Genomic DNA, 46,144 nt, shown 5'->3' on the forward strand with positions numbered 1-46,144 from the left:
GGCGCCCGAACCCCACAGACCCCAAACCCCCCGGGCGGCGGCCCGCACAGGGGAGGGAGGGGAGCCGGCAACCCGGCTGGGGAGGGACAGGAGCCGGGCGGCGCCGGGATGGCGCCGCCGGAAGTCTGCGGGGACGGACACGTTGACCTGCTTCCAGACAAGTTCCGAATGAAAGACGGCGGGACGGAGTGATCCGCCCGGGGGAAATCATAAGGGGCCCGAACTAAGACTGGCACTCTCATGCTTCGAGTGCTAATCTACTGCCGAAAGTTGAGCGAATCCAACTCAACTTTCCTCAAACAGCAGATCAGCCCGCTGAATGGAGCAGCGGAGGCGTGAAGGAGTTGATTGTGTGATGGCTACCCGATTTGACCCGTTCCGTGAACTGGACCGTTTTGCCCAGACCCTGCGCAGCGAAACCCTGCGCGGGATGCCGATGGACCTCTACCGGCAGGACGACCGGTATGTCCTCAGCGTCGACCTTCCCGGCATCGATCCGGGCTCCGTGGACATCGACGTCGACGGCCAGCTCCTGACGATCCGTGCCGAGCGCACCCTGCGCGGCGCCGATGGCGTGCAGTGGCTGACCCGTGAGCGCGAGGGCGGCTCCTTCCTGCGCCAGCTCAGCCTTGGCCAGGGTCTCGACACCGAAGGCATCACCGCCCACTACGAAAACGGTGTGCTCACTGTCCTGATCCCGGTCAGTGAAAAGGCCAAGCCGCGCCGTATCGAGGTGCAGTCCGGCTCCTCGGCATCGCTGGGCACCAGCGGCGAGCACCGCGAAGCCGAGGCGGTCAGCGCCTAGAAGCACCATGTCCATTCGGGGCGGCAGGCGGAGTTCGCGTCTGCCGCCCCGATCCGTGTCCGGGCACTGACGCGCGGGCACCGGGCCGCGTAGCGTGGGCACATGACTACCCAGGCGCGTGCCGCGATCCTGCGCGGCGTCCATGAACAGTTTGAAATCACCGACGTCGTTCTTGACGACCCCCGTCCTGACGAGGTGGTGGTCCGGATGGTCGCAGCAGGCGTCTGCGGAACCGACCTCGGAGTCCAGGCCGGCCACATTCCGTTCCCGCTGCCCGGCATCCTGGGCCATGAAGGAGCCGGCGTCGTCGAGGAGGTGGGCAGTGCCGTGACCTCCGTGGTTCCCGGCGACCACGTCCTGCTCAGCTTCACCAGCTGCGGCACCTGCCGGAACTGCCGCAGCGGCCATCCCGCCTACTGTGTGGACTTCCTGGACCTCAACCTCCTGGGCGGCTCGCGCATGGACGGCAGTGCCACCATCACCAAGGACGGTAAGGGAGTCCACGGACATTTCTTCGCCCAGTCCTCCTTCGCGAACCTGGTCCTCGCGGATGAGCGCGGCGTCACGAAGGTGGATCCCGACGCAGACCTGACCCTGCTCGCGCCGCTGGGCTGCGGAATCCAGACCGGAGCCGGTGCTGTCCTGAACGTGCTGCGCCCCGAGCCGGGTTCCACCCTGGCGGTCTTCGGGGCCGGTCCCGTGGGTCTCTCCGCCGTGATGGCTGCGGCCCTCAGCGGCTCGACCCGGATCGTGGTCATGGACCTGGTGGACTCGCGGCTGGAGCTGGCCCGGCAACTCGGAGCGACCGACGTCGTCAATTCCGGCAGTACCGATGCGCTGCAGGCGCTTTTGGAACTCACGGACGGCGCGGGTGTCACGCACGCACTGGAGACAACGGGAAGCACCCACGTCGCGGCGGCTGCAGCGGACTCCCTGGCTCCGCTGGGCAAGCTCGGCCTGATTGGCGCACCCGCCTCCGGATCAACCGTGGAGCTGGACGTGAACTTCCTGCTCAACGGGCGCCAGGTGCTCGGCATTACGGAAGGGGACTCCACTCCGCAGCTGTTCCTGCCCGCGCTGGTGGACCTGGTGCAGCAGGGACGGTTCCCGCTGCAGAAGCTGGTGACCCCCTACCGTTTCAATGAAATCAACGATGCCGCCGCCGCCGCGAAGGCCGGAGAGGTGCTGAAACCTGTGCTCCACTTCGAGGACCTGCACTAGGCTGGAGAAAAATCCGGTCCCGAGCAAGGCGGTCATCCGATGTTGGTCAGCGTAGGTCAGTTCAGCCCCGGCGGAGACGTCGAGGAAAACCTTGCGGCGATGCGCTCGCTGGCTGAGAAGGCAAAAGCCGAAGGGTCCGAGCTGATCGTCTTCCCCGAAGAGTCCATGTTCAGCATCGGCAAGGTCGAGGGGACCCTCGCATCAGCGGTCGACGCCGGCTGGACCAGGTTCGTCCAGCAGCTCTCGCTGATTGCCGCAGAACTGCGTATCGCCGTCGTCGCCGGCGGGTATGAATCCTCAGGGGAAGAGCGGCCCTACAACACCCTGGTCGCCATCGATAACGACGGCAGGATTGCCGCGACGTACCGCAAGCTGCACCTGTACGACGCTTTCAGCTACCAGGAATCAACCCGGATCAAGGCCGGGGACCGCGGCATTCAGGTGGTGGAGATCGGCGGCCTGCGGGTGGGGCTCATGACCTGTTACGACCTGCGGTTCCCCGAGCTGGCCCGCGCCCTGGCCGTCCAGGGAGCGGACCTCCTTGCCGTGCCTGCCGCCTGGTTCAAAGGTGAGCACAAAGTGGACCACTGGGAGACGCTGCTGAAGGCCCGGGCCATCGAGAACACCGTGTGGGTGGCAGCTGCCGGCACCTCGAGCTCCCACACGATTGGCCACTCCGTGGTGCTTGATCCCCTGGGCATCCCGCAGGTCTTCCTCGGTGAGGAGCCGTCCGGCGTTGTTACTGCCAACGTCGTGCGCAGCCGCATTGACGAGGTCCGGGAATTCCTTCCGGTGCTGCAAAACCGCCGGTTTGCCGCCAATGAGCAGATTCTGGACGGCTAGCGCGCGTTTGGTTCCGGCAGTTCGATCGGCTGCCGCCCCGGGCCCTTAACGAGGTACCGGTAAGCGGCGAGCATCAGCAGCAGCCACACCCCGCCGACGGCCAGGGCTGTCCGGCCGGGTCCGGTGAAGGCCAGAATGACGGTCACCACGCCCATGAAGGCCAGCGCGGCATAGTTCAGCACCGGCCATCCCGGGAACGCAAAGCCGGCCGATGGCGTCCCCTCCCGGCGCATTTCCAGTCTCATGCGGTGGTGGCTGAGCAGGATGGAAGACCAGGTGAAGAGCGTCGCAAACGTGGCAATCGAGGCCACCACCAGGAACAGCTGGTCCGGGATCCACAGATACAGCCCCAGCCCCGCGACCAGGCTGGCCATGAGGATGCCTACCGGCCAGACGGGCACACCAAAGCGGGACACCCGGGTGAAGCTGTTCGGGGCGTGGCCCTGTTCGGCGAGCCCGTACATGGTGCGGGCGGCGGCGTAGAAGATCGAGTTCATCGCCGACAGTGCGGCCGTCAGGACCACGGCGTTGATGAGGTGTTCAGCGAACGGAATGCCCAGGCCCGCGAAAACCTGCACGAAGGGGCTGCCCTCGGAACCGATCCGGTCCCAGGGCAGGAGGCAGAGCATGACGCCCAGGGAGAGGATGTAGAAGAGCAGGATCCTCACCGGTACGGTGTTGACTGCTTTGGGGATGGCCCGCTGCGGGTCCCCGGTTTCGCCGGCGGTCACCCCAAGTGTCTCGATACCGCCGAAGGAGAACACCACGATTCCCAGGCTCATGACGACTCCCCACACTCCAAAGGGTGCGAAACCTCCGTGGTCCACCAAATGGTGCACGCCCGGTTCGTAGCCGCCGGTGCTGATGCCGAACACGATCAGGTACAGGCCGCCGGCCACCATCGCGATGATGGTGGAGACCTTGATCAGGGTGAACCAGAACTCCAGTTCCCCGAAGACACTCACGCGCATCAGGTTCAACCCGCCGATCACCAGCATCGCGGCGACCATCCACAGCCAGCCCGGGGTGTCCGGGAACCACAAACCCATGTACATGCTCACGGCAGTCATGTCGGCGATGGCAACAATGATCATCTCGAAGGCGAACGTCCAGCCCGTGAGGAAACCCATGCGGGGGCCAAGATAGCGGCCGGCGTACTGCGAAAACGAGCCGGCGACGGGATGGCGTACGGCCATTTCTCCCAGTGCCCGCATGACCAGGAACACCGCGCAGCCGGCAATGAGATACGCGATCAGCACGGCTGGTCCCGCCGCTTGGATGGTTTGGGACGAGCCGTAGAACAGCCCGGTGCCGATGGCGGAACCAAGCGCAATGAAACGGATGTGCCTTACGGACAGGCTGCGTTGGAGCCCGGTGTCGCTGCGGCGGTCAAGGGGGGTGGTGAGGGGCATGGTCTTCCTGTGCCGGGGCACTCGGCCGCCGGGGTTGCTGGTCCGGTGCGGGGCTTGGAGGCTTGTTGATCCCGCTTGCCGCGCGGCGCGCACCAACGGGGGCGGGCGCCGCTCAAGTCTCCCACATTCAGCGGCGCCGCCGCCTCTCCGGAGACCTCTCCGGACCGTCCCGCAGGGGCCGAACGGCCGGCGGCGTGCAGGTCCGGACCGAAGTGACAAGCGGCCCGGAACGGAAGGGAAAAGTTTTTCGCAACCGCGTAACTTTTCCCGGTCTATGGACGATTACCTCTGTGTAATGGCCGCGCCGGGGTTTATCCCCCCAAAAAGCTTCGGCGCGGCCATTTCCCTGCAGGATCAGCCTGGGCGGGGTACGATTTGGTTCGCCCCAACGTTCTGGATCGAAGGACCCCGCCTTGGCTGACCCGCTCACAGAGCAGATGGTCGCTGAGGCGCGTGCAAACAGCCCCGCGGCACTCCGGGCCGTATACGAGTCCCTGGCGCCAGCCGTCCTTGGCTACCTGAAGTCCAAGGGCTGTGACGATCCTGAAGCCCTGGCACAAGAGGTCTTCCTGACGGTATTCGGCAAGCTATCGACAATCACCGGCGGAGCCGCAGGTCTGCGAACCTTCACCTTTTCCGTTGCCCACGCCCGGATGGTCGATGACCAGCGGCGGCGTGAGCGCCAGCCCGCCCCCGCCCCCTATGACCCGCTGGCGGATATCCGGTATTCGGAATCGGCTGAGGACACCGTGATGGCGAGTTCCCACATGGTTGCCCCCCTGCTGGAAGGGCTCACGGACCAGCAGCGCGAGGTGATTCTCCTGCGCGTCGTCGCGGATCTCTCCTTGGAGGAAGCAGCGCAAATCATGGGGAAGACGGAAAACTCCGTCAAACAACTTCAAAGAAGGGCCCTGGCGGCCCTCAAGGAACGCTTCGCAGGAAAGGAGGCAGCGGAACTATGAACGGGATGTCCAGCAACCCCGGCGACGAAGAAGCAATCCGGCGCCTCTTGGATGAATCAGGTGTCGAAGCAACACCGGAGCTCACAGACGCGCTCCGGAAGCTGCGCACCGAGTCCCGCGGCGAGGCGCCGGCGCCGTGCGCCGAACTGGAGGCCCTCTTCATGGCAGGAGTCACCCCTCTTCGCAAGTCCCGCCGCCGTGGTTTCCTCCTGGGCGGAGCGGTCATTGCGGCCATGGCTGCCGGCACTACCGGCGTCGCTGCGAACGGCGACTTTTGGGTGACCGCAGAAAACTCGCACGAGTTGCCCGCGCCCGTGCACTACGAGCAGATCCCGGCCCCGGCGCCGGCTCCGGAGACCCCGGCGCCAACCGACCTTCCGGATTCCTCCGCCGATCCTGCACCTGCTGCCGAAACCATCCCGGACCCGGAGGCGGTTCCGTCCGCCGAAGCCGAAGCCGAAGCCGAAGCCGAAGCCGATCCGTCCGTGCCGTCAGTGCCGGCCGTGCCCGCCGCGCCTACGGATGGCGCTGCGGAAGGCCCTTCGGAAGATTCTCCGGAACGTGCTCCCGAACGTTCAGAGCAGCGGAGCGGCCGGGACTGGAACCAGGGGAACCCGGGCAACGGTTCAGAGAATGGCCAAAGGCAATCCGGCTGGGAGCATGAAAAGCGTTCCGGTACGTCGAAAGACGGGTACGGCAAGGACCACGGTGAGCGCGGCAAGAGCCAGGAAAACCGGGCTAGGAGCGGCCGGGATGATGACTGACCGGGCCGCGGACTTCGGCTAACCCCGTCCTTTTTCACACGAGAGGCCAGTTACGGCTCGTTTCAGACGTGAAACGAGCCGTAACTGGCCTCTCGGTGGTTTTGGCGGCGGAGAGGGCTAGACCGTCAGCTGGCGCTTGGAGGAAATCACTCCGGTGTTGAAGCCGGCCAGGTTCAGGCCGCCGTGGAACCGGGCGTGCTCGATCTTCACGCAGCGGTCCATCACCACGTTCATTCCTGCCGCTTCGGCACCGCGGGCCACGTCCTCATGCCAGGAGCCCAGCTGCAGCCAGAGCGTCTTGGCCCCCACAGCCTTCGCTTCCTCGAGAACCGTCGGCAGGTCCTCGTGCCGCCGGAAAACGTCCACGATGTCCGGGGTCTCCGGAAGGTCCGCCAGCGACGCGTACACCGGCTGGCCCAGGATTTCCTTGGCCACCGGGTTCACGAAGTACACCTTGTACGGCGAGGAGGAGAGCAGGTACGTCGCCACGAAGTAGGACGCACGGGAGGGCTTGTCCGATGCTCCGACAATCGCGATCGACTTCGCCGAACGCAGCAGGGCCAGGCGTTCCGGGGCGCTGGGGCTCTGCCAGGTGCGGGTATCGGGTGTTTCAGACATTGGCGGACTCCTGGGTCTGGGCAGCGGTCGCGGCGGGCACGGAGCAGGACGCCGGTTCGACGGCGGCAGCCGGGGACGCTGCGGCGGCCGCAGCGGCGGTGAGGCCCTGGTCCAGGTCCCACAGGATATCGTCGAGGTCCTCCAGCCCCACGGAGATCCGGACCAGGTCCTCCGGCACACCGGCAGCAGCCAGCTGTTCGGGGGAGAGCTGCTGGTGTGTCGTGGAACCCGGGTGGATCACCAGGGTCCGTGAGTCGCCGATGTTCGCCAGGTGCGAGGCGAGCTGCAGCGACTCGATGAAGGTCTGGCCTGCGGTCCGGCCGCCCTTCACGCCGAAGCTGAACACGGAACCGGGTCCCTTGGGCAGGTACTTCTTGGCCCGTTCATGGTGCGGATGGGACGGCAGCCCGGCATAGGACACCCAGGCCACGCGCTCGTCCGCTTCCAGCCATTCGGCCACGGCCTGGGCGTTGCGCAGGTGTTCATCCACCCGCTGGGCCAGGGTTTCCACGCCCTGCAGCAGCTGGAACGCGGACTGCGCGCTCAGCGTGGGCCCGATGTCGCGCAGCTGCTCGGAGCGGAGCTTGGTCAGGAAGCCGTATTCACCGAAGTTCCCCCACCAGGAGATGTTGCCGTAGGAGGGCACCGGTTCGGTCATGGCCGGGAACTTGCCGTTGCCCCAGTTGAACGTGCCGGCCTCCACGACGACGCCGCCGAGGGTGGTGCCGTGACCGCCGATGAACTTGGTGGCGGAGTGGATGACGATGTCCGCGCCGTGCTTGAACGGCTGCACCAGGTAGGGAGTGCTCAGCGTGGCATCGAGAATCAGCGGCACACCGGCGTCGTGCGCCACCTTGGCCAGGCCCTCGATGTCGGTGACCTCGCCGCTGGGGTTCGCCACAACCTCGGCATACACGGCTTTGGTGTTTTCCTGGATTGCCGCCGCGTAGTCCGCAGGATCCGTTCCGGGAACAAACGTGGTTTCGATCCCGAAGCGGCGCAGCGTGACGTCCAGCTGCGTGACCGTTCCGCCGTAGAGCTGGGAAGCGGCCACGATGTGGTCCCCGGCGGAGCAGATGGCCGCGAAGGTCACGAACTCCGCTGACATGCCCGATGCCGTCGCCACGGCTCCGATTCCTCCCTCGAGGGACGCGATGCGTTCCTCGAACGCGGCGACCGTGGGGTTGCCGATCCGGGAGTAGATGTTGCCGTACTTCTGCAGCGAAAACAGGTTCGCGGCGTCGGCGGTGTCCTTGAACACGAACGACGTCGACTGGTAGATGGGCACGGCACGGGCGCCGTGGATGGCGTCGGGGGTTCCGCCGGCGTGCAGGGCACGGGTGCGGAAGCCGAACTGGCGGTCACTCATGGAACTGAGTGCTCCTTCCTTGGGGGAACCGCGGGTAAGCGGTTCTCCGATGGTTGCTTTATTAGGTGCGGAAAACCAACAATGTGAAGAACAGATGCGACGAGGCGACCCGGGGAGCCGGCATGGAACAGTACGTGATCGTGGTCGAAACGGGATACAAACTGGCCTCGGCGAACCACAAAATCACACCCACGGACCCGATGGACCGGGTCGAGGCGCAGAAGATGTTCACCGAAATGATGGACAGCCGGCATCCGGAACTGCTGCCGCCGAAGCACAACACCACCATCCTGGAAGTGTCTCCGGTGGAGTTCGTGCGCCTGCACCGTGCCATGGGCGGCGCGGTGGAGCTGGACCGGGTGACGCTGGCGCGCGTTCACTAGGCAGCGCTCCCGGCACGCCGTTCCTCGCACACAGCGTGGATCGCGGGAATGCACGGCTCGTTCTGCAGGCTGGTGGTGTCTCCAAGCGTGCTGCCCTCGAACAGCTGCGTGAGCAGGCGGCGCATGATCTTCCCGGAACGGGTCTTCGGTACATCGGGAACCACGACGACGGCGGCCGGCTTGGCGATCGGCCCGATCTCCTTGGCGACGTGGTCCCGCAGGGCCTTCGTGACGGCGTCCCCGTCCGTGGCCGCGGCATCCGTCAGGACCACGAACGCGGCAATCGCGTGCCCGGTCTTCGGATCCGCGACGGGGCAGACCCCGGCCTCCACGACCCAGGGGTGGGAGACCAGTGCCGATTCGATTTCGATGGTGGAGAGCCGGTGGCCGGAGACGTTGAGCACGTCGTCCACGCGGCCCAGGATCCAGGTGTCTCCGTCGTCGTCGTACCGTGCACCGTCCCCGGCCAGGAACCAGCCCTGCTGCGCGTACTGCCGCCAGTAGGAGGAGAGGTAGCGCTGCGGGTCGCCCCAGCAGGTGCGGGCCATCGACGGGCCGATCCGGTCCACCACGATGAAGCCCTGCACGTTCGGCGGAACGTCGTTGCCGTCCCCGTCGACGATCCTGGTGGAGACGCCGGGCAGGGCGCGGGAGGCGCAGCCGGGCTTGAACGCGGTGTCGGTCTGGCGCGGAGACAGGATCGTCGCGCCGGTTTCGGACTGCCACCAGGTATCGATCACGGGGACCTCACCGCGGCCGATGTTCTCCCGCATCCAGCGCCACGCTTCCGGGTTCACCGCTTCGCCGACCGTGCCGAGCAAGCGGATGGAGGACAGGTCCCAGGTGTCCGGGACGCCGTCGGGGAACCAGCCCATCAGGGACCGGACCAGGGTGGGGGCGGTGTAGTAGCTGGTGACCTTGTACCGTTCGATGATTTCGAAGTGCCGGCCCGGGTGGGGGGTGTTCGGGGTGCCTTCGAAGATGACCTGGGTGACGCCGTTGGAGAGCGGGCCGTAGATCTCGTAGGTGTGCGCGGTGACCCAGGCCAGGTCGGCAGTGCACCAGTGGACGTCCTGCCCGCGCGCGGATTCGTCCGGATTGGCGAAGAGGAACTCGTAGCTCCAGGACGCCTGCGTGAGGTAGCCGCCCATGGTGTGGACCAGGCCCTTGGGCTTTCCCGTGGTGCCGGAGGTGTACATGATGAACAGCGGCGTTTCGGCGTCGAAGGATTCCGGCTCGTGCACGTCGGAGGCCGTGTCCACGGTGTCGTGCCACCAGACATCCCGCCCTTCGGTCCAGGCGATGTCGCAGCCGGTGCGCTTCACCACCAGGACATGTTCGATCGCGTTTTCACCGGACACTGCTTCATCCGCGTTGTCCTTGACCGGAACGGCAGTGCCGCGGCGGAACTGCCCGTCCGTGGTGACCAGCAGTTTGGCCCGGGTGTCTTCCACCCGGAACTTCAGTGCCTCCGCGGAGAACCCGCCGAACACCAGCGAATGCACCGCGCCGATCCGGGCGCAGGCCAGCGTGATGATGATGGTCTCGGCGATGACGGGGAGGTAGATGACCACCCGGTCGCCCTTTTCGATGCCCAGGGCCAGCAGCGCGTTGGCAGCCTTGGAGACTTCCTTCTGCAGCTGCGCGTAGGTGATGCTGCGCCGGTCCCCGGGCTCGCCCTCGCAGTGCAGGGCAACCTTGTTGCCGCGGCCCGCGGCAACGTGGCGGTCCACGCAGTTCACTGCGACGTTCAGCCGGCCCCCGGCGAACCATTCGATCTCCGGGACGGTGTACTCGGCATCGGCTTCGGGAACGTCCGGGCCGCTGAGCCGCTGGGGCGGGGTGAAGCGGTGCGCGGTGTGCCACGGCGTCTCCCACTGCAGCCGCCGGGCAGCCTCTTCCCAGAACGCGATGCGCTCTGATTCACTGGCGAACTCCGGTTCGGCTGCTGTCTGGGTTGCTGTGCCTACGCCCATTTCTTCACTGCCCACTTCTCTGCGACGCCCAGCAGGGCATCCGTTGTTTTACCGATGACCGCCAGCAGCACGATTGCCAGGAACATCCGGTCGGTGCGGCCGTTGTTCTGCGAGTCGGTGAGCAGGAAGCCCAGCCCCATGGAGGAGGCGATCAGTTCCGCGGCCACCAGGAACAGCCAGGACTGGGCCAGCGCAAGGCGCAGGCCGGAGAAGACCGAGGGTACGACGGCGGGCAGCTGCACCGTGGTGAGCAGCTTCAGTCCGTTCAGGCCAAAGGCACGGGCTGCTTCCACGAGGTTCTTGTCCACGTGCCGCAGAGCCAGGGACACGGTGGTGAAGACCGGGAAGAACGCCCCGATAGTGATCAGCGTGACCTTGGAGTCCTCGCCGATGCCCATCCACAGGATAAGCAGCGGAACCAGGGCCAGGGACGGAACGGCCCGGACGGCGCCGAACAGCGGGCCCAGCAGCACATCGGCCAGTTTCGAGAGGCCCAGTACCGCGCCCAGGACCAGGCCCAGGGCGGCGCCGAGGGCGAAGCCGGTGAGGACCCGCTGGGTGGAGATGGCGATGTGCGTGCCCAGCTCGCCGCGCTCGATCAGGTCAGCGGCGGAGGTCAGGACCGCGCCGGGTGAGGGCAGCTGCACGGCGCTGAAGAGGCCGAGCACGGACACCAGCTGCCAGAGGGCCAGCAGGAGTACCGGAACGACGAGGCCCAGGGACACGCGGACCCAGGTCCGGGAAAGGGCGCCGGCGGACGGACGCCCGGTGACGGGCGGGACAGCCGCGGACGGGCCCTGCGGACCCACGGCCACGGGAACGGAAGCTTGCTGGGAATTGCTGCTCATCAGGATTCCTTAACGGCTGCCGAATCGGCCTTCTGCACGAAGGAGGCATCCAGCAGGGAGGCGACGGCGTCGTCGATCGCCTTCTGGCTGGCGACGTCGCCGGTCTCGACGAACACGGGTCCCACCTTTTCCAGGACCTTGCGCTGGGCGTCGCCCGGGGCGGCGTCGACGTCGAGGTTGCTGCGTTCCAGAATGACGGTGCGGGCCACTTCGAGGTCCAGGCCGGCGACGTCGGCGAGGATCTGCGCGGTTTCTTCCGGGTTCTCGGCTGCCCAGGCACGCGCCCTTTCATAGACGTTGACCACGGTCTGGGCTACTTCCGGCTGCTCTTCCAGGAAGGACTCGGTGGCGTTCAGGAAGCCGTAGGTGTTGAAGTCCAGATTGCGGTAAAGGAACTCGGCACCAGCGTGCTCGGCGCCGGCCATGATCGGGTCCAGGCCGGACCAGGCGTCCACGGCGCCGTTTTCAAGGGCAGTGCGGCCGTCCGCGTGCTGCAGGTTCTCAACCGTGACATCGGAGGTGCTCAGCCCGGCCTCTTCCAGCGCCTGGACCAGGAAGAAGTACGGGTCGGTGCCCTTGGTGGCGGCGACGGACTTGCCGGCCAGGTCAGCCACGGAACTGATGTCCGAGTCGGAAGAGACGAGGAGTCCGGCCCATTCCGGCTGCGAGTAGATGCTGATGGTCTTGATCGGGGAGCCGTTGGACCGGGCCAGCAGGGCAGCCGAACCGGCGGTGGAGCCGACGTCGATCGCTCCGGCACGCAGTGCCTCATTGGCCTTGTTCGATCCGGCGGACTGCACCCAGTTCACGTCCACGCCCTGCTCTTCAAGGGTGGCTTCCAGCCAGCCCTGGTCCTTGATGACCAGGCTGAGCGGGTTGTAGGTGGCGAAGTCAATGTTCAGGGTGCCGCCGTCGGCTGCATCATTGGCGGCAGCGCCGGAGGAGTCTTCGCCGGCAACGCAGCCCGTGAGGGCCAGCGAGAACGCTGCGGCAGCGGCGGCCAGGACGGCGAGGGGGCGGCGGGAGAAGCTGGGCGGGCGGCGGGAGAAGCGGGAACGGCGGTTCATGGGGATTCCTTCAGGAAGTGGAGGGCAGGGAAGAAGGGCGGTGCGGGCACGGATCGCCCGCGGCATCCGCCGCGGGAATGCCCGCGGCGGTGGGGGAGGAGGGGTCGCCTAGTGGCGGTCGACGCCGAGGCTCGCCAAGAGCTCTCCGCGCATTCGTGCCAGTTCAGCCGAGGCACGGTCCCGCGGACGGGCGCCCGGGACGGTGATGGTCTGCGTGATGGTGGCACCGGGCTTGCCCGGTTCCCGGCCGAGGATAATGATCCGGTCCGCGAGCTGCAGCGCCTCGTCGACGTCGTGCGTGACCAGCAGGACAGTGGCCGGAGCTGCGCGGTGCACGTCCAGCAGCAGGTCCTGCATCTTGAGGCGGGTCAGGGCGTCGAGGGCGCCGAACGGTTCGTCGAGCAGCAGCACGCCGGGCTTGCGGGCCAGCGCCCGGGCCAGCGACGCGCGCTGGGCCATGCCGCCGGACACGGCGCGGGGCTGGTGCTTCGCGAAGCTGTCCAGCTCAACCAGCTTGAGGAGCTCGGCGACCTTGGCCTTGCCCTCGGACGCACTGGTGCTCTTGGGCAGGCCGATGGCGACGTTGGCCTGCAGGGTCTGCCACGGAAGCAGCCGCGGTTCCTGGAAGGCAACGGCACACCGGTCATCGATGCCGCGGACGGCAGTACCGTCGATCAGCACCTGCCCGGTGGAGGCGGCGTCGAGTCCGGCGGTCGCGCGCAGCAGCGTGGACTTGCCGCAGCCGCTGGAGCCGAGGATGGCCAGGACTTCGCCCGGACGGACCTCGAAATTGATGTCGCGCAGCACCACGTGGGCGTTTGCGCCCGAACCAAAGGCGCGGCCAACGCCGTCGAACGTTACCGGCAGGGCAGAGTCTGGCGTGGGACGCGGGGCAGTGGAAACGGCATGGGAGCCGGAGGACAGTACTGCAGTCATGTGAACACTCCATCGGTCCTGGCAGTAGCACCCTACGGAAAACGTCCTGGGCCGGGTTAGCGGCCTCCTGCGACGTCCACCTCGCTATCGCAGTGCCTCAAGGAGGAAGCACTCCGACCAGGGTTGCTGCGGCTTCACTGATCCAGGTCTCTCAGCCGCTCGGGATGGTCAAGTGCAACTAAACGCCCTCGGACAGCCTGCGGGCAAGTCCCCGCGTAACATTCCGAATCCGGGTCCCTCCGGCCCTATTTCCCGCCGAGAGGCCACTTACGGCTCTTTTGAGCGCCCAAACCAGCCGTAAGTGGCCTCTCGGTGGTCGGAGAGGCGGCGCGGAGGCGGGCGGAGTTGGAGGTACGACGCCGGGCGTTACGCCGCGTGACACGGCCGGGGTTGCGCCGGCCCCGGCTCAGGGGCCCATACTGGAGCCGCAGGATCATGAGTCCCAACGCAAAGCTCTGGCTGGTTGGGCGGCAACCCTCTTTCCGTAGCGGGGTGCCCCAGATGACGATCCGGTCGCCCGGCGAATCCGTCGGCGGCAAGTACGGCGCTCCGTCCCCGGTGCGTCGCCTGGGAAAGGATTCTTCGATGACCAGCGCTCCCCGCCAGATCCGCTTCAACGCCTTCGACATGAACTGCGTCGGACACCAGTCACCCGGCTTGTGGCGCCACCCCGAAGACCGGTCGGCGGACTACACCAGGCTTTCCTACTGGACCCACCTGGCGAAGACCTGCGAACGCGGGCTTTTCGACGGAATCTTCATTGCCGACGTGCTGGGCACCTACGACGTCTACGGTTCCTCCAACGAAGCCACCCTCCGCCAGGGCACGCAGGTGCCGGTGAATGATCCGCTGCTGCTGGTCTCCGCGATGGCCCTGGTCACCGAAAACCTGGGCTTCGGCGTCACCGCCGGCACCGCCTATGAGCATCCGTACCCGTTCGCCCGCCGGCTCTCCACGCTGGACCACCTCACCAACGGGCGCGTCGGCTGGAACGTCGTTACCGGCTACCTGCCTTCGGCCGCCCGCAACATGGGCCAGGAGGACCAGCTCGAGCACGACGAGCGCTACAACCACGCCGACGAATACCTCGAAGTCGTCTACAAGCTGCTTGAGGGTTCCTGGGAAGACGACGCCGTCGTCCGCGACAGGGAAACCGGCGTCTTCACGGATCCGTCCAAGGTCCATGACATCAACCATGAGGGCAAATACTTCAAGGTCCCCGGCATCCACATCTCGGAGCCGTCTCCGCAGCGCACCCCCGTGATCTACCAGGCAGGCGCATCGCCGCGCGGCATCGGCTTGGCGGCGGAGAACGCTGAAGCAGTGTTCGTGGGCGCGTCCACAGTGGAGAAGCTCAAGGCCACGGTCACGAAGATCCGCGACGCCGCGGAAGCCGCCGGCCGGGACCGGCACTCGATCCGGATCTACACCCTGCTGACCATCATCACGGCCGCCACCTCCGAGGAAGCCGAAGCCAAGCACCTGGATTACCAGAGCTACACCAGCGACGAAGGTGCCCTGGCGCTGATGTCCGGCTGGATGGGTGTGGACCTCTCCACCTATGAACTAGACCAGCCGCTCGGCGCCGTGAAATCCAACGCCATCCAGTCGGCGGCTGCGAACTTCCAGAAAGTGAACGACGACGGCGAGCCCTGGACAGTGCGCGACATCGCCGAGACCGCCGGGATCGGCGGACTGGGCCCGCGGCTGGTCGGCTCCGGTGCGGAGGTGGCCGAGGAGCTGATCCGCTGGGTCGAGGAGACCGACGTCGACGGCTTCAACCTGGCTTACGCGGTCACGCCCGGAACCTTCGAGGACGTCGTCGAGTTCGTGGTGCCCGAGCTGCAGAAGCGCGGCGCGTACCCTACGGAGTATGCCCCCGGAACCCTGCGCCAGAAGCTCTTCGGTGCCGGTGACAAGCTTCCGGAGGACCACCGCGGCGCGCGGTTCCGGCTGGACCCAGCGGTCCGCCGCTAGGCCGGCCCTGCGGGGGTTCCGTTAGGCTCGTGCGCATGACAAATGCGGGGAACACCAAAGCTCTCAGTCTCAACGTCACCTCCAAGCGCGCCCGGGCCCGCGGGGAAATGGTGGTCGCGGCGCCTGTCTCGGCGCTCCCTCCTGCCGTCGAACGGGCCGGGGCGGGGCTTCCACGGATGACCCTCACCGGGATCTGGCAGGAGCGGGCAGAGCTGGTGGCGGGAACCACGTGGAAGACGTTCGGCGAAGACATTGTGCTCACCTTCGAGCCGGTGGACGCTGCAACCACACGGGTGGTGGCCACCAGCACACCCCACGTTCCGACCACCATCTTCGACTACGGGCAGGGCAAGGCCGACGTCACCGAGGTGCTGAACGCCGTGGCTGCGGAGCTCTAGCCAGGACAGCAGGAAGCGGCGGCACGCAGCCGCCGCTTCCTGCCGGCAGGATCTAGTAGATCTTGATCGAGCCGCCGTCGGCCATCAGCGTCTGGCCGGTCATGTACTGGGACTGTTCGCTGGCCAGGAACACCACGATCGGAGCGATGTCCGTCTCCGGATCGCCCAGACGGCCCAGGGGAATGCCGTCCACCACTTCCTGGAAGGCCTCCGGGAACGCCTGGCTCCACTGGGCGATGCCCGGGGTGAGCGCGATCGGGGAGACCACGTTGACGCGGATGCCGTCCTTGGCCCATTCGTTGGCCGCCGTGCGTGAAATGGCGCGGATGGCTTCCTTCGCGGCGGCGTAGGTGACCTGGTTGGGAAGGCCCTTCATGCCCGCGCCGGAGGCAAAGTTGATGATGCTTCCGCGGGTCTTCTTCAGCTCTGGATAGGCAGCGCGCATCAGATGGAACGTGGCCATGGTCCCGGTATTGAAGGACAGGTCCCACATCTCCTGCGTAGTCTCCATAATCGGAGCCTGCTTGGAAGCATGCGCGTTGTTGACCAGGACATCCAGGCCGCCAAAGCGCTCCACGGTCTCCGCCACAATCTCCTTGGTGCTCTCCTCCTTGGAAATGTCCTTGGCAATGAAAATAACGTCGCCCTGGCCATCGAGTTCAGCCAGGAGCTTGTCTCCCTGCGCCTGGTCAATGTCGACGACGGCAACCTTGGCCCCTTCGGCCAGGAAGCGGCGGACGATTCCCTGCCCGATCCCTCCGGCGCCGCCCGTGATGATCGCGGTCTTATTTTGCAGTTGCATGGTCTTCCTTCCGTAATGCCGGTGCCCTTTCGGAATCCGGCGGGTGGGTGAGGGATTGTTCAACCCCGGCGATGAAGTTCGCTACGAGGAAATCCAAGGAGCGGCGCGACGCGGCGTAGCTGATGCCCTGGTCCCGGAAACCCAAGGCCTGCGGGTAGGGGGCGACGGCGTCGTCACCCCAGCGCTGGTCGCGTTCCGTTCCGGTGCGCTCGGGGCCCGTGAGAGCTGCAGCGGTAATGGAAGCGGTGCCGATGACGGCGGCAGAAACGCCCAGCAGGCAATCGAAGCCCTGCTCGCTGGTTAGTCCTGCCTTCCGCAGCCGGGAGAGCAGCAGCTCGATCTCTTCGGGTGTTGCCACGTTCACCAGCCGCCGCGGCGTCAGGATGATGCGCAGCAGCCACGGATGTGCCTGGAATGCACGCCACTGGGCATCGGCCATGTGCTGGAGCATCTCCTGCCAGGCGGCGTTCGGGGTGGGGAGCAGTTCATAGTCGCGGGCGGCAGCGTCGGCCATGAGCAGCAACAGGGCCCGCCGGTCAGCCACATGGCGGTAAAGTGCCATTGCGGAGACCCCGAACTCGGCGGCGACCCGGCGCATCGAGACGCCGTCCAGGCCGTCGGCGTCGGCAATCCGGACGCCGGCTTCCGTGATGGCGGCGGCGTTCAGTGGTTGCGGTTGCTTGTGGGGCACGACCGTCCCTTCCGTAGCGTGTTTACAGTGTATACCTCAAGGCCTGCACGAGCGCTTGATGACCGTATCTTTAGGAGCATTGACCCAGCCTGCACGCGCTCCTACGGTGGAGGCAGGGCCAGCGGCGGCCCGCCCCGGCGAAGGAGAATCCCATGGATCCAGCAGCTGACGCATCGGGACGCGTACTGTCCGCGGACGGAACGCCCATCGCCTGGGAACGTCACGGCCAGGGTCCGCCGCTGGTGGTGGTGGATCCCATCATGATGGACCGGACCACCTCCGGCCTGGCCGGGGTTGCCGAACTGCTGGCAGAGGGCCACACCGTCTACACGTATGACCGCAGGGGTAAGGGCGAAAGCGGGGACGGGGAGGAATACACCCCCGAATCCGAGGTGGATGACCTGCTGGCCGTCGTGCAGGCCGCGGGTGGATCGGCGGACCTGCTGGGAACCTCCTCGGGAGCGATCCTTGCCCTCCGCGCCGCTTCGGAATCAGCGGTTGTCTCCAGCGTCATTGCCGTCGAACCGCCGCTCTCCCAGGAAGGCTCGGCAGGGCCTGACATCCGGCCGCAGCTTGAAGCCCTGATCGACGCCGAGGACCGGGCGGGAGCCGTGCGCCTGTTCCAGGAGTCCATCGGTGTTCCGGAGGAACTCATCGAGCAATCCGAACCCTCACCTTTCGAGCCGGCGGCGCACACCATCTCCTACGATCTCACCCTCATGCTGGAAACCGACATCCAATCCCTCACCGGCATTCATGTTCCGGTCCTGGTGCTGGCCAGCAGCGGCAGCGATGCCCGGCTGCAGGGCTGGGCCCGCGAGACGGCCGAAATCCTCCCGGAGGGTTCTTTCCAGTTGCTCGAGGGATCCTGGCACGGACTGGACGATGCAGTGCTTGCCGAGGCGGTCAACGACTTCCTGGAATAAAGGCCGCGGACGCCTGATCGACCAGTCGCAGGACGGCGCGTACGCTGTAGACCCGTTGAGTTCCAACCGGAGGGAGGGCCAGAATGGCACACCGCAATGATCCCGAGGTTATATCCCGCCTGCTCTCATCCAAGGGACGCTGGGCAGTGGTAGGTCTCTCGAACAATCCGCTGCGTCCGGCAGTCGGCGTCTCCAGATTTGTCCAGGACTCGCTGGGGATGGAGATCGTCCCGGTGAACCTGGCGGGCGACGACGTCTTCGGCAATAAGGGCTACACCAGGCTGGCCGAGATCCCGGGCCAGATCGACGTCGTCGACTGTTTCGTGAATTCGGCCCGGGTGGGGGACATTGTGGACCAGGCCATCGACATCGGTGCCAAGGCCGTCTGGCTGCAGCTCGGCGTCGTGGATGAGGCGGCCGCCCAGCGCGCCGCCGAAGCGGGGCTCGACGTCGTCATGGATACCTGCCCCGTCATTGAAGCGGGACGCTACGGGCTCTAAGGCCCCGCCGGAGCGGCCGGGCGCAGGTCCACCGGCAGTGAACGGTGGGTTTTCCACGCCGTGAGCATCTGGTCCCGGGTGCCGCCGGGGTGGGAGGCGTGCCAGTCCCGGGAGAACCGGTTCAGCTCAAACTGCGGCCCGATTGGCCGGGCATCCCCTGACCGGGTGGCATGCCAGTGGTCCCGCGCCGCGGCCAGCGTCGCAGTTCCGTCATTGTCGGCGAAGAACGCCCGCATGGGCGCATCAAACCGGAAACCGGGCCCCAGCGCATTGACGAAGAACTCCCGGAGCACCTGGCTGCACGGATGCCCGGCAGGAACCACCGTATGAATCGTCAGCGGCGGGACCAACGGCGCAGGCCTGCGCGGTGGGCGGGCGGGCGCTTCCGCCCGGGGGCGTCCGGCCAGGCAAGCCGCGACGCGTGAGCTGACAGTGGCCTTTGAGCCGGCGGCGCTGAGGCCGTTTGCCCGGGCGAAGCCCTGCAATTCCTCCTTCAGCCAATACCAGCGGAGGAACTGCGTCTCGCTGAGATCGGTGGAAAGCGGCGGGCGCTGCGGCGGAATCACGCCTTCCATCCTGCCCGACGAAGATGCCGCAGGCCCCAGCCCGCGCCGTAGACGAGGAAACTCTTGGTGACCCAGGTGATGCACGTCACGCACGGACGCACTGCGTCATGTGCGGTCACAACATTGCGCGGGCTCCCGCCAGCGGTCAGCATGAACCCGTAACCATCCAGAGCGGCTGAGAGACCTGGCTCCGTGACGCCGCAGCAACCCCTTCCGTAATTCATTCGGAGCAGAGGGGTGCTACCGCCAGGACCGATGGAGAAGCACCCGCTATCTTTTGGTCCCCTTCAAACGTGCTCCGGCGCGCTGAAGCTGTGGACTCCGCGGCGCGCGCCTTCACAACCTGAAGGAGGAGAGCATGATCCGGATCGAGAATGTTTCGACCGTTTTTGACACCGGCGGATCCAGTTTCACCGCCGTGGACAACGTGTCCCTGGACATCCCCAAAGGCAGCATCCAGGGCATCATCGGGTTTTCCGGTGCGGGCAAATCCACGCTGCTGCGCAACATCAACCTCCTGGAACGTCCCACCTCGGGCCGGGTCCTGGTCGACGGAAGGGACCTGACCGGCCTGGCGGATGCCGAGCTGCGCGCAGCACGGCATGAGATCGGGATGATCTTCCAGCACTTCAACCTGCTGAACAACCGCACGGCCGCGCAGAACGTGGAGCTCTCGCTGAAATTCGCGGGAGTGAAGAACGCTGCCGAGCGCCGGCGCCGCACACTGGAGGCGCTCGCCGTCGTCGACCTCTCGGAGAAGGCAGGAACCTACCCGGCCAAGCTCTCCGGCGGGCAGAAGCAGCGGGTTGCCATCGCCCGGGCCCTGGCCACCCGGCCCAAGGTGCTGCTGTGCGATGAGCCGACCTCCGCCGTCGACCCCCGCACCACCGCGTCCGTGCTGCAGTACCTTTCCGACGTCAACGCGCGGTTCGGCATCACGATCGTGGTGGTGACGCACGAAATGAACGTCATCAAGGCCATTGCGGACAACGTGGCCGTCATGGAGGAGGGACGGGTCGTGGAACAGTTTGCGCTCACGGAGCTTGTCCGGCCCGGGTTCACCCCGGCCACCTCGATCGGACGGTACCTGATCTCCGACGAGATCACCCTGGACCGGGCTGCCCGCCGGGAAGGAGCCCGCGTTGCTTGAGCGCATTGCCGAAGTCTGGCCCGAACTGCTCGCGGCACTGGGCCAGACCGGAACCATGCTCGTCGTCGCCATTCCGCTGGCGGTTCTGATCGGAACCCCGCTGGGTGTCCTGCTCTTCGCCCTCGGACCGGACGGACTGGTCCACAAACCCCGGCTTCACCGGGTGCTGGATTCACTGGTGAACCTGGTCCGGTCCTTTCCGTTCCTGATCCTGCTGATCGCCATCATTCCGTTCACCCGGTTCGTGGTGGGCACCACCATCGGCACCGCGGCGGTAATCGTGCCGCTGACCATCAACGCCATCCCCTACTTCGCCCGGTTCGTGGAACAGAACATCACCGCTCTCGGCGGCGGCGTGGTGGAGGCCGCCCGGTCCATGGGAGCCACCCGCGGGCAGATCGTCCGCGATGTCCTGCTGGTCGAAGCGCGTCCGGCCCTGATCAGTTCCGTCACCATCATGACCGTCAGCTTCATCTCCTACTCGGCCATGGCCGGCCTGGTGGGCGGCGGCGGAATCGGCGACTTCGCCATCCGGTACGGCTACTACCGCTACGAAACCGGGCTGATGCTCACCGCGATTGTGTTGATGGTCCTGCTGGTCCAGGCCGTGCAGCTGGGCGGCTCCTGGTTCTCCCGCCGCGCTGACAAGCGCCTCTAGCTTCTCCTCCAACCGACTTCTACAGAACGGAACCACCGTGAGTACTCCGAGTACCCGTTTTTCCGGGCCGCGTCCGCGCCTGCTGCTGAACGCCTTCCTGATGAACACCACCAGCCACATCCGCGGCGGCCAGTGGCGCCATCCGGACGCCGGACAGCACCGCTTCAACGAGCTGGGGTTCTGGACGGACCTGGCCCGCCAGCTCGAAGACGCCAAGTTCGACGCCCTCTTCTTCGCCGATGTGGTGGGCCTGTACGGAAACCACGACGGCGGCTGGGCTTCCCACGTGCGCCGCGGGCTGCAGGTGCCGGCCAACGATCCGGTCCTGCTCCTCGCCGCGCTGGCAGGTGCCACCCGGAACATTGGGCTGGCCGCGACGTCGTCCGTTGTACAAAGCCATCCGTTCCAGTTCGCCCGGCAGATGTCCACGCTGGACCACCTCTCCCGCGGCCGTGCCGGCTGGAACATCGTCACCTCCGTCCTGGACAACGCGCACCGCAACTTCGACGGCGACGGGCTGACCGGGCACGACCGCCGCTATGACTGGGCGGATGAATACACCGACGCGGTCTACAAGCTCTGGGAAGGATCCTGGGACGACGGCGCGCTGGTCCAGGACAAAGCCAGCGGCGTCCACGCCGACCCGGACAAGGTCCACAAGATCCATCACCGCGGCGAGCGGTACTCGATCGACGGACCGCACCTGAGCTCGCCCTCCCCGCAGCGCACACCGGTGCTGTTCCAAGCCGGCAGCTCCGGCCGCGGGCAGCAGTTCGCGGCCGCCAACGCCGAAGCCACGTTCATCTTCGCGCCCAACCACGCCCACGCCGCGAAGGTTGCCGCCGGGGTCCGTGCCCGCGCCGCCGAGGCCGGGCGGCTTCCAGATGACATCAAAGTCTTCACCGGGCTGTCCTTCGTAGTGGGCGGAACCGAAGCCGAAGCGCAGCGCAAGAAGGCCGAACTGGACGAATACCTGGACCTCGATGCCGTAATCGCGCACATCGGCGGGGGCCTCGGCATCGACCTCGGCGGGCTGGACCTGGACACCCCGCTTGGTGACGTGCAGACCGAAGGCGGCCGCGGCGTGCTGCAGGCCATCATCGACTCCACACCCGGCGGCAACCCCACCCTGGCCGACGTGGCCCGCTACCGCACCGAAGCCCAGCAGGTCACCGGCACCCCGGAACAGATCGCCGACGAGCTTGACCGCTGGCAGGATGCCGGCGTGGACGGTATCAACATCATCAACGCGATCCTGCCCGGCTCCTACACGGACTTCATCGAGGGGGTACTGCCCGAACTGCGCCGCCGCGGCCTGGCCCAAAGCGAATACGCCCCGGGCACCTTGCGCGAAAAGCTCTTCGGAGCCGGCCCGCTCCTCAACGAGCGGCACCGGGCCGCTCAGTTCCGCGGCGCCTTCACGTCCGAAAACACCCTTTCAGCGTCAGGAGTTACCCAATGACCGCCAGCCTGCTCACCCGCTACGGTTACAGCCCCGCCCCGGACGCGGCGCGCTGGTTCGCCGTCGCAGACGAGGTTGCCGCGATCCTCGGCGTTGACGCGCTGGAACGCGACGCCGCCAACAAGCCGCCGTTCACGGAAGTTGAAATCCTGCGCCGGTCCGGGCTGCTTCCGCTGACCATTCCGGCCCGCTTCGGCGGTACGGGAATCGGCTGGAGCACCGCCTTCGAAATTGTGCAGCGGGTGGCCCGCGCGGATAACTCGATCGGTCAGCTGCTGGGCTACCACTACATTTTCCAGGCCTTCCCGTTCATTGACCTGGACGAATCCCGCGGTCAGGCCCTGGCGGACGAGTGCCTGGACCACCAGTGGCTCTGGTCCTCCACAGGGACGCCCCAGGGACCGCAGGCCACCGCCCGGCGCACTGACGGAGGTCACCTGGTCACCGGCCGGAAACCCTTTGCCACGGGCAGCCGGGTTGCGGAGAAGATCTACGCGCGGGCAGTGCTCGACGGCGGGGACCGGCTGGCGCTGGTGATCGACACCGCTTCCGACGGCGTTCTCCGCCACGACGACTGGGACGTGCTGGGCTCCCGGCTGACCGCCACCAACACCATCGAGTTCCGGGACGTGTTTGTGCCGGACGCAGCCGTGATCACCAACCTGGGAGCGCACGACGGCGAGCGGGAACCGCACCAGGTGCTCACCACCCCCGCGTTCCAGCTGCTCTTTGCGCACGCCTATCTGGCGGCCGCGGAAGGCGCGGTGCTCACCGCCCGGGACTACACGCTGTCCACCGCCAGGCCGTGGTTCCACGCGGAGGTGGAAACGGCGTCGGACGATCCGTTTATCCAGAACCACTACGGGTCCTTCGCTGCGAAACTCCAGGCGCTTGCCGCCGTCGTCGAGCAGGCCACCACCGCCCTGCAATGGGCCTTCGACGCCGGAGAGACGCTGACTGCCGCGGAGCGGGCGGGGGTGGCGGAGCAGATTGCAGCCGCGAAGATCACCGCACACGAGGTGTCCCTGGATGTCACGGCGCGGATCTTCGACGTCACCGGTGCCCGTGCCGCCGGGAGCAAATACGGGTTCGACAGGTACTGGCGGGACGTCCGCACCCACACCCTGCATGACCCGGTGGCCTACAAATACAACGAACTCGGCCGGTACTTCCTCAACGGGGCCGAACCGGTTCCCTCCGCGTACCGCTAACCCAACCTCTTTCTTCACCGACCTTTAAAGGACCATCCCATGGAACGCAGGAACTTCCTCAAGCTTGCCCTCGCCGGTGCCGGCGCAGCTTCACTGACCGCCGCCACCGGCTGCGGCCTCACCGGCGGCGCAGCAGCCTCAGGGGACAAAACCATCAAGATTATCGCCACCGAATCCGCTCCGTACCAGGAGCCCACCAAGATCGCCGCCGAACTGCTCAAGGCCAAGGGCTGGACGCTGGAGGCAACCTACGTCACGGACATCATCCAGCCGAACCTGGCGGTTTCCAACGGCGAGTTCGATGCCAACTACTTCCAGCACGGCGCCTACCTGCAGCAGTTCAACGTGGATCAGTTGCTCGAGGTGCAGCCGCTGTTCTACGTTTACGGGTCACCGGCGGGGATCTGGTCCAAGCGTTACTCCAGCCTGCAGGACCTGCCCGACGGCGCGCGCATCGCCCTGCCGGTGGACCCCGCCAACAATGGACGCGGGCTGGTGCTGCTGCGCGACGCTGGACTGCTGGAACTCAAGGAGGGAGTGGGCGTTATCCACACCTCGCAGGAAACCATTACGGCTAACCCGAAGAACTTCGAGTTCGTGGAGGTGGACCAGCAGTCCCTCTCCAAAACCCTGCCGGATGTGGACGCCGGAGTGCTGTTCGTGCGGCTGGCCGCGGAAATCGGCCTTTCCCCGGATGACGCGCTGGCCTTCGAGAAGGAAGCAGACCAGATTCCGTTCCGCTGCGTGGTGGCCGGCACCGCGGAGTTCGCGGAGACCGAGAAGGCCAAGGCCCTGCAGGAGGCCTACCAGTCGCCGGAAGTCCGGGAATGGTTCGCGGGCTACATGCACGGCGTGCTGCCCACCCCGTGGGACGCTGATCCGCTGGAGGACCTCAGCTCCTGGTGGGAGGCCTAGAGCTTCCCGAAGCGTGCCCGGATGAGTCCCATGTACAAGCCGTAGAAGATCAGTCCCACGCCGACGGCGCCCAACGCCAGCCAGCCCAGCGGTGCTTCGTTCAGGGTGCGGAGGGCGCCGTCGAGCCCGGTGGATTTTTCCGGGTCCGCAGTTACTGCTGCCGCTATCACCAGGCCGCCCAGGATGAGGAGCGAGATGCCCTTGGCGGTGTAACCGCCGATCCCCGTGACAGTCGCCGTGCGCTGCCAGGTCTGCCCGGGGATCGGTCCCAGGTCCTCCCGGAACTTCTGCGTCAAGCCCTTGTAGATGAAGTAGAGACCGATGCCGGCAATCACGGCTCCGCCCACACCGACGAGCAGCTGGCCTGTCGGTTGGCTGAGGAGACGTGCGGTCCACGTGACCTGGCTCTGCTCGCTGTCGCTCGAGCCGCCCAGGGCGAAGATTCCGAAGGTGACTCCGATGGCGCCGTAGGCGATGGCCGTTCCGGCGTCGGTGGCGCGCTTTTTCCAGACTTCCTTTTTGTCGCCTCCGCGGTCCAGGAAAGCCCGCGATGCCTGGAACAGTGCCAGCGCAATGCAGCCGACAAAACAGAACCAAATCAGGAAAATGCCGCCGGGCTGCTGGGACAGGGCGGCGACGGCGCCGGAGGAATCGGCGTTGCCGCCTCCTCCGGAAGCGATCTGGAACGCAATGATGCCAATCAGGGCGTGAAGCACCCCGCTGGCTACGTAGCCCACGCGTGCGGCCCGTTCGAACCCCTTCGAATCCGCGGCGCGTTCTGCGGCCTGGGTGAACTTACCTCCGCTGCCGTGTGTACGGTCCATGGCCAATACGTCCTCCAAGGGTTGGCGGCGGCCAGTGGGGGCCGCCCAGAACTTCGTGTGCTTACTAATTCCTTCCATCCTGCCATCTGTGGTGTGTTCGGCCTACTGCGGGCTAAGGTCGATCCATGGATGCCGCAGCGCTGAGGAAGTACTGCCTGTCGCTCACCGGGGCTTATGAGGACTTTCCCTTTGGGCCGGAATCTTCAGTGTTCAAGGTTCGTGCCGGCGGGGCCGGGAGGCCTGCCAAGATGTTCGCGCTGACCGCGCTCGCTTCCGAGCCCCTGATGATCAGCCTCAAATGCGAACCGGAACTGGCGCTTCAGCTCAGGGCCGCCCACCCGGAGATCAGCGGAGCCTGGCACATGAACAAAACCCACTGGAACCAGCTGGACCTGACCGGCAATCTTGAGGACGAGCTGGTGATGAACCTCGTCGAGGACTCCTATGACCTGGTGGTGGCGTCCTTGCCGCGCCGGGATCGGGAAGCCCTGGCGTGGAAGGGCCTGGCCGAGTCATGACGCAGCGAAAACTGACCTACCCGGATCCCGGCCTTACCGAGCGCCCGTATCCGGTGGCGCTGGAGGGCGGCTGGCCTCCGCGGTACCGTCTGGTGCTGCGCGAAGAACGCGTGTCCGTGCCGGATCCGGCACTGGGATTCCTGCGCCTGGCGGATGGTCTGCTGGGCTGGGACCTGCACCGCGGCAGCGGCCTGTGGGTGGATGCCGGCACGCCCCGGGCCCGGCCGGGACTCGAAATGTCCTCCGGGGTGGGCATCGGACCGCTGCGCTGGCACGCGCCGTGCCGCGTTCTCTGGACCACTGAGCCGGTGGTCGACGGCAGCGGCCGCCCGGTGCCCGGCCAGCGGGCAGGATTCGGCTACGGGACGCTGCGCGGACACCCGGAGGCCGGGGAGGAAGGGTTTTACGCCGAGCTCAGCGAAGACGGGCAACTGTTCTTCCGGGTCGCAGCGTTCAGCCGCCCCGCGAACCTGCTCATCGCCGTCGGCGGTCCACTCAACCGGCGCACGCAGGAGCTGATCACCCGGCGGTATTTCCGGGCTGCCCGGAGGCTTGCACTGGGGGAGGAGTAGCCTCACCGCGGGGAACGAAGAGCCCGCGGACAAAGTTGACGGCCCTCTGAGTGAGGCCACCAGCCGCCAAATCCCGCCGGCGCTCAGTCTTCGTCGTCGGGCAGCTGGGCCTCACTGTGCAGCACAAAGGCGAGCTCCGGGCCGGAAGACTCCACCGGCATAAAGCCGGTTGTCAGGAGCAGTGATATGGATGCCTCGTTGGTCTCGTCCGTGTACGCGGTGACGCATTCGACTCCGGGCTGGGCCAGGGCGAACCGGCTGAGCGCGATCACTGCTTCGGTGGCGTAGCCGTGCCCCTGCCGGGAGGGGGCAACGTTGTAGCTCATTTCCACGGCGCCGTCGACTGGCGGACCCAGGAATCCAATGGTGCCAATCACGGTGCCGTCGCGCTCGCGTATCATCCGCGCGCCGAACGTGCCGGCCCGGGGGTCCAGCAGGCCGGACTGGAAGTACTGCTGGGCAGCGTCTTCATCGACGCCTTGGGGGAAGTCCTCTGCCCAGTCAGCGCAGCGGACGCCGACTATGAGGGCATCAACTTCCGCCGCCGTCATCTCAGCCAGTTCGAGCCGCTCAGTGAGAAGGCTGCTGGCCGGCGTCTGCTCATGCGAAAGTGTGGTCACGGAAGATATTGTCCCCCATCGAGAGGCCACTTACGGCTCTTATGGACGCTCATACGAGCCGTAACTGGCCTCTCGATGGGGTGTGGATAATCAGATCCGTGGTTTTGGCCGGCGAACCATAATGCTGGTCATGAGAACCCCCAAGGAATTACCAGACGCGCTGGGCCCGCGGTTCTTCACTGTCTACGACTCGGATGCCCTCGGAGTGAGCAGGGAGCGGTTAAGGCATGTCCGTATTCGGCGGATCAGCCGGGCTATCCGGGCAGTGGATAACCTGGACCAGGCGCACCGTGAATTGACGGCACCGGAACGCATTGCGGCGTACACCCGGGTCACCTCGTTCTCAGTTGCTTCGCACACGACGGCGGCCGAAGCCTGGGGATTCCCGCTTCCGTTGCGCTTCGCCGATGCAGCAGACCTGCACATCACCCGTCCGGCCGGGCTCGCCCGTCCGCGGAGGGCCGGCGTCGTCGGTCACCGGGCCCGGTTGCAGGCTGGCGAGGTGACGACGTTGCACGGACTGGTCCTCACCTCGCGGGAACGGACCTGGCTGGACCTGGCGAATATCCTGAATGTCCACGACCTGACGGTCGTGGCGGACCACCTAATTCGTCTCCCGCGGGAAGCCTTCGAAGGCCGATCGGAGCCGTACTCGACCCAGGAATCCCTTGACGCAATCCTCGGGCGGCACCCCGGCCAGCGCGGTGTCCGGACCGCACGTGAGGCACTGGCGCTGAGCCGGGTGGGTGCAGATTCGCCGCCCGAGACCCTGCTGCGGCTGGCGCTGGGTGAAGCCGGCCTGCCGGAACCGGAGGTCAACGCGCCAATTGTCGACGACGACGGCGTCCTGCACCACGAGCCGGACCTGGGCTACCGGAAGTACCGGGTGGCCGTTGAATATGAGGGGTCCGGTCACTCGGACCCGGAGCAGGTGGCACGGGACATCAGCCGCGATGAGCGTACCCGCGCCCTCGGCTGGGTAGAAGTGCGGGTCTCCCGGCGGCACCTGGCCAATGACGCCAAGCCGGCAGTCGAGAAGGTCCGTGCGGCGTTATGGACTGCCGGCTGGCGCGCAGGACGACCTGCCGCCTGACCCCCAACCGCCTGCCCCCCAACCAAGAACGAGAGGCCAGTTACGGCTCGTATGACGCTTCAAACGAGCCGTAACTGGCCTCTCGATGGGATCCCGGAGGGGGAGGAGGGAGGGTTAGCCGAAGTACTTCGGCAGGGTCCCCTCGTGCGCGGCGCGCAGCTCATCCAGCGGCAAGACAAAGTGGCCCTGGAAGTCCAGCGCGCCGATCTCGGTATCCACCACGCCGATGCGGGAGTGTGCGAAGCCGCGGGCGGTGCACATGTCCTTGAACCGGACCTCTTCGCTGCGGGCCACGGAGACGACGGCGCGGGCCTGGGATTCGGAGAACAGCAGCGTGAACAGGTCCACGCCGTCGCGCTCGGCCACCTCGTCCAGCCCGATCCGGGCGCCGACGCCGAAGCGCAGCGCCATCTCGGACAGCGCGGCCGCCAGGCCGCCTTCCGAGAGGTCGTGCGCGGAGTCGATCATGCCGTCGCGGGAAGCGTTGATCAGCAGGTCGCCGAGCAGTTTCTCCGCCTGCAGGTCCACCTTAGGCGGCTGGCCGCCCAGGTGGCCGCGCAGGTTCGCGAACTCGGAGCCGTCCAGCTCGTCGCGGGTGACGCCCATCAGGTAGATGGCCTGTCCGTCTTCGCGCCAGCCCGACGGCGTGCGGCGGGCAACGTCGTCGAACACGCCCAGCACGCCGACCACGGGGGTCGGGTGGATGGCGACGCCGCCGGTCTGGTTGTAGAGCGAGACGTTGCCGCCGGTGACGGGCACGCCAAGCTCCTGGCAGCCGTCGGCCAGGCCGCGGACGGCCTCGGCGAACTGCCACATGACCTCGGGATCCTCGGGGGAACCGAAGTTCAGGCAGTCGGTGACCGCCATCGGACGTGCGCCGGAGGTGGCGACGTTGCGGTAGGACTCGGCGAGGGCCAGCTTGGCGCCCTCGTACGGGTTCAGGTAGGTGTAGCGGCCGTTGGCGTCCGTGGAGATGGCCACGCCCAGGCCGGTTTCCTCGTCGACGCGGATCACACCGGCGTCGTCGGGCATGGCCAGGGCGGTGTTGCCCTGCACATAGCGGTCGTACTGGTCGGTGACCCAGGACTTGTCGCACATGTTCGGGGAAGCCATCAGCTCCAGCACGGCCTGCTTCACGGCTTCGCCGCCGAACGGGCGGTCCTCCGCCTTGAAAGAATCAGCCTGCACGCCGTCCAGCCACTCGGGGCGGTGGAACGGACGGTTGTAGACCGGGCCTTCGTGGGCGACGGTGCGCGGATCGACGTCGACGATCGTCTCGCCGTCCCAGTCGATGATCAGGCGGCCGGTGCCGGTGACCTCGCCGAGCCAGGAGTACTCGACGTTCCACTTGTCCATGATCGCTTCGAACGCTTCAACGTTCTCCGGCGTCACGACGGCCATCATGCGTTCCTGCGACTCGGACATCAGGATTTCGCCCGGGGTCAGGGTTGGATCACGCAGCAGGACCTTGGTGAGTTCAACGTGCATGCCGCCGTCGCCGTTGGAGGCCAGCTCCGACGTCGCGCAGGAGATGCCGGCCGCACCGAGGTCCTGGATGCCCTCGACCACGGAGGCCTTGAACAGTTCCAGACAGCACTCGATGAGTACCTTTTCCGCGAACGGGTCGCCCACCTGCACCGCGGGGCGCTTGGAGGGCTTGGCGTCGTCGAAGGATTCGGAGGCCAGCACGGAGGCGCCGCCAATGCCGTCGCCGCCGGTGCGCGCACCGAACAGGACCACCTTGTTGCCGGCGCCGGAGGCGTTGGCCAGGCGGATGTCCTCGTGGCGCATGACGCCCACAGCGAGTGCGTTGACCAGCGGGTTGCCCTGGTAGACGGAGTCGAAGACGACTTCGCCGCCGATGTTGGGCAGGCCCAGCGAGTTGCCGTAGCCGCCGATTCCGGAGACGATGCCGTGCACCAGGCGGGCGGTGTCCGGGTGGTCGATCGCGCCGAAGCGCAGCGGATCCATCACGGCAACCGGGCGGGCACCCATGGAGATGATGTCGCGGACAATGCCGCCGACGCCGGTCGCGGCGCCCTGGTAGGGCTCCACGAAGGACGGGTGGTTGTGGGACTCGACCTTGAAGGTCACTGCCCAGCCTTCACCGATGTCAACGACGCCGGCGTTCTCGCCGATGCCGACGAGCAGGTGTTCCTTCATCTTCTCGGTGACCTTGTCGCCGAACTGCTTCAGATGCACCTTGGAGGACTTGTAGGAGCAGTGCTCGGACCACATGACCGAGTACATCGCCAGCTCGGCCGCGGTGGGGCGGCGGCCCAGGATCTCGACGACGCGGTTGAATTCGTCTTCCTTCAGGCCCAGTTCAGCCCAGGGCAGCGGGGTGTCCGGGGTGGACGCCGCGTGCTCGACGGTGTCGATGTTGAATTTCTTCTGCTCGGCAGTGGAGTTGGCAGACGCGGTCATTATTTGCCTCCGGCAACGAGCGAGGTGAGTACTGAGGTGAAAATGCCGATTCCGTCGGTGCCGCCGCCCAGGGCGACATCCCCGCGGGCGGAGGAATCCGGACCGAAGCCGGCTTCCACAGCGTGTTCGGGGTGCGGCATCAGGCCGACGACGTTGCCGGCGGCGTTGGTGATGCCGGCGATGTCGCGGCGTGAGCCGTTGGGGTTGAAGCCGTCGTAGCGGAACACCACCCGGCCTTCGCCCTCGAGCTCATCCAGGGTCTTTTCGTCGGCGACGTACTGGCCGTCCTGGTTCTTCAGTGGAATGACCATGCCTTCGCCCTGGCCGTAGCCGGAGGTCCACGCGGTGGTGTTGTTCTCCACGCGCAGCAGCTGGTCGCGGCACATGAACTTGAGGTGGTCGTTCTTGATCATCGATCCGGGCAGCAGGTGCGCCTCGGTGAGGACCTGGAAACCGTTGCAGATGCCGAGGACGGGCATGCCGCCCTTGGATGCATCCACGACCTTTTCCATCAGCGGCGCGAAGCGGGAGATAGCCCCGGCGCGCAGGTAGTCGCCGTAGGAGAAACCGCCGGGGATGATGACGGCGTCGACGTCGTGCAGGTTGGCTTCGCCGTGCCAGAGCTCGACGGCGGTGCCGCCGGCCAGGCGCACGGCGCGGGCGGCGTCGCGGTCATCCAGGGTTCCAGGGAAGGTGATGACGCCGACGCGCACTGCGCGCAGGGCAGCGTCTTCTTCGGCGGCGGAGTAGTCGCCGATCAGGGGTGTGCTCAAGGTTAAGCCTCCGAAATAACTTCGACGCGGGTGACGTCTTCGATTACGGGGTTGGAGAGCAGCGTGGCGGCGGCGGTGCGGGCCTGTTCGAGGATCTCGGGGGTGACGTCGCCGTCCACCGTAAGTTCGAAGCGCTTGCCCTGGCGGACGCCGGTAAAGCCGGTCAGGCCGAGTCGGGGGAGTGCGCCGGCAATGGCTTTGCCCTGCGGATCCAGGATCTCAGGCTTGGGCATGACGTCAACAACGATCCGGGGCATCCGGTAACTCCTGTGAGTGAAAGGGGTGGCCGCGGACCGTGCCGTCTCACGCTGATTCAGCGCTCCGCGAGCTTGCTCCTTCATTCTACGGCTGCACCGCGAGATAGCAGAAAGCGCCCGTTACAGAGCTGAAACGAGCACTTTCTGCTATCTCGATATGGGTGGGTGGAACCCGGCAGGGGGCTGGGCTACGCGGGAAGTTCGATCTGGAAACCGCAGGAGCAGCGCAGGATGCTGGTCTCCAGGACAACGTCCGCCGTGGCGGCCTCCGGCTCCGTGCTCAGCGGCTCAAAGAGCGAGACCGTGCGGTTGTCCTTGGGCTGCATGGGTTCCCCGCAGTGCAGGTACTCGGTCTCCGCGGGTTCGCTGACGGCGTTCCGCGCCCAAACCGGAGAATGCCGGACGGGGTGCCCGTAGAAGCGGTCGCATTCGGCGCAGGTGTAGCTGATTTCCAGGAACTCGGCCGAGTTCGCCGCCTTCGACGGCTCGACTGATTCAATGATCAGATATTCATCGGTGCCGCAGTAGGAGCACCAGGGGACGTACTCCGCGGGAGCTGCCGTCTCGGCTGCGGACAGCTGTGGTTCTTCGGGTGTTGCTTCAATCGACAATCTGGTTCCTCCGGTAAAGCCCGGCGCGCCCCTGGAGGGACGCTGTCCGTACGTGGATAGTAAGCAAGCTGATTCAATAATAGAACATGCATCCGGAGTCACGGAAGTAATGGCGCACGTCACCTTCGGTTAGGGTGATCCGGTGAAACTCGTTGCCGCCAAACCCTCGGTAGTCCGCCGGTCCATGAACATCTGGCCGCCCTTCGCCTTCTCCGGAATCCACATCACCGAACTGCCCGCGGACTTTATGTCGGCCACAGTCAGGCTGCGCCAGCACTGGTGGAACAAGAACGTTGCCGGCGTAGCGTTCGGCGGCAGCCTCTTTGCCATGACGGATCCGTTCTGGATGATGCTGCTGCTGCGCCATCTGGGCACGGACCACGTCATCTGGGACCGTGCCGCAGAGGTGGAGTTCCTCAAGCCGGGCAAAGGCGAGGTCTACGCACGGTTCAGCATCAGCGCGCAGGACATCGAGCGGATCCGCGCGGCCGCCAAGGACGGCTCCAAGGTCCTGGAATGGTTCAGTGTGGACATCAAGGATGCCGACGGCGACGTCGTGGCCCGGGTGCGCAAGCAGGTTTACGTGCGCCGCAAGCGGGAGAATGCCGCGGGCGTCCCCGCGTCCGTCGGGACGGCTACTGTGCCGCCGTCGCCGGACCGAGCAGGGCGGCCAGGGCTTCCCAACGGCTGATCTGGCAGCCGTCCGTCAACGCGAACTCGGCGTCGACGGTTTCTCCTTCCACCGTTCCCGTTACTGTGGCCCGCTGCGGTCCGCCCCACTGCATGGTGCAGGAGACGTTGGCGCCGGATTCAGCCATCAGCCCGGGCCCGCCCTCCGCCAGTGCAACGCACGCTGCCTCGGGATCCGGCGCGCCTGACTGGCCCACGGGCGTGGTGCCCTCGCACTGCAGGGTCCAGGTGTCCGTGACCGCTTCCCCGTCAGCCATCAGCTCCACGGTCAGGGAGGTGGTGGCCGCGCTGCCCGTCGCGGTGGACGGCGACGGCGAAGCATCGGACGGCGAAGCATCAGGTGAGGAGGCCGAGGGAGCAGGAGACTCAGGCGTCGGTGCCGAGTACGGGGAGGAGTCGGTGCATCCGGCCAGGGCCAGGCCTGCGGCAACCAGGAGCATGGCGGTACGGACAGGGCGGAACTGGAACTGCATGGTGAGACCTCCCACGTTGGATGCGGTCCAGCCTAGCCAATCCTTGGCTTGAAGTGCCGACGGCCCGTCAGGACCCCGCGCCGCTCTCCACGGCAGCCTGGGCCTGGGCCGCCGGTTGGTTCTGGGTACACAGCTGCTCCTGAAGAGGTGCCAGCAGGTCCAGGATGCGGGCCCGCAGCTGCTGCGATTCTTCGCTAAAGGCACGTTGCGCGGCCGCATACTCCGCGCGCCCGGCAGGTGTTTCCACCGGGATTGGGTCATATCCCCAGTCCTGCAGGTCGTACGGGGAAGCGCGCATGTCCATCTCGCGGATGCGCCAGGCGAGCTCGAAGCAGTCCATCACCAGTTCCCCGGGGAGCACCGGCACCAGCTTGTAGGCCCATTTATAGAGGTCCATATTAGCGTGCAGGCAACCCGGCTGCTCCAGGTCGCGCTGGTTTTCCCGGGTGGGCCTGAGCTCGTTCAGCCCCACCGCCTGCGGGGCGTAGAAGCGGAACGCATCGAAGTGGGTGCAGCGGATCCGGCTTTGCTCCACGAGCTGGTCCGTGCCCCCGGAGCCCAGCCGCAGTCCCAGGTATTCGTGCCGGATACCGTTGACCTCCGACTTGTAGGCCATGGCCCACTCGTGCATGCCGAAACAGCCCAGCGACGCTTTACGCCCGGCGGTCCGGGAAAGCAGCATCTGCGTGAATTCCAGCGCGGGCCCGCGGGCGGAAGCGAAAGCGGGGAGGTCGACGGCGACGGCGGCAGTTCCGGCGTCGAGCCCTGCTGCATGCAGTTCTGCCGCGTCCAGCAGCCGGTAAAACTTCCAGTCAGTGCGTTCGGCTGCGGCCGTTCCTGCCAGGACGACGCCGGCGCCCGGGTGCCAGCGCAGCAGCTGGCCGGGTTTCTGGGAGTAGTAGGTGAAGAGGAAATCCTCTACCGGATGTTTCCGGCCGGCGGAGCGGCGGGACAGGAAGCCGTCAGTGAACGGGCGGACCCGTTCCTGGTAGGCGGCCTGCCGGGGAAGCCACTGGTCCTCGGTCAGCACGGCGGAATAAGGGAGGCTCACGGCCCCATTATCCCGCCGTGCTGCCCTGGGTCCTAGCCGACGGGGGCAGAGCGGTGATCCCCGGCCGCCCCGCTGCCACCGTCCTGGTCGGAGTCCGCGTTGCCGGTGCCTGACTCCGCTGCTGATTCCGCGGCGGCAGCGGAGTCGTCCTCGGACGTCCAGCCGTCGGCATATTCCCCCGACTCGTAGTCGTACTCCACGGGCTTTCCGTCTTCGTCGGTGCGCTGGTACCACTCCGTGACGGTGCGGTCATGGGAATCGAAGTCGGCCCCGGCTCCCTGCCCATGGGCTGTCTTCTCCACCGTGAAGGCGAAGTCGTCGCCGTGCTCGTCGATGCCCGCGCGGACTGCATTCTCCAAGGCGGCCGTTGCATACTCCCGGCGGATAATCATCGGGTCGGTCTGCAGGTCCCGGATAAGGGCGACCATCATCAGCAGCAGGATCACGGCGAACGGCAGGGCCGAGACGATGATCAGGTTCTGCAGGCCGGACAGGGCCTGGTTTCCTCCCACCAGCAGCATGACCACGGCAATACCCATCATGGCCAGGCCCCAGAAGACAGTGACTTTCCGGTCAGGGTCCGGTTTGCCCCGCTGCGACAGGCTGCCCATGACCAGGGAAGCGGAGTCAGCCGAGGTAATGAAGAAGATGGCGATGCAGAACATCGCCAGGATCGGTGTGATGGTACTCAGCGGCAGGCCGTCCAGGACCTGGAAGAAGAGGGCTTCCGGAGCGCTGTCGGCAGAGATATCCATGCCCTGCATGCGCATCCAGATAGCCGTTCCGCCGAAGACGCCGAACGCGATGACAGAGACCAGGGTGGGCACCACGAGCACGTACTGTACGTATTCACGCAGTGTCCGGCCGCGGGAGATCCGTGCCAGGAAGATGCCGACGAACGGGGACCAGGAAATCCACCAGGCCCAGTAGAAGACCGTCCAGTTGGCTGAGAAGTCCGCTGCTTCGGCACCCCAGGACGGACCCTTGCTCATCAGGTGCAGGAGATCGGACAGGTATTCGGCCAGGGAAGAGGGAATGAGGTTGAGCAGGAACAGTGTCGGCCCGGTCAGGAAGATGAAGGCCACCAGGACAAGGGCAAGGGAAATGTTGATGTTGGAAAGCCAGCGGATGCCCTTGCCGATTCCGGAGACGGCCGAGGCGATGAACGCTGCCGTCATTATGGCGATGATGCCGATCAGGACGGCGTTGGGAAGCTTACCGATGCCGCTGATAATCTCCACGCCGCGGCCAATCTGCAGGGCGCCGATACCGAGTGACGCCGCCGTGCCGAAGAGGGTTGCGACGATTGCGAACATGTCGATCAGGCGTCCGGCGACACCTTCGGTCTTCCGGCGTCCGAGCAGCGGGGTGAAAATGGCACTCATGAGGGGAACGCGGCCGCGCCGGAAGGAGCCGTAAGCAACAGCGGCGCCGACCAGGGCGTAAATGGCCCAGGCATTAAGGCCCCAGTGGAAGTAGGACTGTGCCATGGCCTTGTGCAGCGCCACCGTCGTTTCAGCGGCTGCCTCACCGGGGTTTGGTGTCATGAAGTAGGTCAGCGGCTCGTACGGTCCGAAGAAGAACAAGCCGATGCCGATTCCGGCGGAGAACATCATGGCGACCCAGGAGAAGGTTGAATACTCCGGCTTTTCGCCGTCAACACCGAGGGGAATCTTGCCGTAGCGGCTGAAGCCGACGAAAAGCATGAAGACCAGGATCACGGCGATAAGTGAGCTGAAGAGCCAGCCGGTGTTCGTCACAACCCAGCCCAGGGCCACATCGGAGATCGACTTCAGCGATTCCGTAGAGAACACGCCCCAGGCGACGAAGCCCAGAATGAGCACGGCAGCAACGCCGAAAACCAGGGGATCGGTTCCGTAGCGCACGCGCTGCTCGTCGACGGCGATGCCCGGAACCAGTCCGGGATGCGTGTCGTGCGGGTATTCCTTCTTATCCCTGCGCAGGGCACGGGCAGCGCGCTGGCTTATTGAGGCCTTCAGCGATGTTTCCCCCCTGGTCCCGGGACCGTTCGGGGGTCCGGCTGCCCCGCTGCCGGAGGGTTGCGCCGAGGGCGCTTGGTGCCGTGATGAAGGCGGTGTTGCCACGGGAATCTTCTCCTTGGGGCGGACATCCGGCCCGCCCATCGGGTGCTTTATTCGGGACGCGAAGAAGAGTAGTTCGATTCGTTTTGCGGTTTGGTATATAAGCCGGCTTACATACCACATGCTGATCGTTACCGGTTCGTTATTCTTTACGCACTATTGTGCTCCTTCGACCCGCCAACTTGCACATTCACTGTCCGGTATGGTGATCCGGAAGCTGGGTCGCCTGAATGAGCCGGCGCATGGTGGTGTTCAGCTGATGGACTTCCTCCCGGGTCAGCTGCAGCCGCTCCAGCATGGTGGCCGGAATCTGCGTGGCCTGCTGGCGAAGCGCCTGCCCTTTGCCGGTCAGGTTCACGGCGAGGGCGCGGTCGTTTCCAGGGGCGCGGTTGCGCTCCACCAGGCCCGCACTCTCCAGCCGCTTGAGCATGGGGGACAGGGTGGCCGGTTCCATCAGCAGGGTGTCCCCGAGGTTGCGGACCGTGCGCGGGGATTCTTCCCAGAGGGCCAGCAGGACCAGGTACTGCGGGTGGGTGATGCCGAGCTCGTCGAGCACGGGCCGGTAGGCCCCGACGACGGAGCGCGAGGCGACGGACAGGGCGAAGCAGAGTTGGTGTTCGAGCAGCAGATCGTCGTCTGCGGTGCCGGTGTCCATTGAGGTCCTTCTTCCCTGAGCGCCGGTCCCAGCGGCTCAACAAATACTTAGTGCACTAATGATTAGCGTACTATGAATCACAGATACACCTCGGAAGGGACGTCAGAGTGGCAGCCAGGGAAAGCTTCACCGCAAAGTTCATGCGCGCAACGGGCAAGGCACGGATGTTTTTCGGTCCGGCCCAGACGTCCTCGCTGACCCATGACATGACCGAGGAGAACAAGCAGCTGCTCGCCGCCCAGCAGGCCGAGGAAAAGGCCAAATGGGAAACCGTCACACGGGCCGACGGCAGCAGCTACATCCTGCCGCGCAAGCAGGACTGACACAGCTTTTTTATGCAGGACCGGTTTCTTCCGAAGCCGGAAACCTATCCTTAAGGAACCTCAATCCGGCCCTTGAAGGAGGGGTTCCGATGGCAGCAAATGTTCCGGATCCTGGCAGCAGCGGCGAACCGCGACTGCCCGAGGACGAGATTCCCCGGCCTGCGGAAGCGGACCTGCCAGAGATCGTCGTCGAAACAGACGACGCTGGCCACCACTACGGGGTGGACCGCGAATTCCTGAATGGCAAGCCCCACCGCGAGCCTGCTGAACCGGTGGTGTACCAGGACTACTTCCACGCCCCTAAGTTCACAGAGGATATGTACTAGGCGCTGCCTTTAAGCTGCCTTTAAGCAGCCAAGGACGCCCGGTTGCCCGGACGTCCTTGGGAAAAGCTGCGTGCTGTTAGCGCCCGGTGCCGCCGTAAACGGTTGCTTCGGCTTCGCCGTCGAGTCCGAATGCTGCGTGGACCGCGCGGACAGCGTCGTCGAGCAGGGCAGCGTTGGTAACCACGGAGATGCGGATTTCCGAGGTGGAGATCATGTCGATGTTCACCCCGGCCAGGTGCAGTGCCTCGAAGAAGCGGTGCGAAACGCCCGGGTTGGAGCGCATGCCGGCGCCGATCAGGGAGAGCTTGCCGATCTGCTCGTCATAATCGATGCTGTCAAAGCCCACCTCAGCCTTGGCGGCATTCAGCGCAGCCATGGCAGCCTGGCCGTCCACGATCGGCAGGGTGAAGGAAATATCCGTCTTGCCCGAGCCCTTGGTGGAGACGTTCTGCACGATCATGTCGATGTTGGTGTTCGCGCCGGCGACGACGCCGAAGATTTCCGCGGCCTTGCCGGGAATGTCGGGGACGCCGACCACCGTGAGCTTGGCTTCGGAACGGTCGTGCGCAACGCCGGAAATGATGGGCTGTTCCAAGGGTTCTCCCTCTTGAATCTTGATCTTGTCATCGGGGCTGGGCAGGACCCAGGTTCCCTCATGCTGGCTAAAGGAGGAGCGAACGTGCAGCGGCACCCCGAAGCGCCGGGCGTACTCCACGCAGCGCAGGTGCAGGATCTTAGCGCCGGAGGCAGCCATCTCCAGCATTTCCTCGCTGGAGATCTTGTCGATCTTCTGGGCCGTGGGGGCCACGCGCGGATCAGCGGTGTAGACACCGTCGACGTCGGTGTAGATTTCGCAGACGTCGGCATCCAGTGCGGCGGCCAGGGCGACGGCGGTGGTGTCGGAACCGCCGCGGCCCAGGGTGGTGATGTCCTGGCTGTCACGGCTCATGCCCTGGAAGCCCGCGACGATCGCGACGTCGCCCTTCTCAATGGCGGTCTTGATCCGGTGCGGGGAGACATCGATGATCCGGGCCTTGCCGTGGATCGCGTCGGTGATCATGCCGGCCTGGCTGCCGGTGAAGGACTGTGCAGACGCGCCGAGTTCGTTGATGGCCATTGCCAGCAGCGCCATGGAGATGCGTTCTCCGGAGCTGAGCAGCATGTCCATTTCCCGCGGGTACGTCCCGACGGTGATCTGGCCGGCAAGGTCCAGCAGTTCATCGGTGGAGTCGCCCATCGCGGAGACCACAACGACGACGTCGTTCCCGGCCTTTTGGGTGTCGACCACCCGTTTGGCGACGCGCTTAATGCCTTCGGCGTCCGATACGGAGGAACCGCCGAATTTCTGCACTACAAGGCTCATGCGTACACGCTCTCTGGAACTGTTCTCAGTGGCTGTCAGGCGGCTCGGGGCCGCCCCAGCTCAGGCTATCCGTGGAAAAGGCCGCATCGCGGCGGCCAATGGTCAAGAGTCTATAACTCCCCCGCAGCGGCGCCGAAATGCCCTAGACACGGCGCTCAACGTCGACTTAACGAATGGTGCCGAGCGCAGGTGCCGTGCAGCGGTCTCCGCGCAGGCTTTGGACTCCGCGCGCCTAGTTGAGGCTGCGGCGGCCCTCGAAGGCCCGGCCGAGGGTGATCTCGTCGGCGTATTCCAGGTCTCCGCCCACGGGAAGGCCCGATGCCAGGCGTGTGACCGTGATGCCTAGGGTCTTGAGCATGCGGACCAGGTAGGTGGCGGTGGCTTCGCCTTCGAGGTTCGGATCGGTGGCGATGATGATTTCGCTGATCTGCTCGTCGGAGAGCCGGCTCAGCAGTTCGCGGATGCGCAGCTGGTCGGGGCCGATGCCGGCAATCGGATTAATGGCGCCGCCCAGCACGTGATAGCGGCCGCGGAAGGAACGGGTGCGTTCGACGGCGATGACGTCCTTGGACTCCTCCACCACGCAGATCATCGTGGGATCTCGGCGCGGATCACGGCAGATGTTGCACGTTTCCTGCTCGGTGACGTTGCCGCACACCTGGCAGAACTTCACCTTTTCCTTGACCGTCGTGATCGCCGAGGCCAGCCGGGACATGTCCTCAGCGTTGGACTCAAGGATATGGAACGCGATCCGCTGAGCCGACTTGGGACCCACTCCGGGGAGTCGGCCCAGCTCGTCGATCAGTTCCTGAACCGCACCTTCGTACACGTGGCCTTCTTCTGGAGAATAGTGGTTGTACCGGTTTACCGGCGGATGTCGTGGCCGTCGAGACCGCGTTCTTCGATCAGCCGGCCGCCCAGGATCCGTTCGATCGCCTTGCGGCCGACCAGGCCGGAATCCTCAAGGGTCACGTCGTCGGCACTGGGAACGTCTTCGACCAAGTCTACTTTGCCGCGGGCCGCGGACGACGGCGCCGAGCCGTTGCGCGCGGCAGCTTCGTTGAGCAGTTTCTGGTAGCGGCTCAGCGGACGGCCGTCATTTCCAGGGGCCTGCTGAGCGGGACTGGACTGGGCCGGGCCGGGCTGCGCTGGGCTGGACTGGCGCGGGCTGTTTTGGGCCGGGCGTGCACCCGGCGCTTCAGCCAGCTGGACGTTACCGGAGCCCGGCGCGGAACTCATCTGGCCTGATGCTGCCGGTGCGGCATTGGCAGGCCCTGAGCCGGAGCCCTGCGGCCGTCCGCCGGGACGGGACGCAGTGGTGCCGGCCCAGTTGGTGGTGGACCATTCCGCGTCGCTGACTGCACTGGTCGCGTGGATGTCTTCCGGGACGGCTGCTGTTTCCCACGCGTTGCTTTCCGGCATGTCAGCCGGTTCCGACGGTTCCTGAGGCCAGTCCTCGGGCAGGGGAGCAGCAGCCCGAACCGCTGTTGACCGGGCAGGGGCACCAGGGGCACCAGGGGTGCTGGGCGCCACCGGGGTACGCGTAGCCGGGGCACCGGGGGCACCGGGGGCACCGGGGGCACCGTGGGCCGCGGGAGCCCGCGTAGCCGGGGCGCTGGGCGTAGCTGTCGGGTTTGACTGAGGACGCGTCGCCTGTGTTTGCGGTGCCGTCGAAGGGGACTCCGGTGCTGCCGGCCGAGTCGTGGATACAGCAGCAGGCCGAGCCGCAGGGGATGTAGCAGCGGGGCTGGCCTTTACGTTGGCCGTGCTGACAGGTGCGGCAGTTCGCGGCCAAGCGGGAGCGGGCTCGCTCGCTGGAGCAGCGGCTGCCGGAGCCGGAGCACTTGCCTGAGCCTGTGCGCCTGCCGGGGCCGGTGCAGCTGCCGGAGTCTGTGCCGGCGCGGTCTGCCGGCTACCAGCTTTTGGGCCGGGTTCACCCGCTGACGCGGAGCTGTCGTGCACGGCGTTGACTTGGCAATCCACACCGAGCACCTGGTGGATGGCCCTGCGCAGGTTCTCGAGATGGTCGGGCCGGTTGAAGTTGGTGGCCGCACCCGGATTCGAGAACGCCAGCTCCAGCACCTTGCCGTCAAAGGCCCGCGGAGACGCATTCTTGCTGACATTGAGCCACGTCGCCCGTCGAATGCTCGTCAGGGCATCCATGATTTCGGGCCAGGCTCGGCGGATCATCTCCACCTGTCCTCCACCGGCAACCGGTGCTCCGCCCTGACCCGCAGGTGCAGGTGCGGATGCAGCGGCGCGTGCGGGCGCGCCCGGATCAGGTGCGGTGGTGGGTGCTGCGGCGCCGTTCGACGGAGCGATGCTTGGGGCAGGCTCGCGCGCCGGGGCGGTCGCCTGGCGGCCGTCTGCCTGCTGGACTGCGCCTGCCTGCTGCGCGGCGGCCTGCTGTGCGGGCCGCTCCTGGCCCTGCTGTTCCGGACGCCCCTGTTCCGGACCTGGCTGCTCCTGTGTCCGTTGTTCCGAAGAGCCCGTCCCGGACGCCGGAAGGCCGGAGGCTGAGGACTCCTGTGCCGCGGCTTCCTTGGAGACGTCGTCCCACGACTTTCCAGCGGCAGCTGCAGCACCGGCACCAGATGAAGGCGCCGGGGCCGGGGTAGCCCACGTGCCTCCCCAGTCTGCCGACCCGTTCGACGGCTCGGGTGCTGAAGAGGACGCAGCGCCCGCAGCCGGACCGGGAGCAACAGCTGAAACAGGCTCCGCAGCCGCCGGTTCGGCGGCGGGAGTGGACGTGCGCCACTGCGCCGCAGCGGAAGGTGCCGCGATTGCGGACTCCCGTTCCGGCGTCGTACGCGTTGCGTTTGCGGGGGCCGCCGCGGCGGAACCGGAGTCGCCTGCGTAGCTCAGGCGGCGTTCGATCCGGTCCACGCGTGCTGCCGTGCCGCGCTCCGACTGGTCCGCAGCGGGCAGCAGAACGCGGGCGCACAGCAGTTCGAGGTGCAGGCGGGGTGAGGTGGCGCCTGTCATTTCAGTCAGTGCGGTGTTGGTGATGTCCGCGGCGCGGGAGAGTTCGGCGCCGCCGAACTGGGCTGCCTGCGTGCGCATCCGGCTGATCTGGTCTTCGGGGACGCCCCGAAGCACGGCTGCGGCGCTGTCCGGCATGGCGTTGACCACGATGAGGTCGCGGAAGCGTTCCAGCAGGTCTTCCACGAAACGGCGGGGATCCTGTCCGGTCTGGATGACGCGGTCCACGGCGCTGAAGACTGTGGCGGCGTCGCCGGCGGCAAAGGCATCGACGACGTCGTCGAGCAGTGCCACGTGGGTGTAACCGAGGAGGTTCACGGCCAGCTCATAGTCCAGCCCGGCTTCCCCGGCACCCGCCATCAGCTGGTCCAGGACGGAGAGCGAGTCGCGCACCGATCCGCCGCCGGCCCGGATGACCAGGGACAGGACGCCCGGAGCGACGGGAACGTTTTCCTGGACGCAGAGCTTGTCCAGGTAAGCCAGCAGCGGTTCCGGCGGAACGAGCCGGAACGGGTAATGGTGCGTGCGGGAGCGGATGGTGCCAATGACCTTGTCCGGCTCCGTGGTCGCGAAGATGAACTTGATGTGTTCCGGCGGCTCTTCGACAATCTTCAGCAGCGCGTTAAAGCCGGCGGAAGTGACCATGTGGGCTTCGTCGATGATGAAGATCTTGTAGCGGTCGCGCACCGGGGCGAAGGTGGCTCGTTCGCGCAGGTCGCGGGCATCGTCCACGCCGCCGTGGCTGGCTGCGTCAATCTCGATGACGTCCAGGCTGCCCGCACCGTTGCGGGCCAGTTCAACGCAGCTGTCGCAGGTGCCGCAGGGAATCGGCGTCGGGCCCTCGGCGCAGTTCAGGCACCTTGCGAGAATGCGTGCGGAGGTTGTTTTGCCGCAGCCGCGCGGGCCTGAGAAGAGGTAGGCGTGGTTGACGCGGTTCTTGGAGAGGGCCGCCATCAGCGGCTCGGTGACATGCTCCTGGCCGATCACGTCCGCGAAGCTCTCGGGACGGTAGCGGCGGTAAAGGGCTGTACTCACAGATAGAACCTTATCGGTTGGCACTGACGGTTCGCATCCGGGCCCGGGGCGGGGGATAACCCGCTGTTTCCGGATAAATTAAAGACCCCCCATGCACCTGCCAGAGCCCGCTTACCCTTGCTACCTTCCGGTCCTGGGGGAGTTCACAGGATGACACCACATGAGGGGCCAGGAACAAGTCTACCCGATTTTTCGGGTGCCTCATCCGGGGTCAGCGGACCCTGGATGGAGCCGGAACGCACGACGCCGCCCAGTCCTGTGGCTGGCCGCCAGCAGGTGGACAGCGGCAGGGTCGTTCCGTCGTGGCAGACCACAGGCCAGCCGACCCGCATCCCATGCAGGGGTGCTGCACGGACTCCTCTATACGGACTCCTCCATAGGGGATCGCTATTCAGGAGGTCCCCGGTGAGGGTCCGCGGGTGCCTCATGCCGCGGCTGTCACGAATTCCAGCGGTGGCACCAGAGGATTCCTCTTCCTCCCTTTTCAGAGGTAAGGCTGCGACGTAGCCTCACACGCCACCGGCGCCGCGGTGCCGACGGTTCCGAAGCTCACGGCTTCGGGTGTCCAAAGAGGCCGAGACTGAAAGCAGGAATCCTATGAGTCTGCGTCACCAATCGGAACGTGTCGGGGGGAGGAAGCGGGGCAGGAGAGGTTTCGCAGGCTCCTCCGTGGGCAGCGCCGTCGTCGGTGCCTTTATTTTTCTGTTTATGCTGCTGCAGTTCGCCGTGCCGGCGCAGGCCGTGTTTTCGGGTGAATCGCCGGGGGAAGAGGTCCCGTCGGACCTGACGGAAATCACCATGATCGGTACCGGGGCGGGTCAAGCCGTGGCCGGCGGGCTGCCTCCAGTCGGTACGCCGTTCGATCCCACAACCGGGTATCCCGAGGACGTGCCGGAGGACTACGAGGCCGCAGATGAGGGGTTCGCCGGCGTCATCACCACTGTTGACGCCGTCGGCAATCCGCAGCAGATGTACTGCATCGACATTCGTACCTCCACCTACACCGGCCTGGGTTACGAGAGCGGCACCTGGGACGAATCCAATGTTCCGAACATCGGCTACGTCAACCGGGTGCTGAACAGCTACTACCCGGACCAGCCGGGGCTGCCGGATGCGCCGTCGGACAATATTCGGGCAGCAGCGGTTCAGGCAGCTGTATGGTTTTTCAGCGATGGCTACGTCCTTGAAGACACTGACGCCGTGCGCCCCTATACCGCAGCCATTGTTGCCGCGGTAGTCGATGCGGGTCCGCTGACTGAGCCGCCGGCCCCCAACGTATCGATTGATCCGCCCACAGCCGCCGGCCCCACCGATGGAGTCACCGGGCCATTCACGATTACCTCCGACGCCGCCACCGTCACCGTCGCTGTGCCCGCCGGCTACACCCTGTATACGGATCCGGCCGGCACGGTCCCGCTTGCCGGTACGACCGTAACCTCCGGCACTCAGCTGTGGGTCCGAAACGACAACGAGACCACGGATCCGGTTGTTCTGACCGCCACAGCCGTGGTTCCGGTCCAGACTGGCAATGTCTACCTCTATGCCGGCAATAATCCAGGCGTCACCACGGCCCAAAAACTGATCCTCGCGGCTGACGCGCAGATTGACTCCAATGCCCAGGCAACGGCGGAGTTCTTTGTAGCCGGAGACCTGACGGTCAGTAAGGCGCTTGCGGGTGAAGGAGCCGGACTGCAGGGCGACATTTCCCTGGTGGTGGACTGCGGAGCATCCGGCGTCTTCACCTTCGGCATCCCCGCCGGCACGACTGAGGCAGTGACTGAGACGGTCGCAGGACTTCCCGTTGGCACCGTCTGTTCAGTCACTGAACCAGTCACCGGATCAACTTCCGAAGTAACGGTTACCCCTGTGCTCCCGGAACCCGTGACCATAACGGAGGAAGAGAACCTGCTGGCCGTCACCAACACGGTTGACTTCAATCCGGGGAGCCTGCTGGTTACCAAGACCATCACCGGTACTGGCGCTGGATTGCAGGACGACATTGTCATCCACGTCCAGTGCGGTGAGGGAATCGTGGACGAAGTCTTTGTACTGGCAGCCGGCACAACGGCAGGCGAATACACCCAGCTCTACGAAGGGATCCCTGCAGGGACGCTCTGCAGCATCTCCGAACCGACCTCCGGCGCCAACGAAGATGTCACCGTTGAATCAACGTTTACCGGTGAAGTGGCAATCCTGCCCGGGGCCACCCAGGCCACCGCAGTCACAAACCTCTACGCGCCGGTCCCCGTCAGTCAGCGGCTGCCCAAGACAGGCGCAGAATCGACGAATCTGGCCCTGATAGGCGGAGGGGCAGTAGCCGGCGGTTCCATACTGGTCCTGGCTTCACTGCGACGCCGCCAGAGCTAGCCGCACCACCTCGAATCGCGTGACCGGAACCGGCTCCCGAGGGGGCCGGTTCCGGCGCGTTCAAGCCGATTTGCACGACCCCGCAAACCTGTGTAAAGTCTTCTGAGTCGCCGCGGCCGGGACGCTCCGCTGAAAAGCTGGAAGCAACCGAAGCATGGCGGCCAAACCCCAAACTTCCTTACCGGGAAATCTTGCGCGCTCTAGGGTGCGAAGGAAAATCCTGGGACTGAATGCTGGGTTCGGAGTGATGGTTTGACCGGTTCGAAACGATTTCCACGGAAATCCGCCGAATTGCTAAAACCGGATCGATGAAATAAAATTATGAAACACCGCAGCGGTGCGAAAAGAAAAAGAATCAGCCGGAAACGGAAATGGTTTTTCTGAGTAGACCGGATGCGCCTGTTGTTTGAGAACTCAATAGTGTGCCAAGTTTATTGATACCAATTATTTTGATTGGTTGAACTGGCTGTTCGGCCCACCCCGTGGGCTGGAGCAGCTTTTTTAGCTGGTTTCGAATTTAGTGCATGACTGTGCAGCCAATTTTCCTTGGCTCCGGTTGTGTGTCTGTAACACATTTACGGAGAGTTTGATCCTGGCTCAGGATGAACGCTGGCGGCGTGCT

Annotated in this window: 45 protein-coding genes, 1 other RNA gene and 2 riboswitches; of the genes, 22 read left to right on the forward strand and 24 right to left on the reverse strand. The window is 65.9% G+C overall.

All coding sequences use genetic code 11. From position 1 onward, the window contains the following. Positions 1-355 precede the first annotated feature (355 nt). The 3 genes from LOC59_RS15035 to LOC59_RS15045 all read left to right on the forward strand — a co-directional run bounded on the left by LOC59_RS15035 (position 356) and on the right by LOC59_RS15045 (position 2,869). Complete coding sequence (locus LOC59_RS15035) at positions 356-805, forward strand: Hsp20/alpha crystallin family protein (RefSeq protein ID WP_227896595.1); 450 nt, start codon at positions 356-358, stop codon at positions 803-805. Between the two features lie 102 nt (positions 806-907). Beyond that, a complete protein-coding gene (locus LOC59_RS15040) occupies positions 908-2,026 on the forward strand; it encodes an NAD(P)-dependent alcohol dehydrogenase (RefSeq protein WP_229972858.1) in 1,119 nt (372 codons plus the stop codon). Between the two features lie 39 nt (positions 2,027-2,065). Then, positions 2,066-2,869, forward strand: coding sequence for a carbon-nitrogen hydrolase family protein (locus tag LOC59_RS15045; RefSeq protein WP_227915781.1), 804 nt, complete (start codon positions 2,066-2,068; stop codon positions 2,867-2,869). On the opposite strand, the gene LOC59_RS15050 is transcribed toward LOC59_RS15045, so the two are convergent. Continuing rightward, positions 2,866-4,281, reverse strand: coding sequence for an amino acid permease (locus LOC59_RS15050; protein WP_227896598.1), 1,416 nt, complete (start codon positions 4,279-4,281; stop codon positions 2,866-2,868). The genes LOC59_RS15045 and LOC59_RS15050 overlap by 4 nt on opposite strands. Before the next feature lie 413 nt (positions 4,282-4,694). Between LOC59_RS15050 and LOC59_RS15055 the strand changes: the two genes are divergently transcribed. Then, positions 4,695-5,243 carry an RNA polymerase sigma factor gene (locus LOC59_RS15055; protein WP_227915780.1) on the forward strand — a complete coding sequence of 183 codons (549 nt, stop codon included), beginning with the start codon at positions 4,695-4,697 and terminating at the stop codon, positions 5,241-5,243. After that, positions 5,240-6,007, forward strand: coding sequence for a hypothetical protein (locus tag LOC59_RS15060; RefSeq protein WP_227915777.1), 768 nt, complete (start codon positions 5,240-5,242; stop codon positions 6,005-6,007). Before LOC59_RS15055 ends, LOC59_RS15060 begins: the two co-directional genes overlap by 4 nt. Before the next feature lie 117 nt (positions 6,008-6,124). Here the strand turns inward: LOC59_RS15060 and LOC59_RS15065 are convergent, their stop codons facing one another. Both LOC59_RS15065 and LOC59_RS15070 read right to left on the reverse strand, forming a co-directional pair. Continuing rightward, complete coding sequence (locus tag LOC59_RS15065) at positions 6,125-6,625, reverse strand: CoA-binding protein (RefSeq protein WP_227896601.1); 501 nt, start codon at positions 6,623-6,625, stop codon at positions 6,125-6,127. Then, positions 6,618-7,994: an O-acetylhomoserine aminocarboxypropyltransferase/cysteine synthase family protein gene (locus LOC59_RS15070; protein WP_229972860.1), complete on the reverse strand. Its 1,377-nt coding sequence runs from the start codon at positions 7,992-7,994 to the stop codon at positions 6,618-6,620. The genes LOC59_RS15065 and LOC59_RS15070 overlap by 8 nt, the downstream gene beginning before the upstream one ends. A gap of 83 nt (positions 7,995-8,077) precedes the next feature. Between LOC59_RS15070 and LOC59_RS15075 the strand changes: the two genes are divergently transcribed. Next, the gene (locus tag LOC59_RS15075) at positions 8,078-8,377 is read left to right on the forward strand and encodes a hypothetical protein (RefSeq protein ID WP_227896603.1); all 300 of its coding nucleotides are present in this window, start codon (positions 8,078-8,080) and stop codon (positions 8,375-8,377) included. Here LOC59_RS15075 and acs read toward each other — a convergent pair. From acs to LOC59_RS15095, 4 genes are all read right to left on the reverse strand, one after another. Next, positions 8,374-10,353, reverse strand: a complete 1,980-nt coding sequence (gene acs / locus LOC59_RS15080) for an acetate--CoA ligase (protein WP_229972862.1) — start codon at positions 10,351-10,353, stop codon at positions 8,374-8,376. The genes LOC59_RS15075 and acs overlap by 4 nt on opposite strands. Beyond that, on the reverse strand, positions 10,344-11,201 hold the full coding sequence (locus LOC59_RS15085; protein WP_229972864.1) for an ABC transporter permease: 858 nt from the start codon (positions 11,199-11,201) through the stop codon (positions 10,344-10,346). The genes acs and LOC59_RS15085 overlap by 10 nt, the downstream gene beginning before the upstream one ends. Further along, a complete protein-coding gene (locus tag LOC59_RS15090) occupies positions 11,201-12,268 on the reverse strand; it encodes an aliphatic sulfonate ABC transporter substrate-binding protein (RefSeq protein WP_229972866.1) in 1,068 nt (355 codons plus the stop codon). Before LOC59_RS15090 ends, LOC59_RS15085 begins: the two co-directional genes overlap by 1 nt. Positions 12,269-12,376: 108 nt before the next feature. Further along, positions 12,377-13,204 (reverse strand): ABC transporter ATP-binding protein, encoded by an 828-nt coding sequence (locus LOC59_RS15095; protein ID WP_227896607.1) that lies wholly within the window; start codon positions 13,202-13,204, stop codon positions 12,377-12,379. 431 nt (positions 13,205-13,635) lie between these two features. Then, positions 13,636-13,752: riboswitch (SAM riboswitch) on the forward strand. A 37-nt stretch (positions 13,753-13,789) separates the two neighbouring features. On the opposite strand from LOC59_RS15095, the gene LOC59_RS15100 reads away from it, so the two are divergent. Then, on the forward strand, positions 13,790-15,181 hold the full coding sequence (locus tag LOC59_RS15100; protein ID WP_229972868.1) for an LLM class flavin-dependent oxidoreductase: 1,392 nt from the start codon (positions 13,790-13,792) through the stop codon (positions 15,179-15,181). A gap of 35 nt (positions 15,182-15,216) precedes the next feature. After that, complete coding sequence (locus tag LOC59_RS15105) at positions 15,217-15,579, forward strand: hypothetical protein (protein ID WP_229972870.1); 363 nt, start codon at positions 15,217-15,219, stop codon at positions 15,577-15,579. A gap of 52 nt (positions 15,580-15,631) precedes the next feature. Here LOC59_RS15105 and LOC59_RS15110 read toward each other — a convergent pair whose 3' ends face one another. Both LOC59_RS15110 and LOC59_RS15115 read right to left on the reverse strand, forming a co-directional pair. Further along, positions 15,632-16,381: an SDR family NAD(P)-dependent oxidoreductase gene (locus LOC59_RS15110; RefSeq protein ID WP_227896610.1), complete on the reverse strand. Its 750-nt coding sequence runs from the start codon at positions 16,379-16,381 to the stop codon at positions 15,632-15,634. Further along, on the reverse strand, positions 16,365-17,072 hold the full coding sequence (locus tag LOC59_RS15115; RefSeq protein ID WP_227896611.1) for a TetR/AcrR family transcriptional regulator: 708 nt from the start codon (positions 17,070-17,072) through the stop codon (positions 16,365-16,367). The genes LOC59_RS15110 and LOC59_RS15115 overlap by 17 nt, the downstream gene beginning before the upstream one ends. Before the next feature lie 152 nt (positions 17,073-17,224). Here LOC59_RS15115 and LOC59_RS15120 point away from each other — a divergent pair, with 152 nt between their 5' ends. Continuing rightward, positions 17,225-17,998 carry an alpha/beta fold hydrolase gene (locus LOC59_RS15120; RefSeq protein WP_229972872.1) on the forward strand — a complete coding sequence of 258 codons (774 nt, stop codon included), beginning with the start codon at positions 17,225-17,227 and terminating at the stop codon, positions 17,996-17,998. A gap of 83 nt (positions 17,999-18,081) precedes the next feature. Then, on the forward strand, positions 18,082-18,498 hold the full coding sequence (locus LOC59_RS15125) for a CoA-binding protein (protein WP_227915761.1): 417 nt from the start codon (positions 18,082-18,084) through the stop codon (positions 18,496-18,498). Here LOC59_RS15125 and LOC59_RS15130 read toward each other — a convergent pair. Further along, positions 18,495-19,064, reverse strand: a complete 570-nt coding sequence (locus tag LOC59_RS15130; protein WP_229972874.1) for an SAP domain-containing protein — start codon at positions 19,062-19,064, stop codon at positions 18,495-18,497. The genes LOC59_RS15125 and LOC59_RS15130 overlap by 4 nt on opposite strands. Positions 19,065-19,223: 159 nt before the next feature. Next, positions 19,224-19,326: riboswitch (SAM riboswitch) on the forward strand. Positions 19,327-19,422: 96 nt separating this feature from the next. Here LOC59_RS15130 and LOC59_RS15135 point away from each other — a divergent pair. Genes LOC59_RS15135 through LOC59_RS15155 form a run of 5 tightly spaced genes read left to right on the forward strand, consistent with a single transcriptional unit; the run spans position 19,423 to position 24,460 of the window. Beyond that, positions 19,423-20,214 carry a methionine ABC transporter ATP-binding protein gene (locus LOC59_RS15135; protein WP_229972876.1) on the forward strand — a complete coding sequence of 264 codons (792 nt, stop codon included), beginning with the start codon at positions 19,423-19,425 and terminating at the stop codon, positions 20,212-20,214. After that, on the forward strand, positions 20,207-20,872 hold the full coding sequence (locus tag LOC59_RS15140; RefSeq protein ID WP_227915756.1) for a methionine ABC transporter permease: 666 nt from the start codon (positions 20,207-20,209) through the stop codon (positions 20,870-20,872). The genes LOC59_RS15135 and LOC59_RS15140 overlap by 8 nt, the downstream gene beginning before the upstream one ends. A 37-nt stretch (positions 20,873-20,909) precedes the next feature. Beyond that, positions 20,910-22,334: an NtaA/DmoA family FMN-dependent monooxygenase gene (locus LOC59_RS15145; RefSeq protein ID WP_331460474.1), complete on the forward strand. Its 1,425-nt coding sequence runs from the start codon at positions 20,910-20,912 to the stop codon at positions 22,332-22,334. Further along, positions 22,331-23,545: an acyl-CoA dehydrogenase family protein gene (locus tag LOC59_RS15150; RefSeq protein ID WP_229972878.1), complete on the forward strand. Its 1,215-nt coding sequence runs from the start codon at positions 22,331-22,333 to the stop codon at positions 23,543-23,545. Before LOC59_RS15145 ends, LOC59_RS15150 begins: the two co-directional genes overlap by 4 nt. Before the next feature lie 39 nt (positions 23,546-23,584). Then, positions 23,585-24,460 carry a MetQ/NlpA family ABC transporter substrate-binding protein gene (locus tag LOC59_RS15155; RefSeq protein WP_229972880.1) on the forward strand — a complete coding sequence of 292 codons (876 nt, stop codon included), beginning with the start codon at positions 23,585-23,587 and terminating at the stop codon, positions 24,458-24,460. On the opposite strand, the gene LOC59_RS15160 is transcribed toward LOC59_RS15155, so the two are convergent. After that, positions 24,457-25,284, reverse strand: coding sequence for a DUF1206 domain-containing protein (locus tag LOC59_RS15160; protein WP_227896619.1), 828 nt, complete (start codon positions 25,282-25,284; stop codon positions 24,457-24,459). The genes LOC59_RS15155 and LOC59_RS15160 overlap by 4 nt on opposite strands. A gap of 125 nt (positions 25,285-25,409) precedes the next feature. Between LOC59_RS15160 and LOC59_RS15165 the strand changes: the two genes are divergently transcribed. Together LOC59_RS15165 and LOC59_RS15170 are read left to right on the forward strand one after the other, a co-directional pair. Further along, positions 25,410-25,802: an MmcQ/YjbR family DNA-binding protein gene (locus LOC59_RS15165; protein ID WP_227896620.1), complete on the forward strand. Its 393-nt coding sequence runs from the start codon at positions 25,410-25,412 to the stop codon at positions 25,800-25,802. Beyond that, entirely contained in the window at positions 25,799-26,374 is a 576-nt protein-coding gene (locus tag LOC59_RS15170) for a DUF1990 family protein (protein ID WP_229972882.1), read from the forward strand. The genes LOC59_RS15165 and LOC59_RS15170 overlap by 4 nt, the downstream gene beginning before the upstream one ends. A gap of 83 nt (positions 26,375-26,457) precedes the next feature. Here the strand turns inward: LOC59_RS15170 and LOC59_RS15175 are convergent, their stop codons facing one another. Next, positions 26,458-26,994, reverse strand: coding sequence for a GNAT family N-acetyltransferase (locus LOC59_RS15175; RefSeq protein WP_227896622.1), 537 nt, complete (start codon positions 26,992-26,994; stop codon positions 26,458-26,460). Between the two features lie 130 nt (positions 26,995-27,124). Here LOC59_RS15175 and LOC59_RS15180 point away from each other — a divergent pair, with 130 nt between their 5' ends. Then, positions 27,125-28,087 carry an endonuclease domain-containing protein gene (locus LOC59_RS15180; RefSeq protein ID WP_229972884.1) on the forward strand — a complete coding sequence of 321 codons (963 nt, stop codon included), beginning with the start codon at positions 27,125-27,127 and terminating at the stop codon, positions 28,085-28,087. A gap of 114 nt (positions 28,088-28,201) precedes the next feature. On the opposite strand, the gene purL is transcribed toward LOC59_RS15180, so the two are convergent. From purL to LOC59_RS15200, 4 genes are all read right to left on the reverse strand, one after another. Next, a complete protein-coding gene (purL, locus tag LOC59_RS15185) occupies positions 28,202-30,514 on the reverse strand; it encodes a phosphoribosylformylglycinamidine synthase subunit PurL (RefSeq protein WP_227896624.1) in 2,313 nt (770 codons plus the stop codon). Continuing rightward, on the reverse strand, positions 30,514-31,287 hold the full coding sequence (gene purQ, locus LOC59_RS15190; RefSeq protein ID WP_423722014.1) for a phosphoribosylformylglycinamidine synthase subunit PurQ: 774 nt from the start codon (positions 31,285-31,287) through the stop codon (positions 30,514-30,516). The genes purL and purQ overlap by 1 nt, the downstream gene beginning before the upstream one ends. Positions 31,288-31,289: 2 nt before the next feature. Next, positions 31,290-31,544 (reverse strand): phosphoribosylformylglycinamidine synthase subunit PurS, encoded by a 255-nt coding sequence (gene purS, locus LOC59_RS15195; RefSeq protein ID WP_066300964.1) that lies wholly within the window; start codon positions 31,542-31,544, stop codon positions 31,290-31,292. A 188-nt stretch (positions 31,545-31,732) separates the two neighbouring features. Further along, on the reverse strand, positions 31,733-32,155 hold the full coding sequence (locus LOC59_RS15200) for a hypothetical protein (protein ID WP_227896625.1): 423 nt from the start codon (positions 32,153-32,155) through the stop codon (positions 31,733-31,735). Between the two features lie 142 nt (positions 32,156-32,297). Between LOC59_RS15200 and LOC59_RS15205 the strand changes: the two genes are divergently transcribed. Then, on the forward strand, positions 32,298-32,846 hold the full coding sequence (locus tag LOC59_RS15205) for a DUF4442 domain-containing protein (protein WP_229972886.1): 549 nt from the start codon (positions 32,298-32,300) through the stop codon (positions 32,844-32,846). Here the strand turns inward: LOC59_RS15205 and LOC59_RS15210 are convergent. The 4 genes from LOC59_RS15210 to LOC59_RS15225 all read right to left on the reverse strand — a co-directional run bounded on the left by LOC59_RS15210 (position 32,791) and on the right by LOC59_RS15225 (position 37,126). Continuing rightward, a complete protein-coding gene (locus LOC59_RS15210) occupies positions 32,791-33,318 on the reverse strand; it encodes a serine protease inhibitor (protein WP_229972888.1) in 528 nt (175 codons plus the stop codon). The two genes, LOC59_RS15205 and LOC59_RS15210, sit on opposite strands and share 56 nt — an antisense overlap. A 67-nt stretch (positions 33,319-33,385) precedes the next feature. Then, positions 33,386-34,369, reverse strand: a complete 984-nt coding sequence (locus LOC59_RS15215; protein ID WP_229972890.1) for a 3-methyladenine DNA glycosylase — start codon at positions 34,367-34,369, stop codon at positions 33,386-33,388. Between the two features lie 32 nt (positions 34,370-34,401). Beyond that, positions 34,402-36,474, reverse strand: coding sequence for a BCCT family transporter (locus tag LOC59_RS15220; RefSeq protein ID WP_229972892.1), 2,073 nt, complete (start codon positions 36,472-36,474; stop codon positions 34,402-34,404). A gap of 187 nt (positions 36,475-36,661) precedes the next feature. Further along, positions 36,662-37,126 carry a MarR family winged helix-turn-helix transcriptional regulator gene (locus tag LOC59_RS15225; protein ID WP_227896630.1) on the reverse strand — a complete coding sequence of 155 codons (465 nt, stop codon included), beginning with the start codon at positions 37,124-37,126 and terminating at the stop codon, positions 36,662-36,664. Positions 37,127-37,233: 107 nt separating this feature from the next. Between LOC59_RS15225 and LOC59_RS15230 the strand changes: the two genes are divergently transcribed. After that, entirely contained in the window at positions 37,234-37,449 is a 216-nt protein-coding gene (locus LOC59_RS15230) for a hypothetical protein (protein ID WP_423723833.1), read from the forward strand. Between the two features lie 89 nt (positions 37,450-37,538). Then, positions 37,539-37,775: a hypothetical protein gene (locus tag LOC59_RS15235; RefSeq protein ID WP_227896631.1), complete on the forward strand. Its 237-nt coding sequence runs from the start codon at positions 37,539-37,541 to the stop codon at positions 37,773-37,775. Positions 37,776-37,851: 76 nt separating this feature from the next. Here the strand turns inward: LOC59_RS15235 and LOC59_RS15240 are convergent, their stop codons facing one another. The 4 genes from LOC59_RS15240 to ffs all read right to left on the reverse strand — a co-directional run bounded on the left by LOC59_RS15240 (position 37,852) and on the right by ffs (position 43,328). Next, on the reverse strand, positions 37,852-39,138 hold the full coding sequence (locus LOC59_RS15240; RefSeq protein WP_229972894.1) for an aspartate kinase: 1,287 nt from the start codon (positions 39,136-39,138) through the stop codon (positions 37,852-37,854). 232 nt (positions 39,139-39,370) lie between these two features. Next, positions 39,371-39,967, reverse strand: a complete 597-nt coding sequence (gene recR / locus LOC59_RS15245) for a recombination mediator RecR (protein WP_227896633.1) — start codon at positions 39,965-39,967, stop codon at positions 39,371-39,373. Positions 39,968-40,002: 35 nt separating this feature from the next. Beyond that, positions 40,003-43,155, reverse strand: coding sequence for a DNA polymerase III subunit gamma and tau (locus LOC59_RS15250; protein WP_229972896.1), 3,153 nt, complete (start codon positions 43,153-43,155; stop codon positions 40,003-40,005). Positions 43,156-43,232: 77 nt separating this feature from the next. After that, an RNA gene (ffs, locus tag LOC59_RS15255) (signal recognition particle sRNA small type) lies at positions 43,233-43,328 on the reverse strand. Between the two features lie 496 nt (positions 43,329-43,824). On the opposite strand from ffs, the gene LOC59_RS15260 reads away from it, so the two are divergent. Further along, entirely contained in the window at positions 43,825-45,522 is a 1,698-nt protein-coding gene (locus tag LOC59_RS15260) for a DUF5979 domain-containing protein (protein ID WP_229972905.1), read from the forward strand. Positions 45,523-46,144: the final 622 nt, after the last annotated feature.

This window comes from Arthrobacter sp. zg-Y916, assembly GCF_020907385.1.
Classification (GTDB): Bacteria; Actinomycetota; Actinomycetes; order Actinomycetales; family Micrococcaceae; genus Arthrobacter_B; species Arthrobacter_B caoxuetaonis.

What these genes read in the sequence shown, in the direction of transcription:
- LOC59_RS15035 (WP_227896595.1), top strand. Translation starts at nt 356, where the DNA reads ATGGCTACCCGATTTGACCCGTTCCGTGAACTGGACCGTTTTGCCCAG.
- LOC59_RS15040 (WP_229972858.1), top strand. Translation starts at nt 908, where the DNA reads ATGACTACCCAGGCGCGTGCCGCGATCCTGCGCGGCGTCCATGAACAG.
- LOC59_RS15045 (WP_227915781.1), top strand. Translation starts at nt 2,066, where the DNA reads ATGTTGGTCAGCGTAGGTCAGTTCAGCCCCGGCGGAGACGTCGAGGAA.
- LOC59_RS15050 (WP_227896598.1), bottom strand. Translation starts at nt 4,281, where the DNA reads ATGCCCCTCACCACCCCCCTTGACCGCCGCAGCGACACCGGGCTCCAA.
- LOC59_RS15060 (WP_227915777.1), top strand. Translation starts at nt 5,240, where the DNA reads ATGAACGGGATGTCCAGCAACCCCGGCGACGAAGAAGCAATCCGGCGC.
- LOC59_RS15065 (WP_227896601.1), bottom strand. Translation starts at nt 6,625, where the DNA reads ATGTCTGAAACACCCGATACCCGCACCTGGCAGAGCCCCAGCGCCCCG.
- LOC59_RS15070 (WP_229972860.1), bottom strand. Translation starts at nt 7,994, where the DNA reads ATGAGTGACCGCCAGTTCGGCTTCCGCACCCGTGCCCTGCACGCCGGC.
- acs (WP_229972862.1), bottom strand. Translation starts at nt 10,353, where the DNA reads ATGGGCGTAGGCACAGCAACCCAGACAGCAGCCGAACCGGAGTTCGCC.
- LOC59_RS15085 (WP_229972864.1), bottom strand. Translation starts at nt 11,201, where the DNA reads ATGAGCAGCAATTCCCAGCAAGCTTCCGTTCCCGTGGCCGTGGGTCCG.
- LOC59_RS15090 (WP_229972866.1), bottom strand. Translation starts at nt 12,268, where the DNA reads ATGAACCGCCGTTCCCGCTTCTCCCGCCGCCCGCCCAGCTTCTCCCGC.
- LOC59_RS15095 (WP_227896607.1), bottom strand. Translation starts at nt 13,204, where the DNA reads ATGACTGCAGTACTGTCCTCCGGCTCCCATGCCGTTTCCACTGCCCCG.
- LOC59_RS15100 (WP_229972868.1), top strand. Translation starts at nt 13,790, where the DNA reads ATGACCAGCGCTCCCCGCCAGATCCGCTTCAACGCCTTCGACATGAAC.
- LOC59_RS15105 (WP_229972870.1), top strand. Translation starts at nt 15,217, where the DNA reads ATGACAAATGCGGGGAACACCAAAGCTCTCAGTCTCAACGTCACCTCC.
- LOC59_RS15110 (WP_227896610.1), bottom strand. Translation starts at nt 16,381, where the DNA reads ATGCAACTGCAAAATAAGACCGCGATCATCACGGGCGGCGCCGGAGGG.
- LOC59_RS15120 (WP_229972872.1), top strand. Translation starts at nt 17,225, where the DNA reads ATGGATCCAGCAGCTGACGCATCGGGACGCGTACTGTCCGCGGACGGA.
- LOC59_RS15125 (WP_227915761.1), top strand. Translation starts at nt 18,082, where the DNA reads ATGGCACACCGCAATGATCCCGAGGTTATATCCCGCCTGCTCTCATCC.
- LOC59_RS15135 (WP_229972876.1), top strand. Translation starts at nt 19,423, where the DNA reads ATGATCCGGATCGAGAATGTTTCGACCGTTTTTGACACCGGCGGATCC.
- LOC59_RS15150 (WP_229972878.1), top strand. Translation starts at nt 22,331, where the DNA reads ATGACCGCCAGCCTGCTCACCCGCTACGGTTACAGCCCCGCCCCGGAC.
- LOC59_RS15155 (WP_229972880.1), top strand. Translation starts at nt 23,585, where the DNA reads ATGGAACGCAGGAACTTCCTCAAGCTTGCCCTCGCCGGTGCCGGCGCA.
- LOC59_RS15160 (WP_227896619.1), bottom strand. Translation starts at nt 25,284, where the DNA reads ATGGACCGTACACACGGCAGCGGAGGTAAGTTCACCCAGGCCGCAGAA.
- LOC59_RS15165 (WP_227896620.1), top strand. Translation starts at nt 25,410, where the DNA reads ATGGATGCCGCAGCGCTGAGGAAGTACTGCCTGTCGCTCACCGGGGCT.
- LOC59_RS15170 (WP_229972882.1), top strand. Translation starts at nt 25,799, where the DNA reads ATGACGCAGCGAAAACTGACCTACCCGGATCCCGGCCTTACCGAGCGC.
- LOC59_RS15180 (WP_229972884.1), top strand. Translation starts at nt 27,125, where the DNA reads ATGAGAACCCCCAAGGAATTACCAGACGCGCTGGGCCCGCGGTTCTTC.
- purL (WP_227896624.1), bottom strand. Translation starts at nt 30,514, where the DNA reads ATGACCGCGTCTGCCAACTCCACTGCCGAGCAGAAGAAATTCAACATC.
- purS (WP_066300964.1), bottom strand. Translation starts at nt 31,544, where the DNA reads ATGCCCCGGATCGTTGTTGACGTCATGCCCAAGCCTGAGATCCTGGAT.
- LOC59_RS15210 (WP_229972888.1), bottom strand. Translation starts at nt 33,318, where the DNA reads ATGCAGTTCCAGTTCCGCCCTGTCCGTACCGCCATGCTCCTGGTTGCC.
- LOC59_RS15225 (WP_227896630.1), bottom strand. Translation starts at nt 37,126, where the DNA reads ATGGACACCGGCACCGCAGACGACGATCTGCTGCTCGAACACCAACTC.
- LOC59_RS15235 (WP_227896631.1), top strand. Translation starts at nt 37,539, where the DNA reads ATGGCAGCAAATGTTCCGGATCCTGGCAGCAGCGGCGAACCGCGACTG.
- LOC59_RS15240 (WP_229972894.1), bottom strand. Translation starts at nt 39,138, where the DNA reads ATGAGCCTTGTAGTGCAGAAATTCGGCGGTTCCTCCGTATCGGACGCC.